The organism is Microlunatus spumicola (assembly GCF_039536445.1).
Taxonomy (GTDB): domain Bacteria; phylum Actinomycetota; class Actinomycetes; order Propionibacteriales; family Propionibacteriaceae; genus Microlunatus; species Microlunatus spumicola.
In genome coordinates, this window is sequence record NZ_BAAAYR010000001.1 from 585,220 (window position 1) to 629,907 (window position 44,688).

The following is a 44,688-nucleotide window of genomic DNA, read 5'->3' on the forward strand; positions in this document are numbered from 1 at the left end:
GCCATCGTCCCAGAGGGCGCCGGCCCGACGGCGGACCTCGGCCCGCGCGTACGGGGTGGGTGCGGTCCGGGCCCTACCGCGGGGCCGGGGGCGACCCGGCCGGCACCTCGCGGAGGTGGCTCTCGTGGAGCCGCTCGCCCTCCTTGACCAGCTGCCACACGCCCACGACGATCATCGTCGCCCCGACGAGCTCGACGAGCAGCTGCCCCGGCGAGCGGAAGAGGTGCTCGCGGAACACGACGGAGCCGAACCCCACCGCCACCAGGACGTCGACGATGTTCAGCACGGGCACGCTGACCGACAGGCGGCTGGCCTGGAAGGCGCGCTGGCTGAGGAAGAACGCGGTGAGCCCCACCGGCGCGACCAGCCACGCCGACCAGTGGTGCAGGAGCGGGACGACGCCACCGCGCCCGTACGAGGTCGCGAGCTTGACCAGCCCCGCCGTCGAGCCGTAGAGGATCCCCGCGGCGACGCCCAGGAAGAAGCCCCGTCGCGCCGGGACGTGCAGCTGGCCGGCCACGACGATCGCCACCGCGGCGGCCACCACGGCCACGACCAGGAACAGCGCGGCCAGGCGGTCGTCGGTGACGAACCCGGGTCGTCGCGTGCCGGCCGTCAGCACGAACAGCGTGAGGCCAGCCCACGTGCAGACGGCCCAGACGACCTCGGCCCGGTCGGGCAGCGTCCGGTCCAGCGCGGACCGCACGAAGACGGCGAAGACCGTGGTGGTGACGACGATGGGCTGCACCAGCGTCAACGAACCCTCGTGCAGGGCGGCGACGTGCAGCGCGAAGGCGACCCCGCTCAGGCAGAGCCCGACGACCCAGCCCGGGCTGCGCAGCAGGCGGGCGAGCAGCCGGCCGGAGCCTCCGGAGCCCTCCGCGACCGCGCTGGCCGAGCGGTGCTGGAGCGCGGTCGCCGTCCCGAACACCGCGGCGGCGGCGAGGGCGAGCGCGGCTGCGAGCACCTCGCGACTCTAGCCACGCACCTGCCGGACCCGCTGCACGGCCGTGAGGAAGACGCTGGCGAGCAGGTAGTAGGCGAGGTAGGCCAGGGAGAGGGCGACGGCCCAGACCGCCGGGTCGGGCATCCCGGCCAGGATGACCGCGTACAGGACGAGCCAGAGCCCGGCGAGGGCCAGGTTCAGGAGGCGGAAGCTCCGCGTCCGGGACGGGTAGATGTACTTGATCGGGACGAAGACCAGGACCGAGCAGACGACCAGGACCACCGACACCACGACCGGGCCGAGGCCCAGGACGACCGCGTAGAACGCGACGACGTTCCAGTAGCTGGGGAAGCCGAGGAAGTAGTGGTCCTCGGTCTTCGCGTCCTTGCGGCAGAACTGCACGCAGGAGGCGAGCAGGGGCAGGGCGGCGACCACGGCGCCCCAGGCACCGCCGGGGAGGTGGCCGCTGGTGAGCAGCAGGACCACCGGCGCGAAGACGTACGTGAGGTAGTCGACGATGTCGTCGAGCCGGGCGCCGTCGAAGCCGGGGATCGTCTCGCTGACCTTGAGCCGGCGCGCGAGCATGCCGTCCGTGCCGTCGACCACGAGGGCCGCGAGCAGGACCCAGAGCGCACGCTCGACGTCGCCCTCGATCGCCGCGAGGACGGCGAGCAGGGCCAGGACGCTGCCGCTCGCGGTGTAGAGGTGCAGCGCCCAGCCGGCGGCGCGCAGGCTCCGCGGAGCCCTCACGGGGCCGGGAGAAGCGTCGACCGTCACCATGTGGGGACCTCCGGGCAGATCGTCGTCGGGACCGACGCGCGAGTCTGTCACGGACCCGGACGCCCCGGTGGCACCGTCACCGTGGTCGCGGTTGGTGTCGGGCGAAGAGCGTGCCACGTTGCACACCCGTGCTGGGACCGATCCCAGGACGCGTCAGCCGGGCGGCGGGGCGAGCAGCCGCTCGAGCAGCTCGACGCCGTGGTGCATGTCGACGCCCGGGTCGAGCAACCACTGGGTCGACAGCCCGTCCAGCGTCGCGATGACGAGGGCGGCCGCCGCATCCAGGGACACGTCGTCGCGGACGACGCCGGCCTCGCGGGCGAGCACCAGGGTCCGCAGCGCCTCCTCGCGCAGGGCGGCGTACCGCTCGACGAAGAAGCCGCGCGAACGCTCGTTGCCCGCCTCGAGCGCGCGCGCCACCATGCTGTGGCGCAGCGCCATCAGGCCCGGGACCGACGACGCGAACGCCTCGAGGCTCTCGGACAGCCCGAGCGTCCGACGGTCGAGCGCGTGGGCCTCGGCCAGCGCCTGGCGGTCCTTCTCGCGCAGCACCTCGAGAAACAGGTCCTCCCGGGTGTCGAAGTAGCGGCGCAGCGCGGCGTGGCTGACGCCGATGGCCTCCCCCACCGCCCGCAGGCTCGCCCCCTCGAAGCCCACCTCGGCCAGGACCTCGATCGCCCGGTCGAGGATCTCCTGCCGGCGCCGGACGCCCTTGGGGTAGCGCCCGCGCGACCCGGGACCGCCGGTCGTCGGCGCCTCCGGGGCGGCGGGGCTCTCGCTTGCCATGCACGCATCATCGCCGCCACGCGGCGGTGCACGACCACGCAGGGTCCTCGTGCACCGCAGAAAGTTCCATGTGGGGCTTTTCGCTGGTAGCGTTCCCCGCCGTCGGGCCGACGCCGTCGCCGACCTCCGTCACCCCCGCCCCGTCGTGCCCGCCCCGACGCCGGCGACCACCCAGCTCCAGAACGGAACCGCCGTGACCACCACGACCCACCCCTCCCCGCCCGTCGGCACGACCACCGCCGTCCTCCGACGGCTCTACCTCGCACGCGCGGGCTTCGCTCTGGTCTGGGCCCTGCTCGTGGTCCTGACCGCGTCGGGGCTGGGACCGGTGAGCGTCGCGCTGCTGCTCCTCTACCCGCTCGTCGACCTCGCCGCCGCCGTCGTCGACCACCGCTCCTCGCGCGTCACCCGGCCGGCGCCGGCCCTGGTGGTGAACATGGCGCTGAGCCTCCTGGCCGTCGTCGGGCTCGCGTACGCCGTCACCTCGGGCCTGCGGACCGTGCTCCTGGTGTGGGGAGCGTGGGCCGTGACGACGGGATTCGTGCAGCTCGTCGTGGCGGTCGGAAGGCGTGCGCTCGGCGGGCAGTGGCCGATGATCGTCAGCGGTGGCCTCTCCGTCCTGGCCGGCGCCGCCTTCGTCGCGCAGTCCGGCACGCCGGGGGCGTCGCTCACCGGCCTGGCCGGCTACGCCACCCTCGGTGGCGTCTTCTTCCTGGTCTCCGCCCTGCGGCTGCGACGCGCCCCCGCCCACGACGGGCGCTGACGGGCGCTGACGGGTCGACCCGTCAGCCGGTCCAGCCGAGCCAGGCCTCCCCCGCGCTCATCCCGCCGAACCAGAAGGCGGCGGCGACCAGGGGCAGCGGGATCACCCGGACCGGGTGGCGCCGCACCCACACGAGCCCGGCGACGAGCAGGGCCAGCCACACGGCGACGAAGGTGACCACGGCCCAGCCGGGCGCCATCAGGCCGGAGGCGAAGAAGAAGGGCGCGAGCGCGACCAGAGCGACGAGGGCGACGATCGCGAGCCCCCGCACCACCACCCGGCGTGCGTCACGCGGCATCTCGTCAGCATGGCACCGCGCGGTCCTCGGCGCGAGGACCGGGCTCAGCCGCTCCCGAGGACGGACGACGCCGCGATCTTGAGGACCCCGTCGTCCTCCACGACCCGGAAGGACGTCCGTTCCACGGCGACTTGGTCGCCGCGCCGGTAGGTGACGGTGGCGACCACCGTGGACGGCGGGTCGGCCTCGACCTTGCTCACCGAGACGCGGTCGACCTGGTCCCAGAAGCGCTCGTACGACTGCCGCCCGCCGGAGGTCGTGCGCTGGTAGGTCGAGGTCAGCAGCGGCCAGGCCGCGTCGGTGTCGTCGGGAACCAGCCCGTAGTACGTGGTGATGACGTCCTCGAGCTGGGCCGCGGTGGGCCGTCCGGAGGCCGCGGTGGCGGACGGGCTCGGGCTCGGCGAGGACGTCGTCCGGGTGGCCGACGGAGAGGGCGCGTCGGACGAGGGGTCAGAGGAGGGGTCGGCCGTGCTCGGGTCGTCGTCGGGGGACGCAGACCTCGACTCGGCGGTGCTCCTTCCCGACGCCGACGGGGCCGAGCGGGTCGTCGCCGGGTCGGCTGCGGTGGTGCCACCGCCGCGCCCGAGCTGGTCGTAGACCAGGACCGAGCCGGCGACGAGGGCGACCAGGAGCGCGACGACCGCCAGCACCCGGCCGCCCCGGCGACGGCGCGCGTCACCCGGCTCCGGATCGCGCCCGGTCGGCGGCACGGCGGGCGGCGGACCCCCGGCCGCGGACGTGGCGGAAGCGGTGGGCGCGGCGGCAGCGGTGGCCGCGAGGGCGGCGGGCACGACGTCCCGGCGTACCTGCGTGGTCCTCGACTCCTCCGGCCAGGCGGTGCCGCTGCGGGTCGGGCCCGGCACCGCACCGGTCACCGGCGGTGCGGGCATCGGCAGCGTCGGCGCCGGGTACCTCGCGGTCGGGGGCGTGGTGGGCGCGGCGGCCGTGCCGGCCTCGACCGCGGCGAGGCGGGCCGCGGCCTCCTTCATGTCCGGGCGGGCGGCCGGGTCGGAGCGGAGCATGTCCATCAGCACGGGGGTGAGCGCCCCCGCCCGCTGCGGCGGTGCGAACTCGCCGGACGCCACCTTGTAGAGCAGCGCGATCGAGTTCGAGTCGGTGCCGAAGGGCGGGCCGCCCTCGAGCGCGGCGTACAGGGTGGCGCCGAGGGAGAAGACGTCGGAGGCGAAGCTGGAGTCGGCGCCGCGGGCGACCTCCGGCGCGAGGTAGGCGGGGGTCCCGTGCACGAGCCCGGTCGAGGTGAGGGTGGCGTCGCCGAGGGCGTGCGAGATGCCGAAGTCGCTGATCAGCGCGGTGCCGTCGTCGGCCACCAGGATGTTGCCCGGCTTGACGTCGCGGTGGACGATCCCGAGCTGGTGGGCCTCGGCGAGCGCCGAGGCGACCTGCGCGCCGACCCGGGCTGTCTCGTCGACGCCGAGCGGCCCGCCCTCCTTCAGCACCGCCGACAGCGGCACCGACGGCAGGAACTGCATGATCAGGCAGGGCTGGCCCTCGTGCTCGACGACGTCGAAGACGGGCACGGCGTTGCGGTGGTGCAGCCGCGCGGTGATCCGCGCCTCCCGCATCGCCCGGCTCTTGCCGAGCTCGGCCTCCTCCGGGCTCAGGCCCGGCTGCGGCTTGAGCTGCTTGACGGCCACGGGCCGCTCGAGCCGCTCGTCCCAGGCCTCCCAGACGACGCCCATGCCCCCGCTGCCGACCTGGCGGACGAGCCGGTAGCGGTCGGCGAGGAGCGTGTGCGGCTCAGCCACCTGCGTCCCTCCCGTCGTCACCCAGCAAGCCGCCCGAGCCTACGGCACCCCGTCGCCGCGGAGGAGCGTTCCGGGGTCTCGCCCCGGGTTGACCATCGGCCGTCGCGCCGGCCCCCCACGCCCTTCCCGCGCGCGGCTGCGGGGTCTAGCGTGGCGCCCTTCCGCACAGGCAGGAGCCGTCGTTGGTCACCCAGGTGGGGCGCTGGCTGCGGTCCTGGCTGAGGATGCTGCTGTGGTGGGCGTGGCCGACCTCGCCCACCTCGTTCTCCGCGCTGCCGGCCCGGCTCACGCCCGCCGCGATCCAGGTCGCGAGGCTGACGACCGCGTCCGTGGTGGCGTACGTCGTCGCGGGCCGGCTCATCCCCGCCGGCGCCGTGGACCTGACGGCACCGCTGACGGCGCTGCTCGTGGTCCAGGCGTCGACGGTCGGCACGCTCCGCATGGGTCTGGTCCGGGTGGGGGCCGTGCTGACCGGGGTGCTCGTCGCCGTCACGGTGTCCGCCGCCATCGGCCTGACCTGGTGGAGCCTCGCCCTGGTCATCGCCGCCTCGCTCGTGCTCGCCAAGGTCCTGCGCCTGGCCGAGCAGTCGCTCGAGGCGCCGATCAGCGCGATGCTCATCCTGGCCGTGTCGAGCCCGGAGGTCGCCGCCGAGGTGCGGATCGGCTTGACCCTGGTGGGCACCGTCGTCGGGGTGGCCTTCAGCCTCGTGGCCCCCGTCGCCATCCCGAACGCACGGGCCGCCGAGGCCGTGCGCCGGGTCGCCCGCTCGCAGGCCGCGCTGCTCAACGAGGTCGCGCTGGCGCTCGGCGAGCGGGCTTCGCAGCCGGAGGAGGTCGCGGCGTGGTCGGACTGGGTCGAGGACCTCGAGTCCGAGATCACGACCGCCTTCGCCGCGGTCCGGGCCGCCGAGGAGAGCCGGACGCTGAACGCCCGGGCCCTCACCACCGCCCGGGTCCACGGCCGGCTGCGCTCCGGGGTCGACCGCCTCGACCGGTGCCTCACCGCGGAGCGCACGCTGCTCGGCGCCGTCGCGGCCGCCCCCGCTACGCCGGACACCGAGGACTCGGTCGGCGCGGACCTGCGCCGGGCGTTCGCCGTCATCCTCGACGACGTCGCGGACGGCCTGCGCGCGCTCGGCGACGTGCTCGGCGCCCCGCCCGGGCAACGCAGCGCCACGCAGCCCGGTCTCGCGGCGGACCGGCTCGCCGAGATCGTGCGGGAGTCCCGCGCCGTGCTCACCGAGCTCGTGCTGCTCGACGTGGACACGCGACGCCACGCGGACCTGTGGCTGGTCCAGGGCACGATGCTCTCCGCCGTCGACCAGGTCCTCACCCAGCTCGACCTCGACCGGGAGCCCCCGACGACCGACGTCGGCCCGCGCTGGCGCGGCCTGCCCGCCCTTCCGCGCCGTCGCTGGTGGCCCCTGGGCCTGCGCCGTCACCAGGGCTGAGCCGGCCCGGAGGCCGGCGAGATCACCGTCCATGATCAGAAGTCGCCGGATCCATGATCAAACACGTCCGACGCGAGGCGAGCGTCACATCTGCTTGATTTGTTAACGACACACGGCGTTGGCATAATTTTTCTCAGCCTCCTCACGGACCCCGTTCGTGATCGCGCTCGGGGGCGAGCGCCTGGCGGCTGTCGATCATCGTTCTTGGGGGAACACACACATGCGTCTTGCGGCGTACACGCACGCCTTCGTCCGGCCGGCCCGCGGTCTCGTCCGCGGCCTTCTCGTCTCGCTCACCGTCGCCGGCCTGGCCGTCGGCCTGGCGCCGTCGGCGTCGGCCGCCGACACCACGCCGCCGTCGGTGCCGAGCAGCGTCAAGGCCACCTACTACGGCAAGGTGGGGAGCCAGCTGAGCTGGAGCAAGGTCTCCGCCTCCGACCTCGACGCCTACGTCGTCTACCGCTCGACGAGCAAGACGCTCGTGCCGGCCAAGGACGCCATCGGCACCACCACCTCGCTCGCGTTCACCGACGCCGCACCGACGGCGGGCAGCACCTCCTACTACGCCGTCGCCGCGCGCGACAAGAGCGGCAACGTCTCCAAGCCCTCGAGCGTGATGACGGTCAAGGCGACCGACACCTCGGCGCCCGGCACGCCGAGCAGCCTCAAGGCGACCGCCACCGGAGGCGGCATCGCCCTCGACTGGGCCGACGTCGTGGTCCCCGACCTGGCCGGCTACAAGGTCGCCCGCGCCTCGAGCTCGAGCGGCACCTACACCACGCTCACCACCTCGGCCCTGACGACCTCGGCCTTCACCGACGCCACCGCGCCGGCCGGGGCGACCTCGTACTACCGGGTCACCGCCCTCGACAGGACCGGCAACGTGTCGTCCGCGGCGAGCACCTCCGCCAAGGCGTCCGCCGCCCCCGCGCCGAGCACCGCGCCGGCCGCCCCGACCGGGCTGAAGGCGACGGTCAGCAGCGCGAACGCGGTGACGCTGGCCTGGACCGCCCCGAGCGGCAGCCTCACCGGCTACACGGTCTCGCGGTCCACCTCGAGCACCGGCACCTTCGCCACCGTCGCCTCCCCCGCCGCCACGGCCACCGGCTGGACCGACACCACGGCTCCCGCGGGCACCACCGTCTTCTACCGCCTCGTGGCGACGAACGCCGTCGGCTCCTCCCCCGAGGCGACCACCTCCGCGACCACCGCGAAGGACACGACCGCCCCGGCCACGCCGTCCTCGCCCAAGGCCGTCGTCGTCGCCAACGGCGGCGGGATGACGATCTCGTGGACGGCCAACAAGGAGGCCGACCTCGCCGGCTACCTCGTGCTCAAGCGCAACGGCGCGGGCGACTACGTGACCGTGCTCGGCGCCGACAAGCCCTTCGTCCCGACGACCTTCACCGACCCGTCCGTCACCGAGGGCAAGGTCGCCTACTTCCGGGTCCGCGCGGTCGACACCACGGGCAACGTCTCCTCCTACGTCGCCCTCACCGCGAACAACCCGAACGTCGCGCCGAAGGCCCCGGCCAGCCTCAAGGCGGTCGCCAGCACGAAGGCCGGCGTCGACCTCACCTGGGCGACCCCGACCGACACCGACGTGGCCGGCTACAACGTCTACCGCTCGGTCGACGCCGGCAAGACCTACCCGCTGCTCGCGACCGCGACGACCGCCGCCGTGACGGCGCCCCCCCGGTTCTCCGACACCAGCGCGCCCCAGGGCGTGAAGGCGATGTACAAGATCACCGCGCAGGACCTGGTCGGCAACGTCTCGGCCGCCTCGACGGTCGTCTCCGCCACCTCGACCACCGTCCCGGTGGCCCTGCCCGTCGTCACGAAGACGATCACCGTCGGGCCGTCCGGCCAGTTCCCGACCATCGGCGCCGCCCTGGCCACGATCCCCGCGACGAACCTCGAGAGCTACACCCTCGACATCGCGCCCGGCACCTACCGCGAGAAGCTGCGCATCTCGAGCCCGAACGTCACCCTGCACGGCACCGGCCGCGGCCCGGGCGACACGGTGATCACGTACGACGCGGCCTCGGGGACCATCGACCCGACCGACGGCGAGCCGTACGGCACCGCGAACAGCTACACCGTCTTCGCCGAGGCGAAGAACATCCGCCTCGCCAACCTCTCGGTGGTCAACGCCTTCGACGAGGCCGCGCACCCCGAGATCACGAGCCAGCAGGCGGTCGCGCTGCGGGTCGAGGGCGACCGCTTCGTCGCCGACTCGGTCCGGCTGATCGGCAACCAGGACACCCTGCTCGCCGACACGCCCAAGCCGACGACCCGCGTCCGGCAGTACTACGTCAACAGCTACGTCGAGGGCGACGTCGACTACGTCTTCGGCGCGGCGGACGCCGTCTTCGACCGGGTCACCCTCCGCTCCCTCGACCGGGGCAAGAGCGACAACGGCGCGATCACGGCGGCCAGCACCGACACGGGCAGCAAGTACGGCTTCCTCTTCGTCGACAGCAAGGTCGTCTCCTCCGCCCCCGCAGGCACGGTGCACCTCGGCCGGCCCTGGCACCCGAGCGCCGACCCGAACGCGATCGGCTCGGTCGTCTTCAAGAACACCTGGCTGCCGGCCGCCGTCGCGACCGACCAGCCCTGGGAGGACATGGCCACGGCGAACGCGTCGGGGACCAAGGTCAACTTCCGCTGGCAGGACGCCCGCTTCTCGGAGTACAGGAGCTCCGGCCCGGGCGCCGGCGTGAACGCGAACCGGCCGCAGCTCACCGACTCCGCCGCGGCCAACGCCACCCCGGCCAAGTACCTCGCCGGCAGCGACGGCTGGGCCCCGATGGTCGGCGCGGCCACGGTGGCCCCGGCCGTCCCCTCGGGCCTGGCGGTGACCACCGACAACCGGGTCGCCCACCTCACCTGGGACGACGACTCCTCCGCCGACGTCGTCGGCTGGAAGGTCTACCGCTCCGAGAAGGGCGTCGAGACGCTGCTCGGCACCAGCGACCGCCCGACCTGGAGCGACACCACCGCCGTCAACGGCGCGACGTACGCCTACACCGTCGCGGCGCTCACCCGGTCCGGCGTCGAGTCGGCGCGCAGCACCGCCGTCGAGGTCACCGTCGCCGCCGCGCCGCTGGTCGTCGACCTCACCGTCGACCCGGCGCACGCCGACGGCACGAAGGTCTTCGCCACCCTCGGCGCGGCCCTGGCCGCCGCTCCCGCCGGCACCGCCGCCGACCCGACGGTCGTCTCCGTCGTGCCCGGCCGCTACGCGGAGTACCTCACGATCGCCAAGCCGTACGTGACCGTCGTCGGCTCGACCGGCACCGCGTCTGATGTCGTGATCACGGGCAACCGCGCGGCCGGCACCCCGACCGGGGGCAAGAACGACGACGGCACCGCCGCCACGTACGGCACCTCGGGCAGCGCGACGCTCCTGGTCAGCGGCACGGGCGACTCGCTGCGCGACCTGACGGTCGAGAACGCTTACAAGGAGGGCACGTACGCCAACGGCCAGGCCGTGGCGATGCGCTCCACCGGCGACAAGCTCGTCTTCGACAACATCCGGCTGCTCGGCAACCAGGACACCCTGTACGCCAACAGCGCGGGCACGACCGTCGCCTCGCGGCAGTACTTCCACGACTGCTACGTGGAGGGCGACGTCGACTACCTGTTCGGCCGGGCGACCGCCGTCTTCGACGGCTGCGTCCTGAGGTCGCTCGACCACGGCACCTCGCCGAACGGCGCGGTGACCGCGGCCAGCACGGACAAGGGCCAGAAGTACGGCTTCCTGATCACGCGCAGCCGCTTCATCGGCACCGCCCCGGACGGCTCGCAGAACCTGGGCCGGCCGTGGCAGCCAGGCCAGTCGCAGGCCGACGGCACGTCCGTCGCCGACGTGAACGCGATCGCCCAGGTCGTCGTCCGCGACAGCTGGCTCGGCCCGGTCGTCAGCACCACGCAGACCTGGACCGACATGGTCAACAGCGGCACGACCACGCACTGGCAGGACGCGCGCTTCGCCGAGTTCGCCAACTCCGGCCCCGGCGCGCTGCCGGCCGGGACGACGAACGCCAACCGCCCGCAGCTCAGCGCGGCCGACGCCCCGCAGTACACGCCGGAGCGGTACCTGGCCGGCGCCGACGGCTGGAACCCGGTCGTCGACGCCGCCCCGGACGCCGCCCCGGTCGCCGTGACCGGACTGGTCGCCACCGGCGACGACGGCGTCGTGACGCTGGGCTGGGACGACAGCCCCGAGCCCGACGTCACCGCCTACCGCGTCTACCGGGCCGACGGCACCACCGTCGCCGCGTCCGACGCGACCCTGGTCGCGACCGTGGCCAAGCCGACGTACACCGACAAGGACGTCGTCAACGGCAAGCCGTACGCCTGGACCGTCGTCGCGGTGGACGCGGCGGGGCACACCTCCGCCGCGGCCGCCCCGGTGACCGCGACGCCGGCGCCGAAGCCGCTCGTCGCCGACCTGACGGTGGCCAAGGACGGCAGCGGCGACTACAGCTCGCTGCAGGCCGCCCTGACCGCCGCCAGCCCGGGCACCGCCGCGAAGCCGACCGTGATCCTGGTCAAGCCGGGCACGTACCACGAGGTCGTCGCCTCGGCGAAGGCCAACCTGGTCGTCGCCGGCACCACGGACGACCCCCGCGACGTGCGGGTCGAGTTCGACAACGCCAACGGCACCGCGGTCGGCGCGGGCACCTGCCCGCAGGTCACGAACGCCGCCACCTGCGGCACGTCGGGCAGCTACACGGTGTTCCTGTCGGGGTCGGGGGTGAAGGTCTCCAACCTGACCATCGCCAACACGTTCGACAAGGACGCGCACCCCGAGATCGGCGGCTTCAACACCCAGGCCGTCGCGCTGCGGGCCACGGGTGACCGGCAGGTCTACCGGAACGTCCGCCTGCTCGGCGTGCAGGACACCCTGCTCGCCGACGCCCAGGGCAACATCAGCTCCACCGGCACCGGCTACCCGCGGCAGTACTTCGTGGACTCCTTCGTCGAGGGCAACGTCGACTTCGTCTTCGGACGGGCGACGGCGGTCTTCGACCGGACCACGATCCACGCCACGAACCACAACGGCGGCACGGTCTTCGCGCCGAGCACCGCGAGCAGGAACCCGTACGGCTACCTGGTCGTCGACAGCCGCATCGTCAGCGACAACGACCCGGGCACGTTCGCCCTCGGCCGGCCCTGGCGCGGCTGGTCGGACGGCACGCAGCCGGACAGCTCGCGGGGCCAGACGACGATCCGGAACACCTGGATCGGCGAGGGCATCGCCACGGCCCAGCCCTGGGTCGACTTCGCCCCGAACGTCTGGACCGACGGACGCTTCGGCGAGTACGGGAACACCGGTCCGGGCGCTCTGGCGGCCGGGGCGACGAACGCCAACCGTCCCCAGCTGACCGATGCCCAGGCCGCCGACGCGACCGCCCAGAGGTACCTGGCCGGGACCGACGGCTGGAACCCGGTGGGCGCGGCCCGGGAGGACGTGGCCCCGGCCGCGCCGACCGGCCTCGTGGCTACGGCCGGCGACGCCCAGGTCGCCCTGACCTGGGACGAGTCCGGCGAGGCCGACGTCGTCGGCTACCAGGTCCTGCGTGACGGCAGGCCCGTCGGCGGCGTGCTGACGCGGGCGTCGTACACGGACAAGGGTCTGGCCAACGGCACCCGGGTCGGCTACAGCGTCGTCGCGCTCGACGCGGCCGGTCACGCCTCGGCGGCCTCCGCCGTCGTGTCCGCCACGCCGGTCGTGAAGATCGACGCGGTGGTCGCGACCGACGGATCCGGCGACCACCGCACCCTGCAGGCCGCGGTCGACGCCGCCCCGGCCAACGGTCCGTGGTTGATCAAGGTCATGCCCGGCACCTACAGCGGGACGACCACGATCAGCAAGAGCAACGTCACGGTGGTCGGCTCGACCGGCACCCCGGCCGACGTCGTGCTCAGCAACGCGACCGCGACGCCGACGCTGACGATCACCGGCTCCTCGGTGACCGTGCGCGACCTCACGGTCACGAACACCGCCGGCACGAGCAACTCCCCCGCCGTCTCGATGACCGGCGACAAGGTGCTGCTCGAGCGCACGGCGCTGACCGGCACGGACCGCACGGTCTGGGCCGACGTCCCCACGGCGGGCGCCACCTCGCGCCAGCTGATCGAGGGCTCGACGATCACCGGCACGAACAACGTCGTGCTCGGCCGGGCGACCCTCGCGGTCCACGCCTCGACGATCGTCGCGGCCAAGACCTCGGGCACCCTGCTGGTCCCCAGCACCACCGCCACCAACGGGCACGGGTTCCTGGTGGTCGGGTCGACGATCACCCCGGCCGCGGGCGTCTCCGACGTCCGGCTCGGTGCCGGCTACGCCCAGGGCACCACCACCGCCGCGAACGCGCCGGAGGCCGTCGTCCGCGACACGACGATCGACGCCGGCATCAAGGCGCAGGTCTGGCAGGACTTCAACGGCTACCGCTGGGTCGACGGCCGGTTCGCGGAGTACGCGAACACGGGCGCCGGCGCCGGGGTCTCCGACCTGCGCCCGCAGCTCAGCCCCGCCGCGTCGACCGCCTACACCGTCGCCGCCTGGCTGGGTGCTCCGACCTGGTACGCCCCGGTCGCCGACCCGGCGACGCCGTCCGACGTCACGCCCCCGGCCACGCCGAGCGGGTTCGTCGGCACCGGCGCCGACGGCCGGGTCGACCTGACCTGGACCACCGACGACGACGCGGCGTCCTACCGGCTCTACCGGGCCACGGGCTCCTCCGTCGTCGTCGGGCCGGGCACCCTGGTCCATTCCGGGATCACCGGCGGCAGCTTCGCCGGGACCGGGCTGACCAACGGCACGGCGTACGCCTGGGCCCTGGTGGCCGTCGACGCGGCGGGCAACACCTCCGCCCCGGCGACGCTTACGGCGACCCCGGCCGACAGCCTCCCGCCGGCCGCGCCGACCGGGGTCAAGGCCGGCGCCGGTGACAGCCGGGTCGTCCTCGGCTGGACCGCCAACGCCGAGCCCGACCTCGCCGGCTACCGGGTCTACCGGGCCGGTACGGCCGACGCCCTGACCACCTCGCTGGTCACCGGCACCGGCTACACCGTGACCGGCCTGACGAACGGGACCGCGTACGGCTACGAGGTCACGGCGGTCGACGCGCAGGGCAACGAGTCGGCCCGCTCGGCGGTGGCCACGGCCACCCCGGCCGCCGGCGACACCACGCCGCCGGCGGTGCCGACGGGCGTCGGCGCCGTCCTCGGGAAGGGTGCGGTGACGGTGACGTGGACCAAGGTCGGCGACGCCGACCTCGCCGCCTACGACGTGCTGCGCTCAGCGGGCGACGGGGCTCCCGTCGTGGTCGGCGCGGCCGTGACGGGCACCGGCTGGACCGACACCTCGGCCGCCGTCGGCACGACCTACACCTACGCGGTGCGGGCCACTGACACGGCCGGGAACGTCTCCGACCTCTCCGCAGGGGCGAGGGCCACTCCGGTCAAGGCCGACGTCGTCGTTGCGGCCGACGGTTCCGGCGACGCCACCACGGTCGCGGCGGGCATCGCGCTCCTGGCCGACAACGCCGACTACACGACGCAGGGCTACCGGACCGTGCTCGTGCAGCCCGGGACCTACAGCGGGGCCGTCTCGAGCGGCAACCGCTACGGCGTCCGGCTCGTCGGGGCGACGACGAACGCCGCCGACACGGTGCTGACCGCTCCCGGCGGGGCGACCGCGACGCTGACCGTCAGCGGCAAGGGCTGGACGGTGTCCAACCTGACGCTGACCAGCGTCGCCACGGCGGCGGGGGCGCAGGCGACGGCGCTGCAGATCAAGGCCGGGGACCAGCAGGTGGTCGACAACGTGCGGATGCTCGGTGACAAGCAGACCCTGCTCGTCTCCACCGCGAACGCGACGACCTTCTCCCGGGTCTACGTCCGCAACAGCTACCTCGAGGGCGGGGCCGACCTCGTCCTCGGGCGGGCGGTCACGGTGATCGACCGCAGCACGATCCACGTGCTCAACCGGGCCGGCGCCAGCCTCACGGACTCGTCGGTCGACGCGGGCTCGGCGTACGGGTTCCTGGTCACGGGCAGCAGGATCGTCACCGACGGCAACCCGGGCTCGATCTTCCTCGGCCGGCCGTACTCGACGCAGGGCAAGGCCCAGGTCGTCGTCCGGGACACCGAGCTGGGTGCGGCGATCAGCACGGCCCAGCCGTGGAAGGACTGGGACGCGACCACCCCGTGGACCGCGGGCCGGTTCTTCGAGTACCGGAACACGGGCCCGGGGGCGGAGATCACGAACCCGGCCACCCGGCCGCAGCTCTCCGACGCGGACGCGGCGGCCTTCACGGCCAAGGCGTACCTCGCCGGCACGGACGGCTGGAACCCCACGGCCTGAGCCCCTCGACGGTCCCGGCGCCCGACGGCGTCGGGACCCCGTCAGCCGCGGAGGCGGGTCACCAGGTCGGTGAGCCAGGGCACGAACGCCTGCCCCTGGTCGACCGCGCTCTGCGCCGTGGCGAGCAGGGGGTAGAGCGCGGTCAGCAGCGCGACGACGACCAGGAGGGCGGTCAGCGACCAGGCGACCGCCGGGCGGGCGGTGAGCACCAGCCCCACGGCGAGGGCGAGGACGACGAGCACGCCCAGCACGGTCACCGCGGCGATCCGCCCGACCGGGACGTCGAGCGCTCCGGCGACCGTCGCGTCGGCGCTGCCGATCAGGGTCCAGACCGGGAGCACCACCGCGAGGAGGACCAGCAGCACGAGCAGGGCGGCCGTGACGAGCGCGGCCCGTACGGCGGTCGGGCGTCCGGCGCTCGCGCGGTGATGGACGATCTGGGCTCGCATGACGACCTCCTGGTGGGGAACCTCTCCCCCGTCAGGACGCCACGACCGGCCCGACCGTCACGCCCGCGCCGCGACCGGTCCTGACCGGTAGAGCGGCCCAGGTCGCGCCGCCGCCCGGGCTCAGGCCGGTTCCTCGATCCGCAGGACGCTGATCTCGAGGGTTCCGGGGACCCAGCCCTGCTGGGTGACGAGCGCGGTCAGCTGCCGGTGGAGCTCGATCGCCGTGGCCCGGGCCTGGTGGTCGGCGCGGGTGGCGACGTTGACGTCGAGGTCGACGACGCGGCCGTGCGTGACGAGCTGGATGCCGTCCAGGCTGCCGCCGCGGGCCAGGCTCTGCACGGCCCCGAGGAGGGTGGGCTCGAGGCGCAGCACGCCGGGGTGGTCGCTGACGACCTGGCCGACGCGCGACCGGAGGACCTCCACGGGGTCCTGGTCGGTGCCGAGCAGCGCGGTGTCGACCAGCCGTGACGGCTCGGCCGCGCCGGCGCCGCCGAGGCCCCCGGCGTCCGTGGAGGTGTCGAAGGCGGGCTCAGACATCGCGCACGTCCTCGACCACGATGTCCACGCGGACCACGTTCATCCCGACCTCCCTGTCGATCACGTCCATCACTGCTCGTCGGAGCTCGTCCGACAGCGTCGGGATGGAAACACCCGCCGCCACGCTCACCCGCAGGGACACCCGCACGTCGGCCGGCACCCGCAGGGCGTCGCCCCCCGCCGCGGCCTCCCCGCCGTCCGGCGGTCCCCCCGGTCCGTCCCCGTCGTACGGGTCGTCGGCCTGTCCCGGAGCGACCGGTTCGGTGACCAGCTCCACGCTGCAGCGGCGGACCTGGACCCCGTCCTGACGGTCGCCGGTCCGGCGCAGGACGGCGGCGACCGCCTGCTCGCTCACGGTCAGCTCCTCGCTCACCTGACCGGGCAGGGGCTTGCTCAGCGGGAGACGGCGGCTGCGGCGCGCCTCCGAGCGGGCGACCTCGAGGATGCGCGCGACGACCTGGGGTCCCGCCTGGAGCTGCGGGTCCTCCTCGTCGGCGACGCGCAGCTGCGAGGTGGCCCGCTCGAGGGCGAGCAGGCTGTCGCGGGCCGGCCCGCAGAACGGGCAGGTGCGCTCGTGCGGGGTGGGCGGCTGGTCGATGTTGTCCCACACGTCGTCGATGTCCCGGCCGCAGCCGAGCTGGGTCGAGGCGCTCACCGCCATGCGCCCATTCCTTTCGTGAGGTTCTGGCGTGCTCGGGCCAGACGTCCTCTGACCGTGGAGACGGGCAGGTTCATGGCGAAGGCGATCTCGGGGTACGTCAGGTCGTGCAGCTCGCGCAGCACCCAGCATGCGCGCTGCTCGTCGGGCAGCCGGCGCAGCATCTCGTCGAGCCCGCGCAACGACGCGGCGTACTGGGCGGCGGCCGCCGGGTCGTCGGCCTCGTCCACGGGCAGCTCGCGCTCGAGGTCGTCCGCGTCGGTGGCGTCGGTCTGGCGGCGGCTCCGGGTCCTCAGGACGCTGAGGCAGCGCCGCGTGGCCAGCTGGTAGATCCAGCGGTGGAACGCCTGCACGTCGACGAGCGACGGGAGCTTGCGCCACACGAGCACGAGGCAGTCCTGGACGACGTCCTCGGCCTCGCCCCGGTCGCCGAGCATCCGGTAGGCCAGCCGGAACACCGGGCCCTGGTAGCGGTGCACGATCAGCTCGAAGGCCGCGAGGTCCCCGTCCTGGGCGCGACCGACGACGGTCGCCTCCTCGAGCCCGCCCGGGTAGGGCGCAGCACCGGCGGGGCCGTCGTGCGGCACCCCCTCGCCGTGCGCGGCGACGCCCGGCGGCCCGTCCTGCGGGTCCGCCGGGCGTTCCCGGTCCTCGATCTCCACATCACTCCGTTCGTCACGCGCTCCTCGTGCCCGCTCCCGTCCAACGGGATCAGGAGGTGCGCGGTTCCTCCGCGGACGGGGCCACGACGACGACCTCGTCGGCCACGATCACCCGGTCCGCGCGCACCACGCGCGTCATCGGGTCCGGCTCGACGTCCGGCTCGGAGCCCGCGTCCGCGACCAGCGCGACGACCGGCGTGCTCGTGGGCTCGACGGGCGTCGGCTCCGCGGTGACGTCGCTCGCCCGCACGGGTGCGTCGTCGGGCACCTCAGCGGCGGCAGGCACCTCGGTCGGGGCGGGGTCGTTCGCGGCGACGGCCTCGGGCACGTCGTCGGCGGGGTCGTGGAGGTCGGCGACGGTGACGTTGACCTCGAGCACCCGGAGCCCGGTGTCCCGGGCGACGCCGGCGAGCACGGCGGAGCGCACCCGGTCGGCCACCTCGACGGCGCGTGAACCGTTCTCGAGCACGAGGCTGAGGTCGAGGGCCACGGACTCCGGCCCGACCTCGACGCTGACGCCGCTGCCGTACGTGGGGCGTCCGCCCGGCACCCGGCCGAGGGCCCGCACGAGCGCGCGGCCGCCCGGGCTGCCGAGCGCGTGCACGCCGTCGACCGAGGTCGCGGCGCGGGTGGCGCTGTCCTGCACCCGCGCGGCGGGCGAGAGCGGTCGGGCGGCGGGCGCGGGCGCCGCGCCGGTGGGGCGTACGGGGGTGTCGGTCTGGGTCACGAGAGGTTCTCCTTCGGAGGCAGTATGCGGGCTGGACGGGACCCGCGCGGCGTTCGACGACGGGAACGACGGGGGTTCGTCGTGCCGCGCGGGTCCGTGGGTCAGCGCTTCTCTTCCTGCTTCAGGGCCAGCCCGAGGCCCATGAAGGTCGGTGCCCAGTGGCCGATGAAGATGCCCCAGCGGTCGGACTGGCTCTTGTCGTCACCCGTCTTGTTCCGGCTGATGACCCACGACGCCAGCGAGAGCCCGATCGAGGCGAACGCACCCGCGTACGCCCACTCGCTGCGCACGCCGAGCTTGTGGAGCCGGTTCACGACACCGTGCCCGTCCTGGACGTCGTCGACCGCGTCCTGCACCCGGTCCGACACCCGTCCGGCGGTGTCCCGGACCGCGTCTCCGGCGTCCTCGGCGACGTGCCGGGCCTTGCGCGCCGCGTCGTCTGCGACGTCCTTCGCCTGGTCCGTGGCGTCGTCCGCCGCGTCCCTGACCGTGCCGGCGACGTCCTCGGCCTTGTCCTGGATCCCCATGTGCCGTTCTCCTTCTGGTGGTGCTGCTGCGTGGTGCGGGTGAGGGTGGTGCGGGAGCGGGCGACCCGGAGGTCGCCCGCTCGCCGTCAGAGGGTGATGTGGTCCCGGCGCCGGCGGGGGGTGTCGACCTCGACCTGGACGCCGAGCCGGCGCACCTGGGTGTCGAGGGCGTCCCCGAGGTCGCGCACGGGGCCCGCCTCGATCTGCTGGAGCAGGCGGGCGATGTCCGTCCGGTCCCCCGCCGTGACCTTGACGGTCAGGTCGGGACGCCGGGCGTCGCCGCGCAGGACCGCCGACGCCGACTCGACGCCGGGCAGGTCGGTGATCTGCGCCTCGACGGCGTCGGTGAGGACGCCGGGCGAGCAGCGGGTGAGGCCGCCCTCCACCTCGTCCTCGAGCCGGAGCGGTCGGGCCGCGTTGGTCCTCGGGATCTGCGCGACCAACCAGGCCAGGCCCAGGAGCGCCACGACGACGCCGACGACGGCGACCACGAGGACGACCCCCGTGATCCCGAGGGCCGTGGCCGTGGCGGAACCCGCGACCTTCGCGTCCGGGGTGGGTCGTGCCAGGTCGAGGCCGACCAGGCGGCCCAGCGGTGCGAGCTGACCGGTGCCGACGACGAAGCCGGCGGCCCCCGCGAGCAGGAGGACGAGCCCGACGACGGTGATCCAGGTGCGGTTCAGGCCCGCGGCGTGCTGACGCATCAGAGCTCCTTGGTGCGGACGGTGGCGGTGACGCGGGGCTGCGGGGCCACGCTGGCCGAGGCGAGGGCCTCGGTGACCAGGGCGACGACGCGCGACCGGACCTGGTCGCGCTGCTCCGACCCCGTGGTGACGTCGAGGTGCACGCGCCGGCCGGAGGCGGACGCGGACACCTTGTCGACGCCGTCGACGAGGTCGGCCCGGCTCGCGGCGAGCCGGGCGAGCGAGCGGTGCGAGATGACGAAGTCGCGCTCCGCGACGACGCCGGCCCCGCGGGTGCTGTCGAGGCGGCTCGAGGTGTACGAGCCGGGCTTGAGCCCGGCGACCACGAGCACGAGGCCCAGCAGGACGGCCACGCCGGCGGCCACGAGCATCGCGACCGAGCCCCAGGTGAGGCCGGCGACCGCGGAGGCCGGGGCCGTCACCTGGGTCGCCCAGCGACCGGTGACGAGCCGCGAGATCGCGGCGACGGCCGTCAGCGCGCCGAGGGCGAGCAGGAGCACGGCCACGACGGACGCGGGGACGGTCCGGCTCGGGCGGCGGCGGAGGCGGCCGGAACGGGAGTCCGTACGGCTCATCGGAGGCTCTCCTTGCGGGTCGGGTTGTCGTCGCCGGCCACGCTGAGGAACGTGACCTCGACGTCGAGGCGGCGGACCTCCACGCCGGCCAGCTCGCGGACGCGGGTGACGACGTGGTGGCGCAGGGCGCGGGTGGTCTCCCGGATCGATCCGGGGTAGGCGACGCCGACCTTGACGGACACGTCCGCGTGGTCGCCGGACAGGTCGACGTCGACCTGAGGGCGGGCGCTGCGGTCGTCGTGGGACCCGAGGCCGAGCAGGCCGCCGCTGCGGCCGTGGACGGTGCCGACCTCGGCCGCCGCCTGCCCGGCGATCTTCTCGACGACCGTGTCGGCGAGGACGAGCCGGCCGCGCCGGGCCGCGGGTGCGCTCATCGCTTCTCGGTCGTGCGCCCGGCCAGGGCGGCGACGTCGAGCCGGCCGTCGAGGACGAGCCCGACGGCGAGGCCGATCGCCCCGAAGACGAGGACGATCATGAACGAGCCGAACGTGCCGAAGGCGGCGGTGAGGCCGAGGACGAGGCCCACGAACAGGGCGGTGGTGCTGCGTGACATCAGCGTTTCCTTCTCGAGGTCAGGGGGTGCCGGTCACCCGGGCCGACCTGTCGGTCGGCCCGGGTTCCGGCGGGGATCAGCGCAGGTCGTCGTCGGACGACGACGACGAGTCGCCGTCCTCGTCCGGCAGGTGCACGTCGGAGACGTTCACGTCGACCGAGACGACGTCGAGCCCGGTGCCGTGCTCGACGGCGGAGATGACGTTCTCGCGGATCTGCTCGCTCACGGTGACGACCGAGGCGCCGTACTCGATGACGACCGAGATGTCGATCGCGGTCTCGCGCTCGCCCTTCTCGACCGACACGCCGCCCGAGACGCTCGGCTGCGTGGAGCCGGGGATCCGCTGGGCGAGGTTGCCGATGGCGCGGCGCGCGGCGTTGCCCATGGCGTAGACGCCGGACACGTCGCGGGCGGCGATCCCGGCGATCTTGGCGACGACACCGTCGGCGATGGTGGTGTCACCGTGCTCGGTGTGGAGCGCGTCGAGCTCCTTGGGCTGGTTGCGCTCGGCGTACTTCGCGGCCTGGGCCTGGGCCTGACGACGCTCTTCGCCGGTGGCGGGCACGACGGACTGCGACATGCGGTGCTCCTTCAGTGTCTGGTGTGACGGTCATGAAGGAGGACGCCACGGTCGGACCGACCGTCACGCGTCAGATGAAAAAAGTTTCAACGACCCCGCTCCGGGCTGCCGCACGCAGCCCGGGCAGGGGTCGGGTCAGCGCTTGCCGCGCTTCTCGCGCGCCCGCACCTCGACGTGCACGGGCGTGCCGACGAAGCCGAACTCCTCGCGCAGCCGCCGCTCGACGAACCGCAGGTAGCCGGGCTCCAGCTGGCCGCTGGTGAAGAGCACGAAGGTCGGCGGGCCGGCCTGCGCCTGGGTGCCGAAGAGGATCCGGGGCTGCTTGCCGCTGCGCACCGGGTGCGGGTGGGCGGCGACGATCCGGCCGAGGAACGCGTTGAGCTTGCCCGTCGAGATCCGGGTCTCCCAGCTCGCGAGGGCCTCCTGCAGGGCCGGGCCGAGCCGGTCGACGTGGCGGCCCGTCATCGCGGAGATGTTGACGTGCGACGCCCACGCGAAGGGCGCGACCTCCTGCTCGACCTCGCGGCTGAGGTACTTGCGACGCTCCTCGTCGGTCAGGTCCCACTTGTTGTAGGCGATGACCAGCGCGCGCCCGGTCTCCTCGACCGAGGTCATGATCCGGACGTCCTGCTCGGTCAGCGGCACGCTGGCGTCGAGCACGGCCACGCACACCTCGGCGCGCTCGATCGCGCCCTGGGTGCGCAGGCTGGCGTAGTACTCGTGGCCCGACGCCTCCTTGACCCGGCGGCGGATGCCGGCCGTGTCGATGAAGACGTACGTGTGGCCGTCGACCTCGACGAGCTCGTCGACCGGGTCGACGGTGGTGCCGGCGACGTTGTCGACGACCACGCGCTGCTGCTTGGCCAGCTTGTTGAGCAGGCTGGACTTGCCGACGTTCGGCTTGCCGACGATGGCGACGCGACGGGGCCCGCGCTCGGCGTCGTAGTCGATCTCGGGGGCCGGCGGCAGCACGTCGAGGATGGCGTCGAGCAGGTCGCCGCTCCCCCGGCCGTGCAGGGCGGACACCGGGTAGGGCTCGCCCAGGCCCAGGTTCCACATGCTCGCGGCCTCGGCCTCGGTGCGCTGGTCGTCGACCTTGTTGACGGCGAGGACGACCGGCTTTTTGCTCTTGCGCAGGACGCGCACCACGGCCTGGTCGCTGTCGAGGGTCCCGACGGTCCCGTCGACGACGAGCAGGACGGCGTCCGCGGTCGCGATGGCGAGCTCGGCCTGCTCGGCGATCTGCGCGGCCAGGCCCTTCGCGTCGGGCGCCCAGCCGCCCGTGTCGACCAGCACGAAGGAGCGGCCGTTCCAGTCGGCGTCGTACGAGACGCGGTCGCGGGTCACGCCGGGGATGTCCTGCACGACCGCCTCGCGGCGGCCGATGATGCGGTTGACCAGGGTGGACTTGCCGACGTTCGGGCGGCCGACCACCGCCACCACGGGGAGGGTTCGGGCGGGGCTGGGGACGGCGGGAACCGCGGTCTCGGTCATGTCACTCCGGTGGGGCTGAGGTGTTTCGCCTACCCCCGACCGGGGGCGACGCACGATCCTCCAGAGTAGCCGGACCCGCGCAGGGTGGTCCCTAGCGCGCGACGGCGGGGTCGTACGCCGCCGGCACGAGCGCGCAGATGGCGTCGATGACCTGCTCGAGCGTGAGCTCGGTCGAGTCGAGGACCGTCACGCCCGGCGCGGCGTCGTGGAACGCGGCGACGGTCGAGTCGTCGCGGTCACGGCGGACCACCTGGTCGTGCACGGCCTCGGCGTCGACGTGCTCGCCGAGCTCGGCGTGGCGGCGGGCCACCCGCGCCGCGGGGTCGGCCACGAGCAGCACGCGGACCGGGGCCTCCGGCGCGACGACGGTGGTGATGTCGCGGCCCTCGGCCACGATCCCGCCGGCGGCGTCGGCGATGACCTGCTTCTGCCGCGCGACGAGGTCGGCGCGGACGGCGAGGTTGGTGGCGACGGCGCTGACCGCGGCCGAGACGTCGGGGTCGCGGATCGCGGTCGTCACGTCGTGGCCGTCGATCGTGACGCTGTGGTGGGCGGGGTCGAGCTCGAGGACGAGCTGCGAGCGGGCCACCAGGTCGGCGACGGCGTCGGTGTCGGTCAGGTCCACGCCCTCGTGCACGGCGAGCCACGTCACGGCGCGGTACATCGCGCCGGTGTCGAGGTACGCCAGGCCCAGCCGGGCCGCGACCCCGCGGGACGTGCTGGACTTGCCGGACCCGCTGGGCCCGTCGATCGCCACGACGAGCGGAGCGTCGCTGAGGAGGGGGTGGCCGGGGGTCCCGGAGGTTCGCGGGGCGTCGGACATCTGGCCACCCTATCGATCCTGGGGACCTTCCCCGGCCCACGCTCGCGGCCGTCCGCCCCCGGGCGCCTCCTCCGGCGGGTCAGACCACCGTCCAGCCGCCGTCGCGCATGACCACGGCGAGGCCCTCGGCCCGCTCGGGCTGGACGGACAGGGTCAGGTAGCCGACCTGCCGGCTGGCGTCGTGCTCGATCGCGATGTCCTCGACGTTGACGCCCGCGGCCTCGACGTCACCGAACAGGCGGGCGAGCGCACCCGGCTCGTCGGGGATCGCCACGACGACCTGCTCGTACGGCACGGCCGCGCTCCCGTGCTTGCCCGGGATCCGGCGGGTGCCGTCCACGCCACGCTCCAGCTCCCGGCTCAGCGAGAGGTCGGCGGGCGCCTCGTCGGTCGGAGCGGTCTCGACGGCGGTGATGAGGCGGTCGAGGGAGACGGCCACCTGCCGCAGCTCGCGGAGGACGGCGGTCGCGTTGGCGCGCACGATCTGCTGCCACAGGCCCGGGTCACCGCCCGCGATGCGGGTGACGTCGCGCAGACCCTGCCCGGCGAGGACGAGGTCCTCCTCGGGGACGTCGGTCAGGTGGCCGGCCATGAGCACGGACACGAGGTGCGGCAGGTGCGAGACCCGCGCGACGGCTGCGTCGTGGTCGTCGACGTCCAGGGTGACCAGCCGCGCCCGGCAGGCGCGGACGAGCTCGACGACCCGGGCCGTGGAGGCCTCGGCGCTCTTGCGGTGCGGCGTCACGACCCAGGTCCGGTCGACGAAGAGGTCGCCGTCCGCGGTGACCGGTCCCGAGTGGTGCGACCCGGCCATGGGGTGCGAGCCGACGTAGCGGGTCAGGTCGACGGGACGTTCCCAGAGGGCGTCGAGCACGCCGGCCTTGACCGAGCCGACGTCCGTGACCGTGGCGTACGGGTAGGTCTGCAGGCTCTCCCCCACGACGTCCGCGATCGTGCGCGGGGGCACGGCGACGACGACGAGGCCGACCTCGGAGGGTTCGGCAGGCTCGGCCGTCCCCGCCCCGAGCCCGGCCGCGACCATCGCGTGGCTCGGCACGGCGTCGACGAGGTGGACCCGCCAGCCGGCGCCGGTCAGCGCGTGGCCGATCGACGCCCCGACCAGGCCGGCCCCGACGACCACCGTCACCGGCGGGCCGGCCTCGGTCCTCATGCGGGAGCGCTCATCTTGCGGTGCTCATGCTGCGGCGCTCATGCCCCGGGGGTCGGCGCGCCGGGCAGGTCGACCTCCGGCGCGTCGGGCGAGGTGGTGGACGCGCTCGGCGGCGCGTCCGCCGCCACCGCGGCCGGCTGCGGCGCCCCGTCGAGGAGCGCGGCGAGCCGCTGGCCCGCCACCCGACGGAACTTCCGCGGCAGGGCCCGCGTGCGGTCGAGCACGGCGACCTCGAGCGCGTCGACGCCGAGCTCGCGGACCGGCGCACCGGGACCGCCGTCGGAGCCGAGGGCGTGCACCGCCAGCTGGACCGCGGCCGCGAGGTCGAGGCCGTCGGCGTAGCCGGAGCGGACCACGTCGGCGATCGCCTCGGCGGACCCGCCCATGACGGCGAAGTGCTCCTCGTCCCCGATCGACCCGTCGTAGGTCAGCCGGTAGATCTGGTCGTCCGCCGCCGTCGCGCCGAGCTCGGCCACGATGATCTCGACCTCGTACGGCTTCTCGCCGCCGGAGGAGAAGATCCCGCCGAGCAGCTGGGCGTACGCGTTGGCCAGGCCGCGCGCGGTGACGTCGGTCCGGTCGTAGCTGTAGCCCCGCAGGTCGGCGTAGCGGATGCCGGCCTGGCGCAGCGTGTCGAACTCGTTGTAGCGCCCGACGGCGGCGAAGCCGATCCGGTCGTAGATCTCCCCGACCTTGTGCAGCGCCTGCGAGCGGTTCTCCGCGACGAAGACGATGCCGTCGGCGTAGTGCAGGACGACGACCGACCGGCCGCGACCGATGCCCTTGCGCGCGAAGTCGGCCCGGTCCTTCATCTGCTGCTCGGGCGCGACGTAGAACGGGCTAGACACGGGATCCCTCCACGGTGTGCAGGACGGGGTCAGACAACGCGGGCCTCCGGTCCGTCGGGGCGTACGCGGCGGGCGGCGACCAGGCGGTCCACCATCGCGCCGACCTGGTCGTCGCCGACGCGCTGCACGCCGTCGGGCCCGGCGATCATGACGACCGGGAAGATCCGGCGGGCCATGTCCGGGCCGCCGGTCGCCGAGTCGTCGTCGGCCGCGTCGTAGAGCGCCTGGAGGACGGCCATCGTCGTGTCGGCGACGGCGAGGTCGGGCGCGTACAGCTTCTTGAGCGCGCCGCGGGCGAAGATCGAGCCGGAGCCGACGGAGAAGAAGGAGTGCTCCTCGTAGCGGCCGCCGGCGGCGTCGTAGGAGAAGATCCGGCCCATCTCGGCCGCCTCGTCCCAACCGGCGAAGAGCGGCACGACGGCCAGGCCCTGCATCGCGAGCGGCAGGTTGCCCCGGATCATCGTCGCGAGCCGGTTGGCCTTGCCGACCAGGGACAGCGAGGCGCCCTCGATCTTCTCGTAGTGCTCGAGCTCGACCTGGAACAGCCCGACCATCTCGACGGCCAGGCCGGCCGCGCCGGCGATGCCGACCAGGGAGAACTCGTCGGCCGGGAAGACCTTCTCGATGTCGCGCTGGGCGATCATGTTCGACATCGTGGCCCGCCGGTCACCGGCCATCACCACGCCGCCCGGGAACGTGGCCGCGACGATCGTCGTCGCGTGCGGCGTCAGGTCGGCGAGCGACGTCGACGAACCGCCGGTCGTGCGCGAGGTCGGCAGGACGTCGGGCGCGACCGAGGCCGCCAGCTCGACGAAGGACGAGGTGCCGGCGCGCAGGAACGCCTCCGGCAGACCGCCCCGAGAGCGGTCGGTGGAGCTGTCGCTCACTGGCCACCCTTCTGCACGAACGAGCGCACGAACTCCTCGGCGTTGACCTCGAGGACCCCGTCGATCTCGTCGAGCAGCGAGTCGACGTCCGAGTCGAGCTCGGCCTTGTGGGCGCTGTCGACGGCGGGCAGGTCCTCGACCGTCTCCTCGTCGTCGGACTTCCGCGTACGCCGGTGGGTCTGCTCGGACTCGGGCATGAGCACTCCTCGTGGTGGGCTGCGGCCAGCCTAGTCAGGACGGCTGACAGTTCCCGGCCGTCCCGCGCCGGGCCTCACCCACGCCGGCGACCGTGCGGGTCAGGGGCTGGGGGCGCGAGTCACAGGACTTTCACGTTTACGTGAAACCCCGGTACTGACCACGGCAGATCTGCCGTGGTCAGTACGGGTCTTTCACGTAAACGTGAAAGTCCTGGGACAGGTGGGACGACTACCTGGCCCGGGGCGGCGTACGGGTCAGCGGCCGAGGGCGGCGAAGAGGTCGGAGACGTCGGTGCAGGCGTCGAGCATCGCGCCGACCTGCTCGGCGGTGCCGCGCAGGGGGTCGAGCAGGGGGACGCGCTGGAGGGCGGGGCGGTCGGGCACGTCGAAGATCACCGAGTCCCACGAGGCCGCGACCACGGAGGAGCCGAAGAGCTCCATGACCCGGCCGCGGAAGTAGGCGCGGGTGTCGGCCGGCGGGTGGGTGCGCGCGTGCTCGATCTCGTCGTCCGTGATCAGCCGGCGGATCCGGCCCTTGGCGGCGAGCGCGGCGTAGAGGCTGCGCGACGGGTCGACGTCGGCGTACTGGAGGTCGATCGCCGCGAGCTTGGGCGCGTCCCAGCCGAGGCCGTCGCGGGCGCGGTAGGACTCCATCAGCGCGAGCTTGGCGACCCAGTCGAGCCGGTCGGCGAGCAGGGTCACGTCGGTCGCCAGCTGGTCGAGGGTCTCCTGCCACGCCGCGAACAGGGCCTCCGCCTCCGCCCGGCCCGCCGCGGGCAGGCCGTCGGCGGCGGGCGAGGCCAGCAGCGCCCGGCAGCGCTCGAGGTAGACGCGCTGGATCTCGACCGCGGTCATCCGCCGGCCGTCGGCGAGCTCGAGCGGGACGCGGCAGGACAGGTCGTGGCTGACCGCGCGCATCGCCGCGACCGGCGTGGCGAGCCGCAGGTCGGTGCCGAGCGTCCCGGCCTCGACCACGCGCAGCACCCAGGCCGCGGTGCCGACCTTGAGCCAGGTCGAGGTCTCGGAGAGGTTGGCGTCGCCGGTGATCACGTGCAGCCGGCGGTGCTTGGCCGCGTCGGCGTGCGGCTCGTCGCGGGTGTTGATGATCGGCCGGTTGAGGGTCGTCTCCAGCCCGACCTCGGCCTCGAAGAAGTCGGCGCGCTGGCTGATCTGGAAGCCCGACGTCTGGCTGGCCTGCCCGATGCCGACCCGACCGGCGCCCGTGAACACCTGCCGCGTCACGAGGAACGCCGTGAACTGCGTGACCACCCGGTCGAAGGGCGTGCTCCGCTGCAGCAGGAAGTTCTCGTGCGTCCCGTACGACGCGCCCTTGCCGTCGGTGTTGTTCTTGTAGAGGCGGATCTGCCGGCCGGCGTAGACCGAGGCCCGCTGGGCCGCGATCGCCATCACCTTGTCGCCGGCCTTGTCGAAGCGGACCACGTCGAGCGCGGTGGTCACCTCGGGGCCCGAGTACTCCGGGTGCGCGTGGTCGACGTAGAGCCGGGCGCCGTTGGTGAGGATGACGTTGGCCATACCGAGGTCGCTGTCGGTCAGCTGGTCGGGGTGCGCGCTCGAGCGGGCGACCTCGTAGCCCCGGATGTCGCGCAGCGGCGACTCCGTCTCGTAGTCCCAGCCCGCCGGGCGCCCGTCGGCCGAGGTGCCGGCCCCGCTGCCGTACGCCTTGACCACGTGGTTCGACAGCTGCATCGGGTGCAGGTCGTCCTCGCCGGTCCGGCCGGCGGGGGCGCTGATCCCGTACTCGGTCTCGATGCCCATGACCACCTGGCGACGTACGGGTTCGGGCATGGGCGCCAGCGTAATGTCGGCTCATGAAGGACTCCCGCGTCGCACCCGCCGCCTCCGTCGCGCTCGTCGACCTCGTGCTCGTCCTCGTCTTCGCGGGCATCGGTCGCGTCAGCCACGGCGAGGACCTCGGGCTCACGGGGATGGCCCGGACCGCGGGCCCGTTCCTGGCCGGCTGGCTGGTCGGGTGGGTCCTCGTCGCCCTGGTGCCGGCGACCCGGTCCCGGCCGCGGGGCCTGGCGGCCGGTGCGCTGGTCTGGGTGGCCGTCGTGGCGATCGGCATGCTCCTGCGCGTCGCCACGGGCCAGGGCGTCGAGACGTCGTTCGTGGTCGTCACCGTCATCGTGGTCGGCGTCTTCCTGCTGGGGTGGCGCGGGATCGCCGCCCTGGTGACGCGGGTGCGGGGCCGGTCGGCCTCCCCCGCCGCCCAGGTGTGAGCCGGCCCGCTTTTCGCTACATTGACCGGACAAAGTTCCGCAGCCGCGCGAACCGCACCCACCCGGAGGTCTCCATGACCGTCGCCGTCGCCCACCAGGTCTCCTCGACCAGCCGCATCGCGCTCGCCGAGGCGGCGCGGCAGGCCTCCATGAGGCGGACCGACCTCGCCGTGCTGCACGTCGTCGAGTCGCTCGACCTCGACATCGCCGCGGCGAACCGGTCCGGGATCTCCGACGAGGTGGAGCGGGTGCTCACCGACGGCGGCCTGGACGTGGCGTGGGAGCTGCACCTGGCCACCGGCGAGGAGAACGTCGCCAGCGCCATCCTCAGCCTCGTGGACGACGTCGACGCCGAGGTCCTCGTGATCGGCGCGCGGCGCCGCTCGCCCGTGGGCAAGTTCCTGCTGGGCAGCGTCACCCAGACGCTGATCCTCCAGGCCGAGGTCCCGGTGCTCGTCGTGAAGGACCACGGCTGACCCCGGTCCGCAGCGTGTGACGCACGTCACACGAACGCCCGGTAACGCCGCGGGGCCGACGGGCGATGAAACCCCCGAGAGCCAGCGTCTACCTGACCCCCCGAGCAGGCAGCCGTTGGCTCTCGTCACGCCCGGACGCCCTCGGTGCACGATGGAGGGGTGATCACCCTGCCGTTGCGGTCCCGCCGTCCGAGCACCTCCGACCAGGACGCCGCCCGGGCCGACGAGGTCCGCGGGGCGCTCGCGGCGGTGCTGCCCGCGGACGCCTTCGTCACCACGCCGGAGTCCGTCGAGCGCTACAGCCACGACGAGGCCGAGTGGGCGCCGTACGTCCCCGCCCTCGCCGTCGTCCGCCCGCGCACCGCCGAGCAGGTCCAGGCCGTCGTCCGGGTCTGCCTCGAGCACCGGGTCCCCGTCGTGCCCCGCGGCGCCGGGACCGGGCTCTCCGGCGGCGCGAACGCCATGGCGGGCTCCGTGGTCGTCAGCCTGGAGGCGATGGACGCGGTCCTCGAGGTGAACCCGGTGGAGCGCTACGCGGTCGTGCAGCCCGGCGTGGTCAACGACGACCTGCGGGCGACCGTCGCCGCGCAGGGCCTCTGGTACCCGCCGGACCCGGCCAGCTCGCCCTGGGCGACCATCGGCGGCAACGTCGCCACCAACGCCGGCGGCGTCTGCTGCGTCAAGTACGGCGTCACCCGCGACTACGTGCTGGCCCTGCAGGTCGTGACCGGGACCGGCGAGCTGGTGCGCGTGGGCCGGCGGACGGCCAAGGGCGTCGCCGGCTACGACCTGACCGCGCTGATGGTCGGCTCCGAGGGCACCCTCGGCATCGTCACCGAGGTCACCGTCCGGCTGCGGCCGGCGCGACCGCCGGAGCAGACGGTCGTCGGCCACTTCTCCTCCCTCGTGGCCGCCGGCGAGGCCGTCGCGGCGGTGACCCGGAGCGGCGTCGTGCCGTCGGCCCTGGAGCTGCTCGACCGGCACTGCCTGCGCGCCGTGGAGGACTGGCAGCACCTCGGCCTCGAGGCCGACGCGGCCGCGATCCTGCTCGCCCGGGTGGACTCCCCCGGCGCGGCCGGCGACGCGGAGGCCGAGGCGGTGCGGCTGGCCTTCGAGCTGGGCGGCGCCACCTGGTCGGCGCGTTCCGAGGACCCGCAGCAGGCCGAGGCCCTGTTCGCCGCGCGGCGGCTGGCCTACCCCGCGCTGGAGCGGCTCGGCCCGGTCCTCACCGAGGACGTCTGCGTGCCCCTCGCCGCGGTCCCCACGATGCTCGCGCGCATCGAGGACGTCGCCGCCCGCTTCGACGTGCACATCGCGAACATCGCCCACGCCGGTGACGGCAACCTCCACCCGCTGCTGATGACCCCGCCCGGCGACGAGGCGGCCCGGACGCGGGCGCAGGCGGCGTTCGAGGAGATCCACGCCACGGCCATCGCCCTCGGCGGGACCGTCACGGGCGAGCACGGCGTCGGCCTGCTCAAGCGGGGCGGGCTCGTCGCCGAGTCGGAGCCGGCCGTGATCGCGATGCACCACGCCATCCGCGCGGCGCTCGACCCGGCCGGCATCCTGAACCCGGGCAAGGTCGTTGCCGAGCCCGCAGCGCCGGACGAGGACCGGCCCGCGGAATAGCGCCCGCGGGGCTCGGGTTCGGTCCGCGTGACGTCACGCGTACGGGAGCTGCTCTCGTTCCCCAACCCGGTCAACGAGCTCGCGGCCCGTACGGTCGCCGCGGGCGTCGCCGTGCTGGCGGCGCTGACGCTGGCGACAGGCTGGGACTGGCTGCTCGTGCTGCTTGCCGTCGGGTTCCTGGCCCGCACGGCCGCAGGACCCCGGTTCAGCCTGCTCGGCCGGCTCGCGACCCAGGTCGTCGCCCCGCAGCTCGGGATGCCCCGCTTCGTCCCCGGACCGCCGAAGCGCTTCGCGCAGACCATCGGGCTGGTCCTCACGACCGTGGCGGCCGTCGCCGCGTACGGGTTCGGAGCGGTCCTGCTGCCGATGCTGCTGATCGCGGTGCTGCTCGTCTTCGCCCTGCTCGAGTCGGTCCTCGGCTTCTGCGCCGGCTGCTGGATGTTCGGCCACCTGATGCGCTGGGGCGTCATCCCCGCCGACACCTGCGAGGCGTGCAACGACGTCTCCAGGCGCTACGCGACCAGCGGCGCCTAAACCCGGACGAGCGCGGCGCGCGCACCCGCCCACCGCCGGAGCGTGCGCCTCCGTCTGGACGACCGGACGGTGACGACACGCTTCTCCGTCGTCACCGGGAGGGAGGAAGACGGAGGATCAGAGCACGCTCCGCATCCGAGCGGAGCGAGGATCAAAGATACTGCCCGGTGTTCGTCACCGTGTCGATCGAACGGCCGGGCTGGGTGCCCTTCTTCGAGCTGATCAGGGTGCGGATGAAGACGATGCGCTCGCCCTTCTTGCCGCTGATCTTGGCCCAGTCGTCCGGGTTGGTGGTGTTCGGCAGGTCCTCGTTCTCCGCGAACTCGTCGACGCAGGCCTGCAGCAGGTGGCCGATCCGGATGCCCTTGACGCCCGTGTCGAGCAGGTCCTTGATCGCCATCTTCTTGGCGCGGTCGACGATGTTCTGCACCATCGCGCCGGAGTTGAAGTCCCGGAAGTAGAGGATCTCCTTGTCGCCGCCGGCGTACGTGACCTCGAGGAACTGATTTTCCTCGGTGTCCTCGTACATCCGCTCGACGGTGCGCTCGATCATGCCCTTGACCGTCGCCGCGCGGTCGCCCGCGAACTCGGCCAGGTCCTCGTTGTGCAGCGGGAGGCCCTTGGTCAGATACTTGCTGAAGATGTCGCGCGCGGCCTCGGCGTCCGGCCGCTCGATCTTGATCTTCACGTCCAGGCGGCCGGGCCGCAGGATCGCGGGGTCGATCATGTCCTCGCGGTTGGACGCGCCGATGATGATCACGTTCTCGAGGCCCTCGACGCCGTCGATCTCGCTCAGCAGCTGCGGGACGATCGTGTTCTCCACGTCGGAGGAGACGCCCGACCCGCGGGTGCGGAACAGCGAGTCCATCTCGTCGAAGAAGACGATCACGGGCATGCCGTCCGAGGCCTTCTCCCGTGCCCGCTGGAACACCAGGCGGATGTGCCGCTCTGTCTCGCCGACGTACTTGTTGAGCAGCTCCGGGCCCTTGATGTTGAGGAAGAAGCTGCGCCCCTCGACGCCGGTCTTCTCCGTCACGCGCTTGGCCAGCGAGTTCGCGACCGCCTTGGCGATCAGCGTCTTGCCGCACCCGGGCGGGCCGTAGAGCAGGATGCCCTTCGGCGCCTTGAGCTCGTGCTCGGCGAAGAGGTCCTTGTGCAGGAACGGCAGCTCCACGGCGTCCCGGATCATCTCGATCTGGTTGCCCAGCCCGCCGATCACCGTGTAGTCGATGTCGGGGACCTCTTCGAGGACCAGTTCCTCGACCTCGAGCTTGGGCACCCGCTCGTACGCGAAGTGCACCCGCCGGTCGATCAGCAGCGAGTCGCCCGCGCGCAGCGGACCCTCCTGCAGCGACGTCGTGAGGCGGACGACGCTCTCCTCGTCCCCGTGCCCGACGATCAGCGCGCGGGTCCCGTCCTCGAGGATCTCCTTGAGGGTCGCGACCTCGCCGACCTCGTCGAACTCGAGGGCCTTCACGACGTTCATGGCCTCGTTGACCATGACCTCGCGGCCCGGCGTCAGGGCCTCGAGGTCGACGTCCGGGCTGACGCTCACGCGCATCTTGCGGCCCGACGTGAAGATGTCGGCCGTGCGCTCCTCGGCGGCGGCGATGAACACGCCGAAGCTCGCCGGCGGCTGCGCCAGCCGGTCGACCTCGCCCTTGAGCGTGACGATCTGGTCGCGGGCCTCGCGCAACGTCGCCGCGAGGCGCTCGTTGTTGGCGGTCGTGGTCCGGGACTCGGCGCGGGCGTCGGTCAGCCGACGCTCGAGCACCGCCAGGTCGTGCGGGTGGGCCGACACGCGTTCGCGCAGCCGGGCGAGCTCCTCGCGGAGCGCCCCGAGCTGGCTCAGCAGGTACTCGCGCTCCTGGTCGGGAGCGCCGTCGGAGCTGGGGTTGTAGCTGGAACCGGTCATCGCGCGCACCTCCTGCGGCGACCCTACCCGCGCGCTGAGCCGCCTTCAGGGGTCGCGGCGCGCGGGCCGGTGTAATCCTCGCCATAGGCCCCGGGGGCCGGTCGACGCTTGCGCGCGGGCGCCCGGAAGCCCGGCGCCATCCGCCGGGCGCTGACCAGGAAGCCCGTGTGGCCGACCATGTCGTGCCGCGGCCGGACGGCCAGCCCCTCGGCGTGCCAGGCGCGCAGCAGCGTCTCGCTGGCCTCCGGCTCCGTGAACCCGCCGTGCACGCGCAGCGTCTCCACCGTCCGCGCGAGCTGGGTCGTCGTCGCCACGTAGGCGAGGAGCACCCCGCCCGGGACCAGCCGCTCCGCGAGGGCGTCCACGCACTCCCACGGCGCCAGCATGTCCAGCACGACGCGGTCGATGTCGGTCTCCGGCTCCGCGTCCGGGCCGGTCTCGGCCTGGAGGCTCTCGACCAGGTCGCCCAGGGTGAGCTCCCACGCCGGCGGCGCGGCGCCGAAGAAGCTCTCGACGTTGCGCCGGGCCTGCGCGGCGAACTCCTCACGACGCTCGTACGAGCGCACCCGCCCGGTCGGCCCGACCGCCCGCAGCAGGCTGCAGGTCAGCGCGCCCGAGCCGGCGCCGGCCTCGACCACCCGGGCGCCGGGGAAGATGTCGCAGGCCATCAGGATCTGCGCGGCGTCCTTGGGGTAGACCACCGCGGCCTGGCGCGGCATCGTCACCGTGAACTCGTTCAGCAGCGGGCGCAGCGCGAGGTAGGCCGTGCCGCCGACCGAGGTCACCACCACGCCCTCCGGGCCGCCGATGAGCTCGTCGTGGCTGACGCCGCCCTTGGTGGTGTGGAACGTGCCGCCCTCGACCAGCAGCACCGAGTGCCGCCGGTTCTTGGGGTCGGTCAGCGTGACGCGCTCCCCCGCCTGCAGCGGGCCGATCCGGACGCCGGACAGGGTCACGGCCGCCTCCTCCTGGGTGGTCACGAGGTGCTGATCCCCCACAGGCCGAGCTGCCAGCCGGGGCCGTACGAGCCGCCGTTGACCTCGGCGCCCGCACGGACCCAGACGGTCTCGTCGGACTGGCTGATCGGGAGCAGCACGAGGTCGCTGGCAGCCTGGCGCTGGAGCGTGCCGAGCAGGCGCTCGGACGCCGCCTCGTCGGTGCTCGCCCGGTAGGCGTTGGTCGTCGCCGTCACCGTCGTCCGCGTGGCCGGCAGCGGGTCGTCGACGAAGGGCTGCAGCCAGGAGAGCGCCGTGGGCGTCCAGGCCTTGCGGTCCACGAGCACGAGGTCGGCGTCGGCCGAGCCCGGCGCGAGCCGGACGCTGAGGCCGCCGGTGTCCTCGAGCCGGTTGCGCACGGTGTCGGCCAGGTCCGTCGCGTTCGGCGCGGTCGGGTCGTACGCGAGCGTGAGGTTGATGCGGCTCTTCCAGGTCACCTTCGGCGTGGCCTTGCCCCCCAGCGGGAACGTGGCCTCGTGCCCGGGGATCCCGGCCGGCAGGACCGAGTCGGACGTCCGGTCGCCCTGCAGCGCCAGCGCGATCGCCGTGCGCAGCGCCTTGTCGGAGCGGGCGCGCGAGCTCGGGGACCACTGCAGCTGCAGCACGCGGGCGCCGGGCAGGACGCGCTCGCTGAAGCCGCTGGTCGTCGTCTTGTCCGGGCTAGCGCCGACCTGCTGCGAGAGCCGGGTGACCGCCGCGGTGTTCAGGCCGCGCCAGACGACGTCGACCTGGCCCTTCTGCATCGCGTCCTCGATCGTGGCCGAGTCGGCGACGGTGCGGTAGGTGAGGCCGTCGATCGCCGGCGGGGTGAAGCCCTTGTACTCGGGGAAGCGGCTGAAGGCGATGGTCCCGCCCTTGTCGCCGTCCTCGTCGAAGGACGTGACGACGAACGGTCCCGAGCCGACCGCGGGCTCGTCGGTGTCGCGCACCTCGTCGGCGTCGTACTGCTGCTCGTCGACGATGGAGGCGGCGGGCGAGGCCAGCGCCCACACGAACTGCGTGTCGACGCGGCTGAGCAGGAAGCGCACGGTGACGTCGTCGGGGGTGTCGATGCGGCGCAGCGACGACAGCAGCGAGGTCGAGCTGCCGGGCACGTCGAGTCGCAGGGCACGCTCGATGCTGAACTTCACGTCCGAGGACGTGAGCGGGTCCCCGCCGGCGAAGGTCAGGCCCTTCTGCAGCGTGCAGGTGTAGATCGTGGGCGACTCGATGAAGCCGCAGTCGCGCGCCGCGTCGGGCTTGGGCCGCGCGCCGTCGCCGGGGGCGGACGTCATGAGGCGCTGGAAGACGTTCAGCGCGAACATCGTCGACGCCTGGTCGGTCGCCGCGGCCGGGTCGGTCACGGTCACCCGGTCGGTCGACACGACCGTGAACGGGCGCGGGGTCGCGCCGGGGGTCGTCGGCGCCGGGGGTTCGGCGGGGCTGTCGCAGCCGGTCAGCGCGACGGCGGCGAGGGCGACCACGCCCGCGAGCACGCGGCGGGCGGCGCTGGTGCTAGACGTGCGCATCGGCCTCGTCCAGGAGCCGGGCGAGGCCCGCGAGGTCGACGTCGGTCAGCGAGGCGACCTGGACGCGGCGGGGCGCGTCCGGGATCGGGACCCGGTTGGGGATGGCGACCACGAGCGCACCGGCGGCGTTGCCCGAACGAGCCCCCGTCTCGCTGTCCTCGAAGACGATGCAGCTGCGGGGGTCGACCCCGAGCTCGGCGCAGGCCCGCTCGTACGGCTCCGGGTGCGGCTTGCCGCGCTCCACCTCGTCACCCGCGACCGAGGTGGCGAAGGAGCCCGGGGGCAGCGCGTCGATGGCCGCGTCGAGCTGCACGCGGTAGGACGCGGACACCAGCGCGCAGGGGATGCCCGCCACGCGGGCCGCCTCGAGCAGGGCCAGCGCGCCCGGGCGCCACGGCAGGTTGCCCGAGCGCAGGTGCCCGATGACGCGCGACACGAGCTGGTCGACGACCCACTCCGGGCTGAGGTCGGGGCGGTCGATCGCGTGCAGGATGTAGCTGCCGGAGTCGATGAGCGAGTTCCCGACGAGCTGGTGGGCGTGCTCGTCGGACCACGTCCCCCCGAGCTGGCCGATCAGGTCGTACTCGGCGGCGATCCAGAGCGGCTCGGTGTCGGCGAGGGTGCCGTCGAAGTCCCACAGCAGCGCGGCCGGGCTGGTGGGGGCGACGGTCGCGGGGGGAGGTGTCATGGCCCGTCCATCATTCCCGGGCCGGGGCCCGGACACCAATCAGGCGTGCGGCGCGCGGGGAGGGGACACTGGCGACGTGCCGTTGCCAGCCGAGGTCGATGCCGTCGTCGTGGGAGCCGGACCGAACGGTCTGGTGGGAGCGAACCGCCTGGCCGACGCCGGCTGGGACGTGCTGCTCGTCGAGGCGCAGCCCGAGGTGGGCGGCGCCGTCCGCAGCGACCGCGAGGTCGACCCCGCCTTCGTCAGCGACACGTTCAGCGCGTTCTACCCGATGGCCGCGGTCTCGCCGGCGATCACCTCGCTCGGGCTCGAGCGGTTCGGCCTGGAGTGGTCGCACGCGCCGGCGGTGCTCGGGCACCCGCGCCGCGACGGTTCGTGGGCGCTGCTGCACCACGACGAGGACGTGACGGCCGGGCTGCTCGACGCCGCCCACCCGGGCGACGGCGAGGCCTGGCACGAGCTGGTCGGACGCTGGCGGATCGTGCAGCCCGGGCTCATCGGGTCGCTGCTGACGCCCATCCCGCCCGTCCGCAGCGGGGTGCGGTTCCTGACCGAGCTGGCCCGGGTCGGCGGGCTCGGTTTCGTCCGCGAGCTTCTGGTCCCGGCCGCGCACCTGGCGGAGCGCCGGTTCGGCGGCGACGGCCCCTCCCTGCTCGTCGCCGGCAACGCCTGCCACGCGGACATCCCGCTCGACGCGGCCGGCTCGGGGTTCATCGGGCTGCTGCTGACCATGCTCGGCCAGACCGTCGGCTTCCCGGCGCCGACCGGCGGCGCGCAGGCGCTGTCCGAGGCGTTGCGGGCGCGGTTCGAGGCGGCCGGCGGCACCGTCGCGACCTCCACCCCGGTGACCGGCATCCGCGTCGCCGGCGGGCGGGCCGTCGCCGTGCAGACGGCCGACGGCGAGGTGCGGGTCCGCCGCTCGGTGCTGGCCGACGTCGGCGCCGAGCAGCTCTTCGGCGGCCTCGTCGACGCGGCCGACCTCCCTGCCCGGACGACGCGCAAGATGGACGGGTTCCGCCGGGACCCGGCGACGTTCAAGGTCGACTACGCGCTGGACGGCCCGGTTCCGTGGGCCGGGACCCCCGCGTACGCGCCGGGGACGGTGCACATCGCCGACTCGGTGCCGGCGATGTCGGCCTACAGCAACCAGCTCGACTCCGGCTTCGTCCCCGCGGACCCCTACGTGCTGGTCGGGCAGATGACCACCACCGACCCGTCCCGCTCCCCCGCCGGCACCGAGTCGCTGTGGGCGTACACGCACGTGCCCCAGGAGGTCCGCGGCGACGCGGGCGACGACGGGCTCACCGGTAGCTGGGACACCAGCGAGGCGGAACGGTTCGCGGACCGCCTGCAGGCCCGGATCGAGGCGTTCGCGCCGGGGTTCGGGTCGCGGGTCCGCTCGCGCCGGATCCTCACCCCCGCCGACCTCGAGCACCGCGACGCCAACCTCGTCGGCGGCTCCCTGAACGGCGGCAGCTCCGCGGTGGACCAGCAGCTCGTGTTCCGGCCGTTCGCGGGGACGGGCCGGAGCGAGACCCCCGTACGCGGCCTCTACCTCGCCTCCGCCTCCGCGCACCCGGGCGGCAGCGTCCACGGCGCCTGCGGCATGAACGCCGCCCGCGCCGCCCTCTGGTGGGACCGCCTCCGCCTCTCCCGCTGACAACGGGGAAGTTCTGACCGCGACTACCCGGTCAGAACTTCCCCGTTCTGCGACGAGGCGAAGCTGGGCTGGGGACAACCCGTTCCGGAGGCTCTCCGCGACCGCAGCATGAGGCGTGCACGAACGCGGGGAGCCGAGCCGGGCGCTGCTCCGGCTGGCCGGGGTGCAGGAACAGGTCGTGACCCGGGAGCAGGCCCTCGGCCTCGACCTGTCGCGCCACACCCTCGACCGCCTGGTCCGGCAGGGGCTGTGGCAGCGGCTGACGCCGGGGGTCTTCGTGACCCACAGCGGTCAGGTCGCCTGGGCGAGCCTCGCGTGGGCCGGGGTGCTGCTGGGCGGCGAGGGCTCGAGGCTCGGCAACCGCTCGGCGGCGTACGCGGGACGGCTCGTCGACGTGGCTCCCGACCCGGTGGAGGTCTTCGTGCCCCACGACGTGATCGCCCGGGACCGTCCCCGGTGGGTCTTCGTCCGCGAGCGGCCCGGCGCCCGGAACCCCCGGACGACGGGCTCGCCGCCGCGGACCCTCGCGGCCGACACCGTCCTCGACCTCTGCGAGTCGGCCTCGCCCCGGACCGTGGAGGACCTCGTGACCAACGCCGTGCAGCGGCGGCTGACCACCCCCAAGCAGATCCTGCGGGCCCTGTCGGTACGCGGCCGTCACTCCTGCCGGCTGCTGCTGGTCGAGCTCCTGAGCGACGTCGACGAGGGGGCGGAGTCACCGCTGGAGCTGCGCTACCTCCGGCGCGTCGAACGGCCGCACGCGCTGCCCCCTGGCGTGCGCCAACGCCCGAGCGCGGACCGCGGCGCGCTGCGTGACGTGCTGTACGAGAAGTACCGCTTCGTCGTCGAGCTCGACGGCCGCAAGGGCCACGAGGGTGCGGGCCGGTTCCGGGACATGCGGCGGGACAACACCGCGCTCCTCGCCGACCTCTCGACGGTGCGGTACGGCTTCGGGGACGTCGCCGGCAGCCCGTGCGAGGTGGCCTGGGAGGTGGCGCAGCTGCTGATGAGGCGCGGCTGGCCCGGGCCGTTCCGGCGGTGTCCCCGCTGCCCGCCGGGAACGGGGAAGTTCTGACCGGTCAGTCGCGGGCGGAACTTCCCCGGTAGTGGGCGGCGAGGCGTTCCAGGCCTTCGGCGATGGTGACCGCCGGGGTCCAGGCGAGCGCCTCGCGGGTGCGGCGCTGGTCGAACCAGTGCGCGGTGGACAGCTGCTCGGCCAGGAACCGGGTCATCGGCGGCTGGGCGGAACCGTCCGGGTGGCGGAGGCTCCACACGCGCTCCACGAGACCGCCGGCGGCGACGGCCAGCCGCGCGGGGACGTGCCGCGTGGGCCGGGGGACGCCGGCCGCCACGCAGAAGTCGCCGAAGATCTCCCCGACCGGCCGGGGCTCGCCGTTGCTGACGACGAAGGCCTCGCCGTGCACCTCGGGCGTCCGGTCGAGCGCCGCGACGAGCGCGTCGGCCGCGTTGTCGACGTACGTGGTGTCGATCAGCCCCGCGCCGGTGCCGAGCAGCGGGAGCCGGCCCGCGCGGCCGCGTTCGACGATCCGCTCGACGAGCTGGGTGTCGCCCGGGCCCCAGACGATGTGCGGCCGAACGGCGACCACGGCCAGCGGAACCGCCCCCGTCTGGTCCGCGGCCAGGGCCTCGAGCTCGGAGCGGGCCTTCGTCCGGGCGTACGGGCCGCGCGCGTGCTCCGGGTCCGCCGGCCCGGCGGGTGCGCCGACCAGCGAGGCGCCGGTGTGACTGACCGACGGCGAGGAGACCTGGACGAGCCGCTGGACGCCGAGGGCCGTGCAGGCGGCGAGGACGTTCCGGGTGCCGATCACGTTCGCACGGACGTACGCGTCCTCGGGCCCGGTGATGTCGACCTTGGCCGCGAGGTGCACGACGCCGTCCTGGCCGTCGAGGGCCGCGCGGACCGCCTCGGCGTCGGCGACGTCGCCCAGCACCTCGCGCAGGCCGAGCCCGGACGAGCGCCGCTGCATCACGGTCACCTCGTCGCCGCGCGCGGCCAGGACCCGGGCGACGGCCGTGCCCAGCATCCCGCTGGCGCCGGTGACGAGGACCTTCACGCGAGCTTCCCCGGGCGTACGCCGGTGAGGACGCGGGAGGCCCACGCGGACACCGCGACGCGGTCGATCTTGGAGTTGTGCCGGATGTCGACGGGCAGCCTCGGGACCGCCAGCACGGCGGCGACGTCCACCCCGGCGACCCGGCGCACGGCGGCCGCTAGGTCGGCGTCGGCGAGCGGGTGCCGCCGGACCGCGCCGGACGGCGGGACCACGACGACGACGACCTGCTGGGTGCCGGCGGGACCGACGCCGACGACGGCGGCGGAGACGACCTCGGGCAGCGCCTCGACCCGCTGCTCCACGCCGACGGGCGTCAGCGGCCCGTCCGCCGTGGACAGCACGTGGACCAGGCGGCCCTCGACCCACAGCCGACCCTCGGGGTCGAGGTGGCCGACGTCGCCGGTCCGGTGGTGGCCGGGGTCGCGGCTGCTCTCCCGCTCGGTCGCCCACAGCCGGTCGTAGCGCTGCTTGCGGTGGTCGGCAGCCACGAGGATCTCGCCGGTCACGCCCGGCTCGTCGGTCAGCGCGCCGGTGGCCCGGCCCTCCGCGTCCAGCGGCGCGAGCGCGATCCGCACGTCGGGCACGGGCCGTCCGACGCAGACCCCGTTGCCCGGACCCGCGGCCTCGATCTCGGGCAGCGTGATGTCGGCGACCGGCAGCACCTCGGTCATGCCGTACGGCGTGTGCAGGACGGCGGCGGGCACCAGCTCCTGCACGCGCCGCAGCAGCCCGACCGGGACCGGGGCCCCGGCGGACATCAGCACCCGCACCCGGCCGAGGGCCTCGCGGTGCCGGTCGGTGAGCCCGTCCGCGGTCGCGACCACGTTGCGCAGGGCGGCGGGCGAGGCGAAGACGACCCGGCCGTCCACGGCGGCGGCGGCCTCCGCGAGCGCGGCGGCGGTCAACGTGCCCGCCTTGGTCGGGTCCATGTCGGGCACGGCGGCCGCCGTGCCCATCGCGGGACCGTAGAGCGAGAACAGCGGGAAGGCCGCCACCCACGCGTCGTCGCGCTCGCCGCCGTAGAGCCCGGCCAGCCGAGCCACCTGGCGCTGCAGCTGGGCGGCGCGGTAGACGACGCCCTTGGCCGGGCCGGTGGCACCGGAGGTGAAGAACACGGCCGCGTCGGCGTCGGTCTCGGGCAGCTCGGGCAGGGTGGCGCCCTCGGCGCGCAGCACGGCACCCCGCGCGGTCAGCGCGGCCACCGTCCGCGGGTGGTGCAGGGCGGCGTCCAGCGGCGCCGGCAGCGTCCCGCTGACGAAGCGCTGCCCCGGTACGCGGAGCGCGCTCAGGGCGGCGACGGCCTTCGGGATCCCGATGACGTGGTCGGGACGGGCGCTGCGCAGGGCGTGCGCGAGGCCGCGCACGCCGAGGCCTGCGTCGGCAACGACGATCGTCGCGCCCGCACGCCAGCACGCGAACACGGCGGTGGTCAGCGCGGCGCCCGGCGTCACCAGCACGGCGACGCGGTCACCGGGCTCGACACCCGCGTCGACCAGACCGAGGGCCAGCTCGACGATCCCGCGCTCCAGCTGCGCGAACGTCGTCGTCGAGACCGTGCCGTCGTGCAGCTCGACGACCGCAGGCGCGGCCTCGTCCGCCCGCGCCACGATCGGCGCCCAGAGGGCCCCGGGCTCCACGCGCTCGGGCGGTCGGCCCAGGTCGGCCGGTGCACCGCCGTCCTCGACGTGGTCGGCGACCCAGTCCCACGCGATGCCGGCCGTCTCGGGCACGTCCTCGGTGACCAGGTGCGACGCCCGCCCGAAACGGTGCACGTCGGCCTGCGGGAAGCGGTCGCGCAGGTCGGCCAGGTGCAGGTCGGTGAACACCGGGTCCCGCGCGCCCCACAGCAGCAGCACGGGGACGTCGAGGCCGCGGACGCCCTCGGCGATCTGCTCCAGCCGCGCCCGGCTCGGGTGGTCGGCCTCGAGCGGGACGTCCGCGACGAAGTCGCCGATGGCGGTGCGCTCGGAGGCGTCGGCGTACGGGCCGGCGAGGGCACGCCGGACGCCCAGCTCCAGGGGCGGGCGCGACAGGGCCGCGGCACCGCGGACGAAGGTCGGCGTGGTCACGCAGATCAGCCGGTTCAGCGCCGGCGTGCGCGAGAGCCGGATGAGGCCGGAGAACGGCTGGTCCAGCGGCTGGAACAGCGCCGTGTTGGTCAGCACGACGCCGGCGACGAGGTCGCGGTGCTCCAGGGCCCAGCCCATGGACACCAGGCCGCCCCAGTCGTGCGCGGCGACGACGACCGGGCCCTGGATGCCCAGCGCGGCGGTCAGCCGACCGAGGTCGTCCACCCGGTCGCCGAGGCGTCGGGTCGGCACCTGCCGGGTCGACCACCCCATGCCGAGCTGGTCGACGGCGACCACGCGCCAGCCCGGGCGGGCCTCCGCGAGGAAGCGCCGCCAGAGGTAGGACCAGGTGGGGTTGCCGTGGACGCAGAGCATCGTGCCCTCGGTCGGCTCCACGCCGTTGTCGAGGACGTGCCAGCGGCGCGGCTTCCCGGCGGCGTCGTCGACCGTGAGGAAGCGCGACCAGGCCGGGTCGAGACCCGGCAGCCCCTGCGTCGCCCCGTCGGGCGACGTCACCAGATGATCTCGGCGAAGGACGTGTTGAGGCCCGAGCCGATCCCGAGCAGCATCACCTGCTGGCCCGGCTTGATCAGCGGGACCTGCTTGGCCAGCGTGAACGGCACCGCGGCCGAGGCCAGGTTGCCGTAGGTCGGCACGGTCATCGGGAGCTGCTCGACCGGCACCCCGATCACCTTGGCCAGCGCGTTGAGGTGGACGACCGAGGTCTGGTGGGCGACGAACCAGTCGGCACCGGCCCAGTCCCAGCCCTCGGAGAGGGCGTCGTGCCAGGTCTGCCCGGCGAGCTCGATGCCCGCGTTGAAGAGCGCGCGGGAGTCCGTCGTCATCATCGACATGCTGCCGATGCAGAGGTCCTTGTGCTGGCTGCCGGAGCGGCTGACGCCGCCGGTGACCCGGTGGCCCTCGGAGTGCTCGCTCGCCCGGCCGAGCACCATGGCCGCGGCACCGGAGCCGAGCGTCAGCGTGGCGAACTGCGCCTTGAGGTCCTCCGCGGTGGTGTCCTCGCCGGCCAGCCGCTCGACCGTCTCGCCCTGCAGGCCGCGCATGCCCTCCGCGTCGACGAGCAGCGCGTAGTCGACCTGCCCGGCGTCGATGAGCGAGCCCGCCAGCTGGATGCCGTTGAGGAAGCCGAGGCAGGCGTTCGTCACGTCGAAGTTGAGGCAGCTCGTGCTGAGCCCCAGCTGGTCGTGCACGCCGACCGCGTTCGCCGGCTCGATGCCCGTGCGGCAGACCGACGTGTTGATCAGCAGACCGACCTGCGAGGGGTCGACGCCGGCCTCGGCCAGCGCCTTCGCGCCCGCCATGGCGGCCGCGTCCACGAACGTGACGTCCTCCGGCCACCAGCGCCGCTCGGTCACCCCGGCCAGCTGCTCGATCATGCCCGGCTTCATCCCGGTCCGCTCGTACGTCCGCATCAGCCGTGCGTCGAACTCGGCCGACGTCACCACCTCGGGCGCCTCCACCGCTACCACGGACAGCACCGCGGTGTCCTTCAACCGGTAGCTCGCGTTGCCTGTCATCCCCGACCTTCACCTTCCTGCGCGGGCCCCTGATCGGCTCCGCGAACACCTTCTGACCAGCGCGGGAAGCCCTGGCAGACTACGTCCACTATCCCACACCACCCCCGGGGCACCGCGGTGCGCGAACCCTGGCCGGACCATGGTCGACGCGTCCGCGCGCGTGTTTCGCACCGGGTGACCCGGGTACCCCTTGCTCGTGAGATCCGTTCCTCCGCTGCACGACGATCTGGACCGCCCCCGTACGAGCGGTGGCCCGGGCGCCGACCCGAGCGACCTCGACCGGCCCCGCCGCGACCGCATCCCGGCCGGCGGCGGCGAGAGCTGGCACGAGGACTGGCGCGCCGAGGCCGCCTGCGTCGGCGAGAACCTCGACATCTTCTTCCCCCTGGGCGACCAGGCCACCCACCACGCGCTCAGCCTCCAGGCCAAGCAGGTCTGCGCCCGCTGCCCCGTGATGAACGTCTGCCGCTCCTGGGCGCTGCGCACCAGCCCCGAGTTCGGCATCTTCGGCGGCCTGACCGCCCACGAGCGCCGCCTCGTCCGCGAGGGCCGCTGGAACGGCCAGGGCCAGCGCCGCGCCGCCCGCGACGACACCGCCGCCTGACCCAGAAGAGCGCCGAAGAAGCGCAACGAACAGAGCCTGCCGCACAGAGTGCGGCAGGCTCTGTCGTCTCCCCGACCGACCTCCTCGGTCGTCAGAGCGCCTCGCGCGAGATCGAAGGCAGGTTCGCCCACGACGGCGCTGAGCGTGGACGGGCCTGGCGGGAGCCCGGGACGCAAAAGCCCGGGACAGCAGAAG

General features: G+C 74.1%; 39 protein-coding genes and 1 pseudogene. 10 read left to right on the forward strand and 30 right to left on the reverse strand.

Going from position 1 to position 44,688, the window contains the following annotated elements:
- Window positions 1-73 precede the first annotated feature (73 nt).
- The 3 genes from ABD665_RS02665 to ABD665_RS02675 form a co-directional block, all read right to left on the reverse strand.
- Window positions 74-967, reverse strand: coding sequence for a DMT family transporter (locus tag ABD665_RS02665; protein ID WP_204912350.1), 894 nt, complete (start codon window positions 965-967; stop codon window positions 74-76).
- A 9-nt stretch (window positions 968-976) separates the two neighbouring features.
- Window positions 977-1,696, reverse strand: coding sequence for a CDP-alcohol phosphatidyltransferase family protein (locus tag ABD665_RS02670; RefSeq protein ID WP_344740948.1), 720 nt, complete (start codon window positions 1,694-1,696; stop codon window positions 977-979).
- 183 nt (window positions 1,697-1,879) lie between these two features.
- The gene (locus ABD665_RS02675; RefSeq protein ID WP_204912348.1) at window positions 1,880-2,512 is read right to left on the reverse strand and encodes a TetR family transcriptional regulator; all 633 of its coding nucleotides are present in this window, start codon (window positions 2,510-2,512) and stop codon (window positions 1,880-1,882) included.
- A 193-nt stretch (window positions 2,513-2,705) separates the two neighbouring features.
- Between ABD665_RS02675 and ABD665_RS02680 the strand changes: the two genes are divergently transcribed.
- Window positions 2,706-3,275 carry a hypothetical protein gene (locus ABD665_RS02680; RefSeq protein WP_204912347.1) on the forward strand — a complete coding sequence of 190 codons (570 nt, stop codon included), beginning with the start codon at window positions 2,706-2,708 and terminating at the stop codon, window positions 3,273-3,275.
- 22 nt (window positions 3,276-3,297) lie between these two features.
- On the opposite strand, the gene ABD665_RS02685 is transcribed toward ABD665_RS02680, so the two are convergent.
- Window positions 3,298-3,573, reverse strand: coding sequence for a hypothetical protein (locus ABD665_RS02685; protein WP_204912346.1), 276 nt, complete (start codon window positions 3,571-3,573; stop codon window positions 3,298-3,300).
- A gap of 44 nt (window positions 3,574-3,617) precedes the next feature.
- Window positions 3,618-5,339, reverse strand: a complete 1,722-nt coding sequence (locus tag ABD665_RS02690) for a protein kinase domain-containing protein (RefSeq protein ID WP_204912345.1) — start codon at window positions 5,337-5,339, stop codon at window positions 3,618-3,620.
- Window positions 5,340-5,521: 182 nt separating this feature from the next.
- On the opposite strand from ABD665_RS02690, the gene ABD665_RS02695 reads away from it, so the two are divergent.
- Window positions 5,522-6,790 carry an FUSC family protein gene (locus ABD665_RS02695; RefSeq protein WP_204912344.1) on the forward strand — a complete coding sequence of 423 codons (1,269 nt, stop codon included), beginning with the start codon at window positions 5,522-5,524 and terminating at the stop codon, window positions 6,788-6,790.
- 220 nt (window positions 6,791-7,010) lie between these two features.
- On the forward strand, window positions 7,011-15,170 hold the full coding sequence (locus tag ABD665_RS02700; RefSeq protein ID WP_204912343.1) for a pectinesterase family protein: 8,160 nt from the start codon (window positions 7,011-7,013) through the stop codon (window positions 15,168-15,170).
- A gap of 41 nt (window positions 15,171-15,211) precedes the next feature.
- Here ABD665_RS02700 and ABD665_RS02705 read toward each other — a convergent pair whose 3' ends face one another.
- From ABD665_RS02705 to dop, 18 genes are all read right to left on the reverse strand, one after another.
- Window positions 15,212-15,619 (reverse strand): hypothetical protein, encoded by a 408-nt coding sequence (locus tag ABD665_RS02705; RefSeq protein ID WP_204912342.1) that lies wholly within the window; start codon window positions 15,617-15,619, stop codon window positions 15,212-15,214.
- 120 nt (window positions 15,620-15,739) lie between these two features.
- Window positions 15,740-16,156, reverse strand: coding sequence for a hypothetical protein (locus ABD665_RS02710; protein WP_204912341.1), 417 nt, complete (start codon window positions 16,154-16,156; stop codon window positions 15,740-15,742).
- Window positions 16,149-16,817 carry an Asp23/Gls24 family envelope stress response protein gene (locus ABD665_RS02715; RefSeq protein WP_204912340.1) on the reverse strand — a complete coding sequence of 223 codons (669 nt, stop codon included), beginning with the start codon at window positions 16,815-16,817 and terminating at the stop codon, window positions 16,149-16,151. Before ABD665_RS02715 ends, ABD665_RS02710 begins: the two co-directional genes overlap by 8 nt.
- Entirely contained in the window at window positions 16,808-17,476 is a 669-nt protein-coding gene (locus ABD665_RS02720; RefSeq protein ID WP_204912339.1) for a sigma-70 family RNA polymerase sigma factor, read from the reverse strand. Before ABD665_RS02720 ends, ABD665_RS02715 begins: the two co-directional genes overlap by 10 nt.
- A gap of 49 nt (window positions 17,477-17,525) precedes the next feature.
- Window positions 17,526-18,203, reverse strand: a complete 678-nt coding sequence (locus tag ABD665_RS02725; RefSeq protein WP_204912338.1) for an Asp23/Gls24 family envelope stress response protein — start codon at window positions 18,201-18,203, stop codon at window positions 17,526-17,528.
- A gap of 101 nt (window positions 18,204-18,304) precedes the next feature.
- The gene (locus tag ABD665_RS02730; RefSeq protein ID WP_204912337.1) at window positions 18,305-18,730 is read right to left on the reverse strand and encodes a hypothetical protein; all 426 of its coding nucleotides are present in this window, start codon (window positions 18,728-18,730) and stop codon (window positions 18,305-18,307) included.
- An 86-nt stretch (window positions 18,731-18,816) separates the two neighbouring features.
- Entirely contained in the window at window positions 18,817-19,434 is a 618-nt protein-coding gene (locus ABD665_RS02735) for an Asp23/Gls24 family envelope stress response protein (RefSeq protein WP_204912336.1), read from the reverse strand.
- Window positions 19,434-20,009, reverse strand: a complete 576-nt coding sequence (locus ABD665_RS02740) for a DUF6286 domain-containing protein (RefSeq protein ID WP_204912335.1) — start codon at window positions 20,007-20,009, stop codon at window positions 19,434-19,436. Before ABD665_RS02740 ends, ABD665_RS02735 begins: the two co-directional genes overlap by 1 nt.
- Window positions 20,006-20,383, reverse strand: a complete 378-nt coding sequence (locus ABD665_RS02745; RefSeq protein ID WP_204912334.1) for an Asp23/Gls24 family envelope stress response protein — start codon at window positions 20,381-20,383, stop codon at window positions 20,006-20,008. The genes ABD665_RS02740 and ABD665_RS02745 overlap by 4 nt, the downstream gene beginning before the upstream one ends.
- Complete coding sequence (locus ABD665_RS02750; RefSeq protein WP_204912333.1) at window positions 20,380-20,562, reverse strand: hypothetical protein; 183 nt, start codon at window positions 20,560-20,562, stop codon at window positions 20,380-20,382. Before ABD665_RS02750 ends, ABD665_RS02745 begins: the two co-directional genes overlap by 4 nt.
- Window positions 20,563-20,638: 76 nt before the next feature.
- Window positions 20,639-21,142 carry an Asp23/Gls24 family envelope stress response protein gene (locus ABD665_RS02755; protein WP_204912332.1) on the reverse strand — a complete coding sequence of 168 codons (504 nt, stop codon included), beginning with the start codon at window positions 21,140-21,142 and terminating at the stop codon, window positions 20,639-20,641.
- 135 nt (window positions 21,143-21,277) lie between these two features.
- Window positions 21,278-22,636, reverse strand: coding sequence for a ribosome biogenesis GTPase Der (gene der / locus ABD665_RS02760; RefSeq protein ID WP_204912331.1), 1,359 nt, complete (start codon window positions 22,634-22,636; stop codon window positions 21,278-21,280).
- Window positions 22,637-22,727: 91 nt separating this feature from the next.
- A complete protein-coding gene (gene cmk / locus ABD665_RS02765) occupies window positions 22,728-23,459 on the reverse strand; it encodes a (d)CMP kinase (RefSeq protein ID WP_204912330.1) in 732 nt (243 codons plus the stop codon).
- A gap of 79 nt (window positions 23,460-23,538) precedes the next feature.
- Window positions 23,539-24,630 (reverse strand): prephenate dehydrogenase, encoded by a 1,092-nt coding sequence (locus ABD665_RS02770; protein ID WP_204912329.1) that lies wholly within the window; start codon window positions 24,628-24,630, stop codon window positions 23,539-23,541.
- Between the two features lie 38 nt (window positions 24,631-24,668).
- A complete protein-coding gene (gene prcA, locus ABD665_RS02775) occupies window positions 24,669-25,478 on the reverse strand; it encodes a proteasome subunit alpha (RefSeq protein WP_204912328.1) in 810 nt (269 codons plus the stop codon).
- A 29-nt stretch (window positions 25,479-25,507) separates the two neighbouring features.
- Window positions 25,508-26,365: a proteasome subunit beta gene (gene prcB, locus ABD665_RS02780; RefSeq protein ID WP_204912327.1), complete on the reverse strand. Its 858-nt coding sequence runs from the start codon at window positions 26,363-26,365 to the stop codon at window positions 25,508-25,510.
- The gene (locus tag ABD665_RS02785; RefSeq protein ID WP_204912326.1) at window positions 26,362-26,562 is read right to left on the reverse strand and encodes a ubiquitin-like protein Pup; all 201 of its coding nucleotides are present in this window, start codon (window positions 26,560-26,562) and stop codon (window positions 26,362-26,364) included. The genes prcB and ABD665_RS02785 overlap by 4 nt, the downstream gene beginning before the upstream one ends.
- A 255-nt stretch (window positions 26,563-26,817) precedes the next feature.
- Complete coding sequence (dop, locus tag ABD665_RS02790) at window positions 26,818-28,368, reverse strand: depupylase/deamidase Dop (RefSeq protein ID WP_344740959.1); 1,551 nt, start codon at window positions 28,366-28,368, stop codon at window positions 26,818-26,820.
- 23 nt (window positions 28,369-28,391) lie between these two features.
- Here dop and ABD665_RS02795 point away from each other — a divergent pair, with 23 nt between their 5' ends.
- From ABD665_RS02795 to ABD665_RS02810, 4 genes are all read left to right on the forward strand, one after another.
- Entirely contained in the window at window positions 28,392-28,802 is a 411-nt protein-coding gene (locus tag ABD665_RS02795) for a DUF3054 family protein (protein WP_204912325.1), read from the forward strand.
- Window positions 28,803-28,876: 74 nt separating this feature from the next.
- Window positions 28,877-29,278: a universal stress protein gene (locus tag ABD665_RS02800; RefSeq protein ID WP_204912324.1), complete on the forward strand. Its 402-nt coding sequence runs from the start codon at window positions 28,877-28,879 to the stop codon at window positions 29,276-29,278.
- A gap of 159 nt (window positions 29,279-29,437) precedes the next feature.
- Window positions 29,438-30,907 carry an FAD-binding oxidoreductase gene (locus tag ABD665_RS02805; RefSeq protein ID WP_344740962.1) on the forward strand — a complete coding sequence of 490 codons (1,470 nt, stop codon included), beginning with the start codon at window positions 29,438-29,440 and terminating at the stop codon, window positions 30,905-30,907.
- 27 nt (window positions 30,908-30,934) lie between these two features.
- Window positions 30,935-31,441: a DUF4395 family protein gene (locus tag ABD665_RS02810; protein ID WP_204912323.1), complete on the forward strand. Its 507-nt coding sequence runs from the start codon at window positions 30,935-30,937 to the stop codon at window positions 31,439-31,441.
- 151 nt (window positions 31,442-31,592) lie between these two features.
- On the opposite strand, the gene arc is transcribed toward ABD665_RS02810, so the two are convergent.
- The 4 genes and pseudogenes from arc to ABD665_RS02830 all read right to left on the reverse strand — a co-directional run bounded on the left by arc (window position 31,593) and on the right by ABD665_RS02830 (window position 36,547).
- A complete protein-coding gene (arc, locus tag ABD665_RS02815) occupies window positions 31,593-33,356 on the reverse strand; it encodes a proteasome ATPase (RefSeq protein ID WP_204912322.1) in 1,764 nt (587 codons plus the stop codon).
- A 23-nt stretch (window positions 33,357-33,379) separates the two neighbouring features.
- Window positions 33,380-34,420: pseudogene (locus ABD665_RS02820) on the reverse strand (tRNA (adenine-N1)-methyltransferase); the annotation flags it as partial.
- The gene (locus tag ABD665_RS02825) at window positions 34,333-35,859 is read right to left on the reverse strand and encodes an ABC transporter substrate-binding protein (RefSeq protein ID WP_344740966.1); all 1,527 of its coding nucleotides are present in this window, start codon (window positions 35,857-35,859) and stop codon (window positions 34,333-34,335) included. The pseudogene ABD665_RS02820 and the gene ABD665_RS02825, both read right to left, overlap by 88 nt.
- Window positions 35,846-36,547 (reverse strand): HAD-IA family hydrolase, encoded by a 702-nt coding sequence (locus tag ABD665_RS02830; protein ID WP_204912321.1) that lies wholly within the window; start codon window positions 36,545-36,547, stop codon window positions 35,846-35,848. Before ABD665_RS02830 ends, ABD665_RS02825 begins: the two co-directional genes overlap by 14 nt.
- Window positions 36,548-36,623: 76 nt before the next feature.
- On the opposite strand from ABD665_RS02830, the gene ABD665_RS02835 reads away from it, so the two are divergent.
- On the forward strand, window positions 36,624-38,207 hold the full coding sequence (locus ABD665_RS02835) for a phytoene desaturase family protein (RefSeq protein ID WP_344740968.1): 1,584 nt from the start codon (window positions 36,624-36,626) through the stop codon (window positions 38,205-38,207).
- Between the two features lie 115 nt (window positions 38,208-38,322).
- Window positions 38,323-39,282 (forward strand): type IV toxin-antitoxin system AbiEi family antitoxin domain-containing protein, encoded by a 960-nt coding sequence (locus ABD665_RS02840; protein ID WP_204912319.1) that lies wholly within the window; start codon window positions 38,323-38,325, stop codon window positions 39,280-39,282.
- Between the two features lie 4 nt (window positions 39,283-39,286).
- On the opposite strand, the gene ABD665_RS02845 is transcribed toward ABD665_RS02840, so the two are convergent.
- Genes ABD665_RS02845 through ABD665_RS02855 form a run of 3 tightly spaced genes read right to left on the reverse strand, consistent with a single transcriptional unit; the run spans window position 39,287 to window position 43,850 of the window.
- Entirely contained in the window at window positions 39,287-40,282 is a 996-nt protein-coding gene (locus ABD665_RS02845; RefSeq protein WP_204912318.1) for an NAD-dependent epimerase/dehydratase family protein, read from the reverse strand.
- On the reverse strand, window positions 40,279-42,867 hold the full coding sequence (locus tag ABD665_RS02850; protein WP_344740971.1) for an alpha/beta fold hydrolase: 2,589 nt from the start codon (window positions 42,865-42,867) through the stop codon (window positions 40,279-40,281). Before ABD665_RS02850 ends, ABD665_RS02845 begins: the two co-directional genes overlap by 4 nt.
- Window positions 42,864-43,850 (reverse strand): 3-oxoacyl-ACP synthase III, encoded by a 987-nt coding sequence (locus tag ABD665_RS02855; RefSeq protein ID WP_344740973.1) that lies wholly within the window; start codon window positions 43,848-43,850, stop codon window positions 42,864-42,866. Before ABD665_RS02855 ends, ABD665_RS02850 begins: the two co-directional genes overlap by 4 nt.
- 235 nt (window positions 43,851-44,085) lie before the next feature.
- Between ABD665_RS02855 and ABD665_RS02860 the strand changes: the two genes are divergently transcribed.
- A complete protein-coding gene (locus ABD665_RS02860) occupies window positions 44,086-44,493 on the forward strand; it encodes a WhiB family transcriptional regulator (protein ID WP_204912316.1) in 408 nt (135 codons plus the stop codon).
- The last annotated feature ends 195 nt before the right edge of the window (window positions 44,494-44,688 follow it).

What these genes read in the sequence shown, in the direction of transcription:
- ABD665_RS02825 (WP_344740966.1), bottom strand. Translation starts at nt 35,859, where the DNA reads ATGCGCACGTCTAGCACCAGCGCCGCCCGCCGCGTGCTCGCGGGCGTG.
- ABD665_RS02745 (WP_204912334.1), bottom strand. Translation starts at nt 20,383, where the DNA reads ATGAGCGCACCCGCGGCCCGGCGCGGCCGGCTCGTCCTCGCCGACACG.
- ABD665_RS02830 (WP_204912321.1), bottom strand. Translation starts at nt 36,547, where the DNA reads ATGACACCTCCCCCCGCGACCGTCGCCCCCACCAGCCCGGCCGCGCTG.
- ABD665_RS02770 (WP_204912329.1), bottom strand. Translation starts at nt 24,630, where the DNA reads ATGAGGACCGAGGCCGGCCCGCCGGTGACGGTGGTCGTCGGGGCCGGC.
- arc (WP_204912322.1), bottom strand. Translation starts at nt 33,356, where the DNA reads ATGACCGGTTCCAGCTACAACCCCAGCTCCGACGGCGCTCCCGACCAG.
- ABD665_RS02740 (WP_204912335.1), bottom strand. Translation starts at nt 20,009, where the DNA reads ATGAGCCGTACGGACTCCCGTTCCGGCCGCCTCCGCCGCCGCCCGAGC.
- dop (WP_344740959.1), bottom strand. Translation starts at nt 28,368, where the DNA reads ATGCCCGAACCCGTACGTCGCCAGGTGGTCATGGGCATCGAGACCGAG.
- ABD665_RS02710 (WP_204912341.1), bottom strand. Translation starts at nt 16,156, where the DNA reads ATGTCTGAGCCCGCCTTCGACACCTCCACGGACGCCGGGGGCCTCGGC.
- ABD665_RS02700 (WP_204912343.1), top strand. Translation starts at nt 7,011, where the DNA reads ATGCGTCTTGCGGCGTACACGCACGCCTTCGTCCGGCCGGCCCGCGGT.
- ABD665_RS02705 (WP_204912342.1), bottom strand. Translation starts at nt 15,619, where the DNA reads ATGCGAGCCCAGATCGTCCATCACCGCGCGAGCGCCGGACGCCCGACC.
- ABD665_RS02750 (WP_204912333.1), bottom strand. Translation starts at nt 20,562, where the DNA reads ATGTCACGCAGCACCACCGCCCTGTTCGTGGGCCTCGTCCTCGGCCTC.
- ABD665_RS02785 (WP_204912326.1), bottom strand. Translation starts at nt 26,562, where the DNA reads ATGCCCGAGTCCGAGCAGACCCACCGGCGTACGCGGAAGTCCGACGAC.
- ABD665_RS02800 (WP_204912324.1), top strand. Translation starts at nt 28,877, where the DNA reads ATGACCGTCGCCGTCGCCCACCAGGTCTCCTCGACCAGCCGCATCGCG.
- der (WP_204912331.1), bottom strand. Translation starts at nt 22,636, where the DNA reads ATGACCGAGACCGCGGTTCCCGCCGTCCCCAGCCCCGCCCGAACCCTC.
- ABD665_RS02675 (WP_204912348.1), bottom strand. Translation starts at nt 2,512, where the DNA reads ATGGCAAGCGAGAGCCCCGCCGCCCCGGAGGCGCCGACGACCGGCGGT.
- ABD665_RS02795 (WP_204912325.1), top strand. Translation starts at nt 28,392, where the DNA reads ATGAAGGACTCCCGCGTCGCACCCGCCGCCTCCGTCGCGCTCGTCGAC.
- ABD665_RS02715 (WP_204912340.1), bottom strand. Translation starts at nt 16,817, where the DNA reads ATGGCGGTGAGCGCCTCGACCCAGCTCGGCTGCGGCCGGGACATCGAC.
- ABD665_RS02755 (WP_204912332.1), bottom strand. Translation starts at nt 21,142, where the DNA reads ATGTCGCAGTCCGTCGTGCCCGCCACCGGCGAAGAGCGTCGTCAGGCC.
- cmk (WP_204912330.1), bottom strand. Translation starts at nt 23,459, where the DNA reads ATGTCCGACGCCCCGCGAACCTCCGGGACCCCCGGCCACCCCCTCCTC.
- ABD665_RS02685 (WP_204912346.1), bottom strand. Translation starts at nt 3,573, where the DNA reads ATGCCGCGTGACGCACGCCGGGTGGTGGTGCGGGGGCTCGCGATCGTC.
- ABD665_RS02735 (WP_204912336.1), bottom strand. Translation starts at nt 19,434, where the DNA reads ATGCGTCAGCACGCCGCGGGCCTGAACCGCACCTGGATCACCGTCGTC.
- ABD665_RS02730 (WP_204912337.1), bottom strand. Translation starts at nt 18,730, where the DNA reads ATGGGGATCCAGGACAAGGCCGAGGACGTCGCCGGCACGGTCAGGGAC.